The 57671-nt window shown below is 48.1% G+C and carries 53 protein-coding genes and 1 tRNA gene (1 of these 54 cut by a window edge); 38 read left to right on the top strand and 16 right to left on the bottom strand.

Features of this window, described 5'->3' with window-relative positions:
• Positions 1-762, bottom strand: the 5' portion of a protein-coding gene (locus B5X72_RS03620) for an alpha/beta fold hydrolase (RefSeq protein WP_079715489.1). Its footprint begins 75 nt before the window's first position; 762 of the gene's 837 nt are visible here — the first part of the coding sequence; its start codon is at positions 760-762; the stop codon falls past the left edge of the window.
• Positions 763-919: 157 nt separating this feature from the next.
• Here B5X72_RS03620 and B5X72_RS03625 point away from each other — a divergent pair.
• The 3 genes from B5X72_RS03625 to obgE all read left to right on the top strand — a co-directional run bounded on the left by B5X72_RS03625 (position 920) and on the right by obgE (position 2637).
• Positions 920-993 (top strand) — tRNA-Arg (locus B5X72_RS03625).
• Positions 994-1059: 66 nt separating this feature from the next.
• Positions 1060-1635, top strand: coding sequence for an adenylate kinase (locus B5X72_RS03630; protein ID WP_079715490.1), 576 nt, complete (start codon positions 1060-1062; stop codon positions 1633-1635).
• Positions 1636-1638: 3 nt separating this feature from the next.
• A complete protein-coding gene (gene obgE / locus B5X72_RS03635; RefSeq protein WP_079715491.1) occupies positions 1639-2637 on the top strand; it encodes a GTPase ObgE in 999 nt (332 codons plus the stop codon).
• Here the strand turns inward: obgE and B5X72_RS03640 are convergent.
• Both B5X72_RS03640 and panB read right to left on the bottom strand, forming a co-directional pair.
• Positions 2627-3697 carry a mechanosensitive ion channel family protein gene (locus B5X72_RS03640; protein WP_079715492.1) on the bottom strand — a complete coding sequence of 357 codons (1071 nt, stop codon included), beginning with the start codon at positions 3695-3697 and terminating at the stop codon, positions 2627-2629. The two genes, obgE and B5X72_RS03640, sit on opposite strands and share 11 nt — an antisense overlap.
• A 102-nt stretch (positions 3698-3799) precedes the next feature.
• Positions 3800-4615, bottom strand: coding sequence for a 3-methyl-2-oxobutanoate hydroxymethyltransferase (gene panB, locus B5X72_RS03645; RefSeq protein ID WP_079715493.1), 816 nt, complete (start codon positions 4613-4615; stop codon positions 3800-3802).
• Positions 4616-4804: 189 nt separating this feature from the next.
• Here panB and B5X72_RS03650 point away from each other — a divergent pair, with 189 nt between their 5' ends.
• The 10 genes from B5X72_RS03650 to B5X72_RS03695 all read left to right on the top strand — a co-directional run bounded on the left by B5X72_RS03650 (position 4805) and on the right by B5X72_RS03695 (position 13381).
• On the top strand, positions 4805-5629 hold the full coding sequence (locus B5X72_RS03650) for a universal stress protein (RefSeq protein WP_079715494.1): 825 nt from the start codon (positions 4805-4807) through the stop codon (positions 5627-5629).
• A gap of 266 nt (positions 5630-5895) precedes the next feature.
• On the top strand, positions 5896-6312 hold the full coding sequence (locus B5X72_RS03655; RefSeq protein WP_139378523.1) for a hypothetical protein: 417 nt from the start codon (positions 5896-5898) through the stop codon (positions 6310-6312).
• Complete coding sequence (locus B5X72_RS03660) at positions 6312-6896, top strand: hypothetical protein (RefSeq protein ID WP_139378524.1); 585 nt, start codon at positions 6312-6314, stop codon at positions 6894-6896. Before B5X72_RS03655 ends, B5X72_RS03660 begins: the two co-directional genes overlap by 1 nt.
• A 248-nt stretch (positions 6897-7144) precedes the next feature.
• Positions 7145-8230: a Gfo/Idh/MocA family protein gene (locus tag B5X72_RS03665; protein ID WP_079715497.1), complete on the top strand. Its 1086-nt coding sequence runs from the start codon at positions 7145-7147 to the stop codon at positions 8228-8230.
• A gap of 65 nt (positions 8231-8295) precedes the next feature.
• Positions 8296-9183, top strand: coding sequence for a methylisocitrate lyase (gene prpB / locus B5X72_RS03670; RefSeq protein WP_079715498.1), 888 nt, complete (start codon positions 8296-8298; stop codon positions 9181-9183).
• Positions 9184-9208: 25 nt separating this feature from the next.
• A complete protein-coding gene (gene prpC, locus B5X72_RS03675; RefSeq protein WP_079715499.1) occupies positions 9209-10366 on the top strand; it encodes a bifunctional 2-methylcitrate synthase/citrate synthase in 1158 nt (385 codons plus the stop codon).
• 95 nt (positions 10367-10461) lie between these two features.
• Positions 10462-11916, top strand: a complete 1455-nt coding sequence (locus tag B5X72_RS03680; RefSeq protein ID WP_079715500.1) for a bifunctional 2-methylcitrate dehydratase/aconitate hydratase — start codon at positions 10462-10464, stop codon at positions 11914-11916.
• A 38-nt stretch (positions 11917-11954) separates the two neighbouring features.
• Positions 11955-12650, top strand: coding sequence for an RluA family pseudouridine synthase (locus tag B5X72_RS03685; protein WP_079715501.1), 696 nt, complete (start codon positions 11955-11957; stop codon positions 12648-12650).
• Between the two features lie 35 nt (positions 12651-12685).
• Entirely contained in the window at positions 12686-12964 is a 279-nt protein-coding gene (locus B5X72_RS03690; RefSeq protein WP_233632735.1) for a hypothetical protein, read from the top strand.
• 9 nt (positions 12965-12973) lie between these two features.
• Entirely contained in the window at positions 12974-13381 is a 408-nt protein-coding gene (locus tag B5X72_RS03695) for a DUF983 domain-containing protein (protein ID WP_079715502.1), read from the top strand.
• A 19-nt stretch (positions 13382-13400) separates the two neighbouring features.
• On the opposite strand, the gene rfbC is transcribed toward B5X72_RS03695, so the two are convergent.
• Positions 13401-13949: a dTDP-4-dehydrorhamnose 3,5-epimerase gene (gene rfbC / locus B5X72_RS03700; protein WP_079715503.1), complete on the bottom strand. Its 549-nt coding sequence runs from the start codon at positions 13947-13949 to the stop codon at positions 13401-13403.
• A 4-nt stretch (positions 13950-13953) separates the two neighbouring features.
• Positions 13954-14253 carry a DUF4286 family protein gene (locus tag B5X72_RS03705; RefSeq protein WP_079715504.1) on the bottom strand — a complete coding sequence of 100 codons (300 nt, stop codon included), beginning with the start codon at positions 14251-14253 and terminating at the stop codon, positions 13954-13956.
• 195 nt (positions 14254-14448) lie between these two features.
• On the opposite strand from B5X72_RS03705, the gene B5X72_RS03710 reads away from it, so the two are divergent.
• The 9 genes from B5X72_RS03710 to B5X72_RS03750 all read left to right on the top strand — a co-directional run bounded on the left by B5X72_RS03710 (position 14449) and on the right by B5X72_RS03750 (position 23200).
• Positions 14449-16293 carry a S9 family peptidase gene (locus B5X72_RS03710; protein WP_233632734.1) on the top strand — a complete coding sequence of 615 codons (1845 nt, stop codon included), beginning with the start codon at positions 14449-14451 and terminating at the stop codon, positions 16291-16293.
• A complete protein-coding gene (locus tag B5X72_RS03715) occupies positions 16290-17957 on the top strand; it encodes a sensor histidine kinase (RefSeq protein ID WP_079715506.1) in 1668 nt (555 codons plus the stop codon). The genes B5X72_RS03710 and B5X72_RS03715 overlap by 4 nt, the downstream gene beginning before the upstream one ends.
• Positions 17958-17997: 40 nt before the next feature.
• Positions 17998-18690 (top strand): winged helix-turn-helix domain-containing protein, encoded by a 693-nt coding sequence (locus B5X72_RS03720; protein ID WP_079715507.1) that lies wholly within the window; start codon positions 17998-18000, stop codon positions 18688-18690.
• Between the two features lie 129 nt (positions 18691-18819).
• A complete protein-coding gene (gene greA / locus B5X72_RS03725; RefSeq protein ID WP_079715508.1) occupies positions 18820-19293 on the top strand; it encodes a transcription elongation factor GreA in 474 nt (157 codons plus the stop codon).
• A gap of 123 nt (positions 19294-19416) precedes the next feature.
• Positions 19417-19830, top strand: a complete 414-nt coding sequence (locus B5X72_RS03730) for an HIT family protein (protein WP_079715991.1) — start codon at positions 19417-19419, stop codon at positions 19828-19830.
• 106 nt (positions 19831-19936) lie between these two features.
• Positions 19937-20608 carry a DedA family protein gene (locus B5X72_RS03735; RefSeq protein ID WP_079715509.1) on the top strand — a complete coding sequence of 224 codons (672 nt, stop codon included), beginning with the start codon at positions 19937-19939 and terminating at the stop codon, positions 20606-20608.
• 1 nt (position 20609) lies between these two features.
• Positions 20610-21161, top strand: a complete 552-nt coding sequence (locus tag B5X72_RS03740) for an inorganic diphosphatase (RefSeq protein WP_079715510.1) — start codon at positions 20610-20612, stop codon at positions 21159-21161.
• A complete protein-coding gene (locus B5X72_RS03745) occupies positions 21161-22474 on the top strand; it encodes a hemolysin family protein (protein ID WP_079715511.1) in 1314 nt (437 codons plus the stop codon). Before B5X72_RS03740 ends, B5X72_RS03745 begins: the two co-directional genes overlap by 1 nt.
• Before the next feature lie 12 nt (positions 22475-22486).
• On the top strand, positions 22487-23200 hold the full coding sequence (locus B5X72_RS03750; RefSeq protein ID WP_079715512.1) for a 16S rRNA (uracil(1498)-N(3))-methyltransferase: 714 nt from the start codon (positions 22487-22489) through the stop codon (positions 23198-23200).
• A gap of 22 nt (positions 23201-23222) precedes the next feature.
• On the opposite strand, the gene B5X72_RS03755 is transcribed toward B5X72_RS03750, so the two are convergent.
• From B5X72_RS03755 to B5X72_RS03765, 3 genes are read right to left on the bottom strand one after another with little or no spacing between them, the layout of a single operon-like run.
• Entirely contained in the window at positions 23223-23705 is a 483-nt protein-coding gene (locus tag B5X72_RS03755; RefSeq protein ID WP_079715513.1) for a hypothetical protein, read from the bottom strand.
• A 4-nt stretch (positions 23706-23709) separates the two neighbouring features.
• On the bottom strand, positions 23710-25026 hold the full coding sequence (locus B5X72_RS03760) for an ABC transporter permease (RefSeq protein ID WP_079715514.1): 1317 nt from the start codon (positions 25024-25026) through the stop codon (positions 23710-23712).
• Between the two features lie 24 nt (positions 25027-25050).
• Positions 25051-25728, bottom strand: coding sequence for an ABC transporter ATP-binding protein (locus B5X72_RS03765; RefSeq protein WP_079715515.1), 678 nt, complete (start codon positions 25726-25728; stop codon positions 25051-25053).
• 421 nt (positions 25729-26149) lie between these two features.
• On the opposite strand from B5X72_RS03765, the gene ald reads away from it, so the two are divergent.
• The 7 genes from ald (at position 26150) to B5X72_RS03795 (ending at position 36015) form a co-directional block, all read left to right on the top strand.
• On the top strand, positions 26150-27262 hold the full coding sequence (ald, locus tag B5X72_RS03770) for an alanine dehydrogenase (protein WP_079715516.1): 1113 nt from the start codon (positions 26150-26152) through the stop codon (positions 27260-27262).
• 186 nt (positions 27263-27448) lie between these two features.
• Entirely contained in the window at positions 27449-28696 is a 1248-nt protein-coding gene (locus tag B5X72_RS03775; RefSeq protein WP_079715517.1) for a hypothetical protein, read from the top strand.
• A 94-nt stretch (positions 28697-28790) separates the two neighbouring features.
• Positions 28791-31607: a TonB-dependent receptor gene (locus B5X72_RS03780; RefSeq protein ID WP_079715518.1), complete on the top strand. Its 2817-nt coding sequence runs from the start codon at positions 28791-28793 to the stop codon at positions 31605-31607.
• A gap of 927 nt (positions 31608-32534) precedes the next feature.
• The gene (locus tag B5X72_RS03785; protein ID WP_079715519.1) at positions 32535-34301 is read left to right on the top strand and encodes a hypothetical protein; all 1767 of its coding nucleotides are present in this window, start codon (positions 32535-32537) and stop codon (positions 34299-34301) included.
• 143 nt (positions 34302-34444) lie between these two features.
• Positions 34445-34762, top strand: coding sequence for a hypothetical protein (locus B5X72_RS03790; protein WP_139378525.1), 318 nt, complete (start codon positions 34445-34447; stop codon positions 34760-34762).
• A gap of 11 nt (positions 34763-34773) precedes the next feature.
• The gene (locus tag B5X72_RS20725; RefSeq protein ID WP_176146088.1) at positions 34774-34935 is read left to right on the top strand and encodes a hypothetical protein; all 162 of its coding nucleotides are present in this window, start codon (positions 34774-34776) and stop codon (positions 34933-34935) included.
• A gap of 363 nt (positions 34936-35298) precedes the next feature.
• Positions 35299-36015: an MIP family channel protein gene (locus B5X72_RS03795; protein WP_079715992.1), complete on the top strand. Its 717-nt coding sequence runs from the start codon at positions 35299-35301 to the stop codon at positions 36013-36015.
• A 26-nt stretch (positions 36016-36041) separates the two neighbouring features.
• Here B5X72_RS03795 and B5X72_RS03800 read toward each other — a convergent pair whose 3' ends face one another.
• The gene (locus B5X72_RS03800; protein ID WP_233632729.1) at positions 36042-37967 is read right to left on the bottom strand and encodes a TonB-dependent receptor plug domain-containing protein; all 1926 of its coding nucleotides are present in this window, start codon (positions 37965-37967) and stop codon (positions 36042-36044) included.
• Positions 37968-38032: 65 nt separating this feature from the next.
• Here B5X72_RS03800 and B5X72_RS03805 point away from each other — a divergent pair, with 65 nt between their 5' ends.
• Complete coding sequence (locus B5X72_RS03805; protein WP_079715521.1) at positions 38033-39508, top strand: aminotransferase-like domain-containing protein; 1476 nt, start codon at positions 38033-38035, stop codon at positions 39506-39508.
• A 14-nt stretch (positions 39509-39522) separates the two neighbouring features.
• On the opposite strand, the gene B5X72_RS03810 is transcribed toward B5X72_RS03805, so the two are convergent.
• Entirely contained in the window at positions 39523-40473 is a 951-nt protein-coding gene (locus B5X72_RS03810; protein WP_079715994.1) for a zinc dependent phospholipase C family protein, read from the bottom strand.
• A 265-nt stretch (positions 40474-40738) separates the two neighbouring features.
• Between B5X72_RS03810 and B5X72_RS03815 the strand changes: the two genes are divergently transcribed.
• The 7 genes from B5X72_RS03815 (at position 40739) to B5X72_RS03845 (ending at position 47986) form a co-directional block, all read left to right on the top strand.
• Complete coding sequence (locus tag B5X72_RS03815) at positions 40739-41740, top strand: glycosyltransferase family protein (RefSeq protein ID WP_079715522.1); 1002 nt, start codon at positions 40739-40741, stop codon at positions 41738-41740.
• A 4-nt stretch (positions 41741-41744) separates the two neighbouring features.
• The gene (locus tag B5X72_RS03820) at positions 41745-43094 is read left to right on the top strand and encodes a GH1 family beta-glucosidase (protein WP_079715523.1); all 1350 of its coding nucleotides are present in this window, start codon (positions 41745-41747) and stop codon (positions 43092-43094) included.
• Positions 43095-43285: 191 nt separating this feature from the next.
• The gene (locus tag B5X72_RS03825; protein ID WP_139378526.1) at positions 43286-43945 is read left to right on the top strand and encodes a DedA family protein; all 660 of its coding nucleotides are present in this window, start codon (positions 43286-43288) and stop codon (positions 43943-43945) included.
• 126 nt (positions 43946-44071) lie between these two features.
• Positions 44072-45289 (top strand): MFS transporter, encoded by a 1218-nt coding sequence (locus tag B5X72_RS03830; protein ID WP_079715525.1) that lies wholly within the window; start codon positions 44072-44074, stop codon positions 45287-45289.
• Between the two features lie 109 nt (positions 45290-45398).
• A complete protein-coding gene (locus tag B5X72_RS03835) occupies positions 45399-46136 on the top strand; it encodes a BamJ family beta-barrel-assembly machinery protein (protein WP_245826813.1) in 738 nt (245 codons plus the stop codon).
• A complete protein-coding gene (locus tag B5X72_RS03840; RefSeq protein WP_079715527.1) occupies positions 46133-47029 on the top strand; it encodes an aldo/keto reductase in 897 nt (298 codons plus the stop codon). The genes B5X72_RS03835 and B5X72_RS03840 overlap by 4 nt, the downstream gene beginning before the upstream one ends.
• A 108-nt stretch (positions 47030-47137) precedes the next feature.
• Positions 47138-47986: a sugar phosphate isomerase/epimerase family protein gene (locus tag B5X72_RS03845; protein WP_079715528.1), complete on the top strand. Its 849-nt coding sequence runs from the start codon at positions 47138-47140 to the stop codon at positions 47984-47986.
• Between the two features lie 43 nt (positions 47987-48029).
• Here B5X72_RS03845 and kdsB read toward each other — a convergent pair whose 3' ends face one another.
• Genes kdsB through trpS form a run of 3 tightly spaced genes read right to left on the bottom strand, consistent with a single transcriptional unit; the run spans position 48030 to position 50390 of the window.
• Positions 48030-48767 carry a 3-deoxy-manno-octulosonate cytidylyltransferase gene (kdsB, locus tag B5X72_RS03850; RefSeq protein WP_079715995.1) on the bottom strand — a complete coding sequence of 246 codons (738 nt, stop codon included), beginning with the start codon at positions 48765-48767 and terminating at the stop codon, positions 48030-48032.
• Positions 48768-48778: 11 nt separating this feature from the next.
• Entirely contained in the window at positions 48779-49393 is a 615-nt protein-coding gene (locus tag B5X72_RS03855) for a deoxynucleoside kinase (RefSeq protein WP_079715529.1), read from the bottom strand.
• 1 nt (position 49394) lies between these two features.
• The gene (gene trpS / locus B5X72_RS03860; RefSeq protein ID WP_079715530.1) at positions 49395-50390 is read right to left on the bottom strand and encodes a tryptophan--tRNA ligase; all 996 of its coding nucleotides are present in this window, start codon (positions 50388-50390) and stop codon (positions 49395-49397) included.
• A 75-nt stretch (positions 50391-50465) separates the two neighbouring features.
• On the opposite strand from trpS, the gene B5X72_RS03865 reads away from it, so the two are divergent.
• A complete protein-coding gene (locus tag B5X72_RS03865) occupies positions 50466-51566 on the top strand; it encodes a fatty acid desaturase family protein (RefSeq protein ID WP_079715531.1) in 1101 nt (366 codons plus the stop codon).
• On the opposite strand, the gene mazG is transcribed toward B5X72_RS03865, so the two are convergent.
• The 3 genes from mazG to clpB form a co-directional block, all read right to left on the bottom strand.
• The gene (gene mazG, locus B5X72_RS03870) at positions 51561-52364 is read right to left on the bottom strand and encodes a nucleoside triphosphate pyrophosphohydrolase (RefSeq protein WP_079715532.1); all 804 of its coding nucleotides are present in this window, start codon (positions 52362-52364) and stop codon (positions 51561-51563) included. The two genes, B5X72_RS03865 and mazG, sit on opposite strands and share 6 nt — an antisense overlap.
• 46 nt (positions 52365-52410) lie before the next feature.
• A complete protein-coding gene (locus tag B5X72_RS03875; RefSeq protein WP_079715533.1) occupies positions 52411-54933 on the bottom strand; it encodes an ATP-binding protein in 2523 nt (840 codons plus the stop codon).
• Positions 54934-55063: 130 nt separating this feature from the next.
• The gene (gene clpB, locus B5X72_RS03880) at positions 55064-57655 is read right to left on the bottom strand and encodes an ATP-dependent chaperone ClpB (protein ID WP_079715534.1); all 2592 of its coding nucleotides are present in this window, start codon (positions 57653-57655) and stop codon (positions 55064-55066) included.
• Positions 57656-57671: the final 16 nt, after the last annotated feature.

The raw sequence follows: 57671 nt of genomic DNA on the forward strand, positions 1-57671 counted from the left end.
GTGCCCGCATTCGGGGATTTCCACGTATTCGGCGTCCGGTATATTGGACACCAGAAGTTGTGCCTGCTCCTGGGTAGTTATCCGGTCTTCCGCACCGCGGATGACGAGCGTTGGGACGGATATATCCTTAAGGCTATCGGTAGTGTCGGTACGGGAAGCCAGCGCCAGCAGGGTCGCGCAAATGCTGGTCTCCGTATTGCGGCGTATGCTGCTTTTGATGAGATCGATTGCTTCGCGGTTTTCAGCGAGGCTCCTGGTTGAAAATACATTGTTGACAAAACCGATGGAAAAGGCACGTTTACCATTTTTCAATACGGATTGGATGCTGTCAAACCGCTTGAGCTTAGCGGTATTGTCATCTGCCAAGGAGTGGGTATCGCTCAATATCAGGCCTGAAAAAATTTCCGGTTGGATTTGGTAGGCCCTCAGGGCGATGTATCCGCCCATGGATACGCCGCAAAGCACGGTTTGGGTAATACCCAGTTTCCGGAGGAAAACCAATAAGTCTTTCGCAAAAACATCCACACTGAAGAATCCGTGGCCCATGGTGCTGTTGCCGTGGCCGCGTACGTCTACGGCGATGCCGCCCGTATTGGCGGGCAATGCCTCCAACTGGGGTATCCACATGTTTTTGTTGAACGGAAATCCATGGACAAATACGACGTTTTTTTGTGATGGTGTTACATCGCTCGACAGGTAGCTGATACTAATATCTCCAATGCGGATTCGTTTTCTTTTGATTAGGCTTTTATTGTATTCCATATATGCAGTAACAAACCGATACGGTGATAAGTTTTGATTTTTAAAAGTAATGAAATCAATGCAATAATGCAATCAGGCACGTATATTTTGTGATTTTTCCAAAAAATATTTCGGTTATATCGATCAGATTTCTATCTTTGCAAACCGATTCGGGAATGCGCTTGTAGCTTAATTGGATAGAGCACCTGACTACGGATCAGGAGGTTAGGGGTTCGACTCCCTTCAAGCGCACATGTTTCACTTATATAGCCTAATCAATATGCCGGTTAGGCTATATTTTTTTATGGATAGACTTATATGCTAAACCTTGTTTTGTTTGGCCCTCCCGGGGCAGGGAAGGGTACCCAATCGCAGAAGCTTATTGATCATTATCAATTGGTGCATATTTCAACTGGCGATCTGTTCAGGGCGCATATCAGCAACCAGACCGAATTGGGGCAGCGCGTAAGTAAGCTGATTGCAGACGGCGAATTGGTTCCGGATTCCATTACGATCGCCATGTTGGAGGAAGAAATCGATAAAAATCCTCAGGCAAAAGGTTTCATTTTTGACGGCTTTCCACGTACCGTTGCACAAGCCGAAGCATTGGATCGCTTTCTTGAATCAAAGGGAACGACCATCGGTGGAGTCATTGCGCTTGATGTAACCGAAGCGGAATTGACGGCACGCATTGCCAAGCGCAAAGCCATCAGCAACCGCGCGGACGATGATAGTGAAAAATTGAAAAAACGCATTGAGGAGTATTTCAATAAGACTATCCACGTGCTGCCTTACTATGAGCAGCAGGGAAAGTTGACCAAAGTCAATGGTATCGGCGATATTGATGCTATTTTCAGGGAAATCAAAGGGATTGTTGACGGATTGCCGGTTTAGCCAGTGCCACAGGGATCGAACTTCGTTGATTATGTGAAGGTGTGCTGCCGGTCTGGCCGCGGCGGTGCAGGATCTGCGCATTTGCACCGCGATAAATTCACGGCCAAAGGCGGTCCAGACGGTGGCGACGGCGGCCGGGGCGGGCATATTATCCTGAAAGGAAACGCGCAGCTTTGGACCTTGCTTCACCTAAAATACCGCAAGCATGTCATTGCTGAGGATGGTCAACCTGGCGGCAGCGCGCTGAAGCATGGAGCCAACGGTAAGGATGAGGTGCTGGAAGTGCCGCTGGGGACGGTAGCCCGCAATGCGGATACCGATGAGATCCTGTTTGATATCACCGAAGATGGGGAGACCAAGGTGCTGACTGCCGGCGGACGCGGCGGACTGGGCAACTGGCATTTCAAAAGCGCTACACAGCAAACACCGCGATTTGCTCAACCGGGAGAACCGGGTAAGGAAGAGTGGATCATCCTCGAACTCAAAGTGCTGGCGGATGTGGGGCTGGTCGGTTTTCCCAACGCCGGCAAATCCACCTTGCTTTCCGTGGTGTCAGCCGCGAAGCCCGAGATTGCCGACTACCCTTTTACGACGCTGGTGCCCAACCTGGGTATTGTCTCCTATCGCGACAATAAATCGTTCGTGATGGCCGATATCCCCGGCATTATTGAAGGCGCTTCCGAAGGGAAGGGACTGGGCCACCGTTTCCTGCGCCATATTGAGCGCAACTCCGTATTGTTATTTATGGTTCCGGCGGATACCCAGCGCACGATAGCTGAAGAATACCGGATACTGCTGAATGAACTGATTGCCTTTAACCCCGAGTTGAAGGACAAACCCCGCATCCTCGCTGTCACCAAATCGGATTTGCTGGATGATGAGCTGCAGACCGAAATGCGGCAGGAAATCCCGGCAGGTATTCCCGCTGTGTTTATTTCTGCGGTTTCGGGAAAAAATATCCTTCAACTCAAAGATCTGATTTGGCAAGCGATCACCGGCTGATATCGTCGGATTCGTTTGGTACAGCCGGATTCCGTACGATGAGGCTTTGCGTGGGGTAAGCAAATTCGATGTTTTCGTTCTGGAAAGCTTCGTAGATATATAGATTTATTCCCTGGTTAATGTCCATATACTTGTTGAAATTATCGCTCAGGACAAAATATACCACCTCAAAAATTAGGCTGAAATCGCCATAAGACGCGAAATGCGCCCGATCGAAGAGCGTTTCCGGCTGGCTGGCAATGGCATCGCGTATGATTTGTGGTATTTTTGTCAACTTATCCTTCGGTGTATCGTAGGTAACCCCGATGGAAAAAACGATGCGCCGCCTTTGCAGGCGCTTGAAATTATGCAGGCGCGAATTCGTTAAGTCGGTATTGGAGAAGACCAGCTGTTCGCCCGTAAGCGCCCTGATCCGGGTGGTTTTGATGCCGATGGATTCCACCGTCCCGCTTTTGTCTTCCACGACCACGAAATCGCCCACTTCAAATGGACGGTCAAAAAAGAGTACAAAGTAGTTGAATAAGTCGGCAATAATATTCTGGGTCGCCAGGGCGATGGCGATGCCGCCGATTCCCAGGCCGGTCAGCAGCGTTGCTACGTTATATCCCAGGTTGCTGATAAAGAAAAGGATGGCTATGATCCAGATCAAGCCGGATAGGATGAGCGTGATGCCCCGTATTTGCTGAAAGCTCGCATCTCCCTGTCCCCTTCGTTGGAGATGGTTTCTGAGAAAATAATGGATGGCGAAGATGATGAGCCGCGTGATTAGGAAAGTCCAGAGGAACATGCCCGCGATCTCCAGTGCCCGATTAAGCCAAGCGGGCAGGATGAGGCTTTTCAGGGCAAAATAAAAAACGCCAAAATAAAGGAGAGGCAAGAGGGTGGAGCTGATGCCCTGCAACAGGAAATCGTCAAAAGTAGATGCTGTTTTGTCGACAACCCGCCTGAGCCAAGTCAATATCGCGCGTTTGAATAGCCGGATGATCAATATGCCCGCGAGTATGACGGCCAGTACGATAAGGTATGCCTGCGGTGTATTTCCAAAAATGACGGTTTCCATAGCCAGCTAACAATCCGTTGGCGTAAATTGTTGTATGGAAACTCGATTTATGAAGTCGGCTGCCGCTTAAGTGCAAGCGCCGGGCGTCAGGCTAATGCCAACCTAATACTGCTCGTTTTCATTCGGGAACGCCGAAGATTTTACATCGCGGATATAGTGGCCCACGGCTTCGCCGATTGCTTCATAAAGGTTGAGGTATTGCCGCAGGAATTTTGGTTTGAAGCCCTTATTGAGGCCTAACATATCATGAACCACCAACACCTGTCCATCGCAACCAGCCCCGGCACCGATACCGATGGTTGGGATGGCGAGGCTGGCAGTTACTTCCGTAGCCAGCTGTGCGGGAATTTTTTCGAGCACAATACCGAAACATCCAGCGTCCTGCAGGTATTTGGCGTCAGTTTTTAGTTTGTTGGCTTCTGCTTCCTCCTTGGCGCGTACGGTGTATGTGCCGAATTTGTATATCGATTGAGGCGTAAGGCCGAGGTGGCCCATGACAGGTATGCCTGCATTCACAATGCGCTTGACGGTGTCCTGGATTTCAATGCCCCCTTCGACCTTCAGCGCATGGGCTCCGGTTTCCTTCATCACCCGCACGGCGGCCTTCAGCGCATCACTGCTGTCGCCTTGATAGGTGCCGAAAGGTAAATCGACGACGACCAGCGCATGTTTGGCTGCGCGCACCACCGCGGCGGCATGAAACATCATTTCTTCCAGGGTGATAGGGACAGTGGTTTCATAGCCCGCCATGACATTGGCTGCGGAGTCGCCCACCAGAATGATATCGATGCCGGCGTCATCCAATATCCGGGCCATGGAATAATCATAGCCTGTAAGCATGGCGATCTTCTCGCCATTGGCCTTCATTTGACGGATGGTATGCGTGGTGACGCGCTTGATTTCTTTGTTTACTGACATGAAGCAAATGTAGGAAATTTTAAACAGATGATAGCGGGTCAAGCTTCCGGATAATCAGGGCGGCTATTCGCGTACGCATGACGGATGTAGCTTCCAATTATTTTTTAAAGTGACGGTTATCACGGGTTGCCCAACAATTTCAAGTATCTTTGTTAACACAAAGCTCACCATTTAGTTGTAATTAGTATTATGAAAACGATATTAGTCCCCACCGATTTTTCGGAGAACGCGTATGTCGCGGCTGAATATGCGTGCGCATTGGCCAAAGCTTCTAAACAGCAAGTCCAATTGCTGCACGTGTACATCGCCCTATATTCGGGGTATGGCGAGGAAGGGCATAGTGTAAAACAAATCCGTTGGGCGGAGACGGAATCAGCCGAGGCCATGAAGAACTTGGTGAAAAACCTAAGCAGGCAGTTTCCGGAAGTAAGCATCGAGGGCGAATGTGTCAAGGGATTCATGATTGAGGTGGTAACGGAAAAGCTCAAAAATGGCGCGCATTCGTTGGTTGTGATGGGTACTAAAGGCGTAACCAACATTACGGAAAGTATTTTGGGAAGTACCACCTATGAAGTGATTAAAAAATCGCCCGTTCCGGTGCTGGTCGTGCCGATCGATACACCAGATTTTGCGTTCCAGCGCGTGGGCTTTTTTACGGCTTACGATGATCATGAGCTGGACGCACTGCTTGCTTTTCAGCAGGCTATTAACCTGAGGCCGCATCTTTCTATGCTGCATTTTTACAAGGCAGGGGAGGAAGCGCCGGATAAGGATTTGGAGCGGTGGCGGCGAAAGGTCGAGGAGGCTTACCCCGACTGGGGTATCTCTTGCAAGGCCATGCCTGTAGATAAGGTGGATATCAATGCGGTCGTGCAGGAAGCGATGGCCGATGGTTTGGATTTGCTCGTATTTGTGAGGCCGCAAAAGTCGTTTTTCCAAAAAATTTTCACGCCCAGCCTGACCAAGGCGGTAGCCAACTATCCGGCAATCCCGTCGTTGTTTATTCGGGTTTAGCCGTAGTCCGACAGTTCGTTGGGCGCTTATCTGGTGCTTTGACACGGATAGCGCCTACATAGTAAAGTTGGTGCGGAAACGAGATAAATGTAGAACCCATATGTTTGTCATTTTATTGTCACAAGTAATAAGCAGGGCAATTTTGTTTATTTACGTAACCACTTGTAAAGAATTTTTAGTTTACCTTTTATATCTAGGTGCCGCCCGGCTTAGATGCAGCAATGTGTTTTTTGATATACTTGATAAACTAACGTAATAGCAGAATCATGGAAAGGCTTGTTTGTTTAATCCGAAGATTCAGCATGTTTGTTATGCCGCTTCTTATTTTAACATCTGTGGGTCCATCCAGAACACTAGGACTCTTCCCAACCGATCGAAGTAGCACAGTAAAAAATTTTCAGCAAGATTGGAAACAAGAAGTGAAGGCGATGAAAGCCCCTGAACTGAAGACTTATCTTTCACCGGAAACTGTCGATTCGGTAATAAATACGTTGCCGAAGGAAAGTGAAAGCATCAAGTTTTTTATCCTTGATCCATCAGGCATTGGAAAAGCGACTTCTACCCCCGTTGAAGACTATCAGCAGCTGAAAATGTCAGGAAAACAAATGACATTAACCAAATATAGGAACCATGGTAGCAGCCGTGCGTACAAATATCTATATGTCCTAACCAAAAACGAATAGTGAAAAGATTATTTCCTGCATTGTGTTTATGCGTTGCATTCTCCGTTTTCAATTCTTGTCAGCAAACCGAACGGCCGGATTTGGGCGATAGAATTTCATTATCTACTAATTTTACCGCTTCTTCATCCGAATTTGTAATTGCGGATGACGAAAGCGCGCTTATTTTGAAAATTCGGGATATTATAAAGAACCAACTTGGATGGAGTGGCGCATTTACGGTAGATAGTGTAAAGGACTATGACCCGGGTGATGGAATTGCTGCCTTGATCTTTCTCACCGCGTCTGAAACCGGTGAAGGTAGGATTGTGGCCTATGCCAGAAGTACGTCCTTTTTTATTCCTCGGTCACAATTGGATAGTTTCAGAAACTCTTCGTTTGCTGCATTTATCGCTAATGACGACCTCGGGGATAATGAGTACCAATTGATGAACCTGCCCCCTGAGGACGAAATGTCGTGGACGTGTTTTGGAACATTTTGTTGCGTCCCTACGGTAACCGTGGTGGGGACGTACCCCGACCATGAAATCCGTTATGGTTGCGGGTCTGATGCATATTGCCAAATGGGGCCTCCGGGTAGTCCGTAACGGCAATCATTTCCATCTGTTCATACAGTCTGGTATTTCAGGAATAATATGCGTTTCTTCCACCGCAAATCTTTGGTACTTTTTGAATGGCATCCAACGCCAGGTGGATAAAGTTAGTAAAGCGATGCGATACAGCTTTCTCATGAATAGGCAATACTCCAATCCTCTACGGAAATCTCCGTACTGATTTTTATGTTATTTTTGTTGATCTTTAAGGAAAATAAAGCAAGCAAACGATAAATAAATAGATGAACACACAAGAAAAACCGATACGGGTGCTGGTAGTTGGATGCGGCAACATGGGGGCTTCCCATGCCAGCGCTTATCATGAAATCGACGGATTTGAGATATGCGGTCTGGTATCTACCGGCGAGAGCAAAGTAAAACTGAACAGCCTCCTGGGTGGTGGGTATTCGCTATACGATGATTTTGGAGCGGCGCTGGCTGCCACCCACCCGGATGCCGTGTGCATCTCCACCTATCCCGATACGCATGAGCGGTATGCCATCCAATCACTGGAAGCAGGTTGCCACGTGTTTATCGAGAAGCCGCTTGCTGACAGCGTAGAAGGGGCGGAGCGTGTGGCAGCCGTTGCCGCAAAAACCGGAAAGAAGCTGGTTATCGGATACATCCTGCGGTACCATCCTTCCTGGCAGCGGTTTATTGAACTCAGCGGGGAGCTCGGCAAGCCACTGGTCATGCGGATGAACCTGAACCAGCAGAGCCATGGGGTGATGTGGGATGTGCACCGCAACCTGATGAAAAGCCTGAGCCCGATTGTTGACTGCGGCGTGCATTACATTGACGTGATGTGCCAGATGACGGGCAGCAAACCGGTTCAGGTGAATGCCATCGGCGCCCGACTTACGGACGATATCCCCCCGGACAACTACAACTACGGCCAATTGCAGATACGTTTCGAAGACGGTTCGGTAGGATGGTATGAGGCAGGCTGGGGGCCGATGATGAGCGAAACAGCATTTTTCGTGAAAGATGTGATCGGCCCCAAAGGCTCCGTATCCATCGTGGCCAGGGAAGCGGGGACAAGCGGCAAATCGGATTCCGTGGCGGCACATACTAAGACAGAATCACTGCGTTTCCACCATGCCGATATCGATGGCGCGAACAACTTCACCCAGCCGGATAGCTGGATAGACCTCAAGGATGAGCCGGACCATCAGGAATTGTGCAATCGCGAACAGCGCTTTTTTTTGAAGGCCATCCGGGAGGATCTGGACTTGACAGCGGAAACCGAATATGCCATCAGCAGCCTTCGGGTGGCGTTTGCCTGCGACGAGTCGGTAAAGACCGGCGAGGTCGTCCGGCTGGCGTAGTTTACCATCGCGTTTGCCTACGTGGCGGATATCCCGTATATTTACGCAATTCACAAGAATAAAACATGATAGACGGGAATCCATCATCTGCGGGCGCACGCTGGCGTGCGGCTTTAAAAGCCGAACAGCCCCTGCAAATCGTAGGGGCCATTAATGCCAACCATGCCTTGTTGGCCACGCAAGCCGGTTTCAAGGCGATCTACCTTTCCGGTGGGGGAGTGGCTGCGGGTTCTTTGGGGGTGCCCGATTTGGGTATTTCATCATTGCAGGACGTGCTCATTGATGTCGAACGCATGACCAACGTATGCGACACTCCCTTATTGGTGGACGTTGATACCGGATTCGGCCCTTCGGCATTCAACGTGGCCCGTACGGTGAAGAGCTTAATCAAAGCCGGTGCAGCAGCTCTGCACATGGAGGATCAGGTAGGTGCGAAGCGTTGCGGGCATCGCCCCAATAAAGAACTGGTGAGTGCCGGGGAAATGGTAGACCGGCTGAAAGCGGCAGTAGATGCCCGCACGGACAGCCATTTTGCCATCGGTGCACGTACCGATGCCCTGGCCAGCGAAGGGTTGGAAGCTACGTTGGTCAGGGCTGTGGCCTATGCCGAAGCGGGGGCTGATTTTATTTTTGCCGAAGCAGTATCCGAGCTCACCCAATATCGCGCTTTTGCAGAGACGACGGGTCTTCCGGTGCTGGCCAATATCACCGAGTTCGGCATGACCCCGCTGTGGACGGTCGCTGAACTGGCTCAAGCAGGGGTTTCCATCGTGTTATATCCACTATCCGCATTCCGTGCGGCCAATAAGGCAGCGCTGAATGTCTTTACCCATATCCGGCAGGACGGTACCCAGCGGCATGTGCTGGATACCATGCAAACCCGTGCTGAATTATATGACAGCATCGGTTATTACGATTTCGAAAGCAAATTGGACGCGCTGTATGGGAAGTAGCGGGACAGCATACAACAACTAAATTATGAGCGACAATAATCAGCAATCAACGTTTAAGCCCAAAAAATCGGTTGCCCTTTCGGGGGTTTCGGCCGGTAATACCGCGCTATGTACGGTAGGCCGGAGTGGCAATGATTTGCATTACCGGGGTTACGATATCCTTGATTTGGCGGAGGGCGCTTCCTTTGAGGAAGTGGCTCATCTGCTTATCCATGAGAAATTGCCAAACAAGGCGCAACTGCAGGCATACCGTGCGAAATTGAAGGCGCTTCGTGGATTACCCCAGATTGCGAAAAATGTGTTGGAACAGATCGGTGCGGCAGCGCATCCGATGGATGTCCTCCGTACCTACACATCGGTACTGGGAACCATTTATCCGGAAAGGGATGATCATAACCCTGTCGGCGCACGTGACATTGCAGACAAACTCCTGGCTTCGTATGCATCGGCTTTGCTATACTGGTATCACTATGCGCAACACGGACGGCGTATTGAGGTAGAGACTGACGACGAAACGATTGGCGCCCATTTTCTTCATTTGCTGCATGGCAAGGAGCCGTCGGCCGCATGGAACAAGGCTATGGCGATTTCGCTGAACTTGTACGCGGAGCATGAATTCAACGCTTCCACCTTTACCGGGCGTGTGATCGCCGGCACGGGGTCGGATATCTACTCCTGCGTTGCGGGGGCCATCGGAGCTTTGCGGGGGGCGAAGCATGGCGGGGCCAACGAGGTGGCCTATGAAATCCAAAGTCGGTATGCCAGTGCAGACGAGGCAGCTCAGGATATTAAACAGCGGCTGGAACGTAAGGAGGTCATCATTGGCTTCGGCCACCCGGTATACACCATTTCCGACCCTCGGAACGTGGTTATTAAAAAGATTGCCCGGCAATTATCCGAGGAATCGGGTGATATGGCGCTGTTTACCGTTGCAGAGCGGTTGGAGACATTGCTTTGGGAGGAAAAAAGGATGTTTCCGAACCTGGACTGGTTTTCGGCGGTTTCTTATCACCTGATGGGAATACCCACGGCCTTTTTTACGCCCTTGTTTGTGATTGCGCGGGTGACGGGATGGAGCGCCCATATCATTGAACAGCGGCAGGACGGGAAAATTATCCGACCGAGTGCTAATTACACCGGACCGGACCCCAGGGCGTTTGTTCCGCTTACCGATAGGATATAAGCTGTAAGCAAAGCAAGAGGCGGTAAGCTTTGGGCTTAGGCTTATAGCTTGCCGCCTAACAAGCTAATGCATAAACATAAATCAACATAAAAAACATGTCATCACCGATTTCAAACGTACGTCCCGAAACGGATAACGTCATTGCCGATATTGTAGATTATACATTGACTTATCAAATCTCCAGTGATTTGGCCTTTAAAACAGCGCATTATTGCCTGTTGGATACCCTTGGATGCGGATTCGAAGCGTTGACTTATCCCGCTTGCACGAAATTGCTCGGCCCCGTCGTGAGCGGTACTATCGTGCCTCATGGGGCCAAGGTTCCGGGCACTTCTTACCAACTGGATCCGGTACATGCGGCGTTTAACATCGGGGCGATGATTCGTTGGTTGGATTTCAATGATACGTGGTTGGCTGCCGAGTGGGGCCACCCCTCGGACAATCTGGGCGGTATATTGGCCACGGCTGACTGGCTTTCCCGTACAGCGGCAGCCAACGGCAAAGCGCCATTGACCATGCATGACGTGCTCGATGCGATGATTAGGGCCCATGAAATCCAGGGCGTGATGGCACTGGAAAACTCGTTCAACAAAGTGGGGCTTGATCACGTGCTCCTTGTGAAGCTGGCTTCCACGGCGGTGGTGGGCAAGCTGTTGGGGTTAAGCCGCGAGGAGTTGGTCAATGCCGTATCGCTTGCATTCGTTGACGGCCATTCGCTGCGTACCTATCGGCATGCCCCCAATACGGGGAGCCGTAAATCATGGGCCGCAGGTGATGCCACTTCCCGGGCCGTGCGGCTTGCCCTGATAGCCAAGACCGGTGAGATGGGCTATCCATCGGTGCTTACCGCTAAGACCTGGGGCTTCTACGATGTGTTGTTTAAGGGCAATTCGTTCCGTTTTCAGCGGGATTACGGTTCGTATGTGATGGAAAACGTGTTGTTCAAAATTTCATTTCCGGCTGAATTCCATGCACAGACGGCCGTGGAAGCCGCCATGGTGTTGTACCGTAAGCTCAACGAATTGGGCAAGACGGCGGCTGATATCCGACATATCCGCATTCGCACGCACGAGGCGGCTATCCGCATCATTGATAAGAAGGGGCCTTTGCATAATCCGGCCGATCGTGACCATTGTATCCAATATATGATTGCCGTACCCCTAATCTTTGGGAGACTGACAGCTGCGGATTATGAGGATAGGGTGGCATCCGACCCGCGTATTGATCGGTTGCGTGAAGTGATGGAAACCGAAGAGGATGCGCAATTTACGTCGGACTACCACGACCCCGAAAAACGGTCCATCGCCAATGCGCTCACGGTGACACTGGCCGAAGGAACGGTGCTGGATGAGGTGGTCGTGGAGTATCCCATTGGTCATAAGCGCCGTCGGGAAGAAGGGATGCCGGTGTTGATAGAGAAATACAAAACCAATCTCGCACGTATATTTTCGCCAAAACAGCAGCAACAGGTGTTTGATGCGTCGCTGGATATCGATAAGTTGGCCGCAATGCCCGTTAATGAATTTGTGGATTTGATGGTCATTCCCTAAATTATTATCTTTGCGGCGTAACGTGAAGATACTTGAATATGCCTATTTCCGACAGCGATATCATCTATGAAGATAACCATTTGCTTGCTGTAAATAAGCGCGCGGGGTACCTTGTGCAGGCCGATCCGGGTGGCGACGAACCGTTGGAAGACATGGTTAACAAATATTTAACCAAAAAATATAGTAAACCCAACGGTGCTTTCGTGGGCGTGGTACACCGGCTTGATCGCCCCGTAAGCGGGCTGATACTCTTTGCCAAGACGAGCAAGGGGCTGGAGCGGATGCAGCAGCTTTTTAAAGATAGGGAAATTCAGAAGACCTATTGGGCGGTCGTGCGGAACCCTCCTGAGCAGCCGGAAGCTAAACTGGTGCACTGGCTCTCACGTGACCGTACGCAAAACGTCACAAAGGTACATCGTGAAGCCGCGGACGGTAGGGTATATGCCGAATTGGATTACCGGTTATTGGGCGAATTGGATGGCTATTATTTGCTTGAGGTGTATCCGCTGACCGGACGTACGCACCAGATACGTGCGCAGTTGGCTTCTATGGGGTGCCCGATCGTAGGTGACCATAAGTATGGTTACCCAAGGGGAAGCCTGAGGCGATCGATCTGCCTTCACGCTAAGAAGCTGTCTTTTGTGCATCCTATCAAAAAAGAACCCATAGTGTTGTTTGCCAGACTGCCCAAAGATGGCTTCTGGGATCGCTTCGAGGTATTCGACGGTGAATAAGTGAATATGGCAGAACATTTTGTATCTTTGTATTTATGAACAGGATAAAGCGGTTTCTGGGGGCCATCATGGTCACACTCGTATTGTTCGCGATAACGCCAAGTGATACCCAAGCACAATGTGCCATGTGCTCACTCACGGCCGAAAACGCGACCGAACACGGGAATACACAGGGAAAGGGGCTGAACAAGGGCATATTGTTCTTGCTGGCTATCCCTTATCTGGCGGCGGTTGGGATAGGCGTATTGTGGTATAAAAAATACCGGAGCAAAAAGACCGTGAATGTGGACAATGATCCGATTGTGTTGAATTAGTATGTCTTCATGGCTGCACATACTTCCCGAATCAAGGCGGTAATCACATCTAAATGTCCGAAATGCCGGGTGGGCAACATGTTTGTAGGGAGTACTTATGGGATTAAGCGGCAGCGGATGAATGATATATGCCCGCACTGCGGCTTCCGGTTTGAGATTGAGCCGGGTTATTTTTATGCCGCCATGTACGTAAGCTATGCAATGTCCGTGGCGCAGGTCGTGACGGCAGGCTTATTGACCTATCAAATCACCAAAAGCGAATCGCCGTGGGTGTACCTCGCTGTCTTAGTAGCGGCCATCGTGATTTTTGCGCCCTTCAATTTTCGCTATTCACGTCTGATTCTGTTGCATTACCTTACACCGAAGGTAAAGTATGACCCCAAGTACGAAGACCAGCTCCACGAAGACACGCCTTAGTGGTACTGGGAAAAATCAGTCAAAAGGGGTTGGCAATGTCTTTCAGAAACGGCAATTGGCGGTCCTTCTCGGAAATGATAAGCTCATCGCTGGCCAACGGCCAATCGATACCTAAGTCGGGATCATCCCACCTGACGCCTACTTCACCAGCCTTGTCGTAAAATCCGGTAACTTTATAGGCGAATAAGGTGTCGTCTTCAAGCGCTACAAATCCATGGAGAAAACCCGGAGGTATCCAGAGTGACTTCGCTTCCTGCGCGTCAAGGATGATGGAAAAGTGCTGACCGTAGGTTTTGGAAGCTTTCCGGATATCGACCGCGACGTCCAAAACACGGCCACGCAGCACCCTCACGAGCTTGCCTTGTGCGTTTGGGCCCGCCTGAGCGTGCATCCCGCGTAATACGCCACGGTGAGAAGAGGAAAGATTGTCCTGCACGAACGTTGCGGTGATGCCATTTGCCGTAAAAGGCTTTTCATTATAGGTTTCGATAAAAAAACCGCGCTCGTCTCGCCACACTTGTGGCTCGATAACGACGATGCCTGGTATTGTTGTGGATGAAAATTTCATGATATCAATAGCTGCTAAGGTACTTCATGACGCTGTCAAAGAAGAGAACTTTTCCGGTATGTTGTTGGTTTGCAAAAGCTTGGATCGGGGCCAGATACTGCTGTTGAAACAGTGCGATTTCTTCGTTGTGCGCCGCACGCAGTTGAAGGCAGTAAGTCGTCCCTTCATGTGGTGAGTCCAACAGCTCCAGCAAAGCGACCGATGCGGTTGCCTCCCGGTAGTGCTTCAGGTGTTCTTCAATGTGCTGCCGGACAATTTCCCGGATATCGTCTTCGGTGATGATGGTCACATTATACAGATACATGGGGCGAAGATAAGCAATCCATCGAAATAGCCGCGACAAAATGACTTGGCGAGTTGCCGGCAATGATAGGTGAGACGTGTAAAATTAAGGTTGCATAATGAGCTTTTACGCTAAATTTTTCCACCTTTGAAAGAATGGAGAGGGAATACTGTTAATATGGTACGTCGTATAGTTTTATTATTCGGGGTGGTTTTCATGGCGTGTTTAACGCGCTGTGACAACCATAAGACACGTATTATACCTGTAGAGGATTTTTTTTCCGAACCTGAAAAGACCAATTTCAAGATATCCCCTAACGGCAAGTACATCGCTTACCTGAGTACCTATGCAGGGCAGAAGAACATTTTCGTCTTGGAGGCAGGCAAAGAAAGCGGTGAGCAACGTATTACATCGGAAACAGAATTGGGCATCCAGTCATATTTTTGGGCCAATGACAGTGAGTTGATATTTACGAAGGATAGAAAAAATGATAGCCTGCAGGTGTTTGCCGTTAACCGGGCTACGCTGGCCGTGAGGCATCTTATGCCGGCTGCTTCGGTAAAGTTGCGTTGGATTCCGCCTTCGAAGGTGATAAACAACGGTTTCTTGATTTCGCTCAACGAGCGGGACTCGTCTGTATTTGATGTATACCGCCTCCGTACGGACGCCTGCAAAAAAGAATTGGTGGCCAAAAATCCTGGAAATATTATCAAATGGTTTGCTGATTTAGACGGGCAGTTGCGGCTGGCACTGGCCAGCGACAGTGTAAAAGAGACCGTGTTATACCGGGATAGCGAAAAGGAGGCCTTTAGGCCGGTGATGAGCAACAGCTTCAGGAATTCGATCTTGCCGATTGGGTTTTCGGGCGAAAATAGGAGCCACGTGTTTGCCCTTTCCAACATCAACCGGGACAAACTGGCCTTGGTGGAAATCGACATGAACACGGGCAAGGAAGTGCGGATGATCTATAGCCATCCGGACGTGGATATGGACAACGGTGGCTATTCGAGCGACCGCGGTGAAATGTCCTATGCGACCTACGCCACGTGGAAGCAACAACGGCATTTTCTGAACAAGCAGACCGAACGGGTTTACCGGGCAATCAGCGAGAAGCTGAATGGCTATGAAGTGAGTATATTGGATCGGGATACCGCGCGCACGCGGTTTATCGTGCGTTCTTATACCGATAAAGATCCGGGCGCGACGTACTACTACGACATCACTGCAGATCAGTTGATAAAGTTGGCGGATAACAGCCCCGCCCTGAAGGATTGTTTGCTTGCGGAAATGACACCCATTACCTATCGATCACGCGATGGACGCCAAATACAGGGGTATTTGACCATGCCGGTAAAGTCAAAAGGCAAAAAGACCCCGGTGATCGTATACCCGCACAATGGGCCGAGTGGCAGGAACCAATGGGGGTTTAATCCCGAAGTGCAATTTTTTGCCAATCGTGGATTCGCCGTTTTTCAAATGAACTTCAGGGGATCGACCGGATATGGAAAGGAATTTTGGTCTGCCGGTTTTAAGGAATGGGGAGGGAAGATTCAGGATGACATTACCGATGGTGTACGCTGGTTGATTGAGGAAGGTGTCGTAGACTCGTCACGGATTGGTATTTATGGCGCTGGTTTTGGAGGATATGCCGCACTGCATGGTGCCTGTTTCAACTCTGATCTCTACGCCTGTGCCGCCTCTTACTCCGGATTTGCCAACCTTTTTACCTACCTCAAAGAGATCCCGCCGCATCTCAAGCCTTACTTACAAATGTATTATGAAATCATCGGTAATCCGGAATCTGAGCCTGATTTAATCAAGGCAATGTCTCCGGTATTCCACACCGACAATATCAATATACCGGTATTCATCGCACAGGGAGGGAAGGATAGCTGGAGCACGGTAAACGAGACGAATCAATTTGTGCAGAAGCTAAAAAAGCGGAAGATCCCCATTACGTATATCCTGCGGGAAGAAGAAGGCCGGTATTTTCGTGATGAGGAAAACCGGATACTGTTTTACAGGGAATTGGGCGCATTTTTTGACAAATACCTGAAATGACGCACCGTCGCAATACCTATCGCGTAACCTATGTATTGGTAAGCGCTTTTATCGTTGTCGGCATCGCTTCATTCGTGTTGGCTATCATCCTCGCCCGTGATTTGACCGTTACGTATGTCGAAAATGAATTTGCGTCCAGGAAAGTAGAGGTGCTGGAGTACAACATCGGCCCGTTCAATGATTTTTTCCAGAATCGGATTCCAGAGATATCATTCTATCAGGGTTATCTGGATTCGGCGGGCGTTGCTTCCTATGCCGATAGCGTATTGCAAACGTATCCGTTTGTCGAGCGCATCGTATTTTATGATGTAGCCTTGAGCAACAGCGAGTCTGTCGATTATGGGTTCTCGGCGAATAACCTGGTGGTATACCCAAAGGGTATCTACCAGTTCAGTCAGCCAAACCAAACCGGCCAGCCTTCATCAACAGCCAACCACAGCGGACAGTTGCCGCTGTCGTTGTCGGATGATTTCAATAACATGGCGGTTAAATTTGCGGCATTCATCGAACGGGTGGATACCACCAAAGCATTGCGGGACGAGGATATCTTCAAAGTGTTCTATGCCGTAACACCCGGTAAGATATCTTATATGAATATCCCCAGACGGGATGACCTAAAAGCCTATAAGGAGCTTATGTACGGGAAGCATTTGCATGATGCCGTCTATGAACAGGATATTTTTACGTATTTTATTAACCCCAATAAGCTGTCGTTAAACAATACCGTACCCGAATTATATCAGCATATACAAATACAACCGTTGGTTTATGAATCCATCGATACGGACCCGGATTTACTGACCACGGAAACCCCCTTGCCCGGGGCGTTGGCCGATTACAAAATCTACTTCAGCTCAAGCCGTTCGTTTTTACTGACCGAAATCAACCGGCGATTTCTGCCGGTATTGGCCGGTGTGGTTGCGATCTATCTCCTGCTGGCAATCATCGCATATCTGATTTATCGCAACTTATACGTAAACGAACGCATGTTTAAGTTGCAGTACGATTTTATCAATAACCTTACCCATGAATTTAAGACACCGGTAAGTGTTATCAAGATTGCGGGCAATAACATCAAGAGTGCGAAGCAACTATCGGACAAAGAACGCGTCCACTACGGGAAAATATTGGATGAGGAAGCGGATAAACTCAATAACCTGATGAATACGTTGCTTTCCTTTACACAAATTGAAAATAAATCAATAAAAATAAAACGCGAAGAGGTTGATTTGCACGAATTTTGTGATAAAGTGTTGGCTGCCTCCAAAATTAAGTATGGCGATTTAATTATTCAGTGTCAAGTGGATGCAAACCGGGCCTTATACATTGATCCGGTATTGTTGGGCAGTATATTCCAAAACTTGATAGATAACGCCTACAAGTATTCCAAGCCCGATAATAAGGTGCTGGATATCTATATTACACAGACGAAAAAACAAGTGACCATGCGGTTCGCGGACAAAGGCATCGGCATTGCCAAGAAAGAGTTGGCACACATTTTTAAAAAATTTTACCGTGTACAAAACCAGTACAACCAACAAGGCAGTGTGGGGCTGGGGCTTGCTTTCTGCAAAGAACTGGTTAATTTCATGGGCGGGGAGATCCGGGTGGAAAGTGAGCTGGATAAAGGCACGACGTTTATCATTGTTTTCCCGGTAGACTGACAAGTGGATTATAAATATACCCATAAATCGTATTCAAGATATGCAAAAAAACATCAAAATAGCCGTCATTGAAGACGACGAGAATTTACGTTTCTTAGTTGCCCACCGCCTTGAATCGGAAAATTACCAGGTTATACAGACTGGCAATGGTGATGATGCAGAAAAGCTGATATTGGAGCAAAAGCCCGATATTGTCTTATTGGATTGGATGCTGCCCGGGAAGCAGGGCTCGGATATCTGTGCCAGCCTGAGGAGTGAGGGGTTTGCCAACTTGATCATCATGATGACGGCAAAATCCCAAGATGTCGATAAAATTGATGCTTACAGCTTTGGTGTGTCGGATTACATCACCAAGCCTTTCAGCATGGACGTCCTGGTGGCCATGATAGAAAACAAGGTCAAGTACTTTGTCAATAGCCAAAACGCGGACTTATATACATTCGGCGATACCGAGCATCACCCCAACGTCCATTCGCTGGTGCGTAATGGTAAGAAAATTGAGCTGACGATTTTGGAAAACCGTATCCTGCTATATTTCCTTCAAAACGTGGGGCGGGTCATCAGTCGCGACGAATTGATGCAGGTGGTCTGGGGCTACAGCTCCAATGTAAACACCCGGACATTGGATATGCATATCGTGCGCTTGCGTAAAAAAATTGAACTCAACGCTGATAAGCCTGCATATTTGCAGACCGTGAGGGGGATGGGGTATAAGTTTGTGGATAATCCTTGATTATTGCCGGCTTTTTTTGCTTTATTCAAAAACATTGCCTATCTTCGTCACAATGAGCAAGGCCATGCCACTTCGAACGGTATGGTCTTGCTTCTTTTTTTGACTTTATTTTTTTAATTCATAATTATTATGGCAGAAGTAACGTATTACAGCAAAGAGGGATTGGAGAAACTCAAGGAAGAATTGCAGTATCTCAAAACAGAGGGCAGAGCAAAGATTGCCAAGGCTATCGCCGAAGCACGTGACAAGGGTGATTTGTCTGAAAACGCCGAATACGATGCAGCAAAGGAAGCCCAAGGCTTACATGAGGCCAAAATAGCTAAATTGGAAGAAAGTTTGGCGAATGCCCGGATTATCGACGAGTCGACGTTGGATACTTCAAAAGTGTTGGCGTTATCCATTGTTAAGCTAAAAAATGTAAAGAACGGGGCCGTTATGACCTACCAGCTGGTGTCAGAGACGGAAGCCGATCTTAAAGCGGGCAAAATATCCGTAAAGTCGCCCATTGCTCAGGGATTGCTGGGTAAATCAATTGGCGATAAGGCACAGATACAGGTGCCAGCAGGCCAGGTAGAATTGGAAATTTTGGATATTTCCAGGTAAAGATGAATGTCGGTTATGTGCGGGTCTGCCATAACCGCACATAACAAACAATATTTATCCAGCGGCTGTTTATCAAAAACAGCCGTTTTTATTTATCTTTGTGCATACCAACAAGAAAGCAATATGCCGACCATATTTTCTAAAATCATCGCTGGTGAAATTCCCGCGTACAAAGTAGCCGAAAGTAATGACTATCTCGCTTTTTTGGATATAAACCCGCTGGCCAAAGGACATGTATTGGTCATTCCCAAACGCGAGACGGATTACTTGTTTGATATGGCTGATGACGATTACATGGGGCTTTGGATTTTTGCAAAAATTGTCGCCCAAGGTATTAAGCGGGTATTCCCCTGTGAAAAGGTGGGGGTGGCCGTGGTCGGCTTGGAGGTGGCTCATGCGCACATTCATTTAGTGCCCATCAATGATGTGGGCGATATTAATTTCAGCAAGCCGAAGCAGAAACTTACGCCAGCGGAGCTTGCCGAGAGTGCCGAAGCGATCAAAAATGCCGTATTATCGATAACGAATACACCATAGCTTGCCGCTGCAATTCCTTTTATCCCGATACTTTATGGCCTTAAAGAACGCCTGTCAAAGCATTTTGCCCTTAAGTGCAATTTGTGTAAGTTTGTAACTGATATTTATGCAAGAGTTCTGGGAGTCATTTTTGCAATTGCTGGATGCCGAAGCGTTGATAAGGTCTGGAGGCTTCTATCTTGTCATCTTTATCGTATTTGCCGAGACAGGGCTCTTCTTTGGATTTTTCCTTCCGGGAGATTACCTCCTGTTTTTGGCAGGCCTATTTTGCTCGTCGGGTCTGTTAAGCGTTGATATCACGACATTGTGCTTCGGACTTTTCAGCGCTGGCGTGTTGGGCAATTTCACAGGCTATTGGTTTGGATGGCGAACGGGGCCTATGCTCTTTAAACGTAAAGAAACTTGGCTCTTTAAGCGGCGATATGTTGTTATGGCTGAGGAGTTTTACCATAAATATGGCGGCCCGGCATTAATTATCGGTCGGTTTGTGCCAATAATCCGTACATTTGCGCCGATATTGGCGGGTATCGTACGACTGAATTTCCGGAAATTTGTACTATATAATGTTTCAGGAGCAGCAATTTGGGTTTTGCTGCTGACATTGTCCGGCTTTTTTTTGGGACGTGAATTTCCGCAGATTATTAATTACATTGAATACATTATTATCGGTTTTATAGTGATTTCGTTTACACCGATATTAATAGCGTTGATCAGAAGAAAATTGCGCCTCAACAAGAAAGCGGGCGAAGTAAAGAATAACAACCATAGTGCTATATAGAATGAGCAAATCACACCCTTGGCATGACATATCTCCGGGTGACGACATTCCGTCATCGGTCAATGCGATTATTGAAATCCCAAAAGGTTCAAAAGCTAAATACGAAATAGATAAAGAGAGCGGGCTAATTAAACTGGATCGCGTCTTGTTTTCGTCGGTAATGTATCCGGCCAATTACGGATTTATCCCCAAAACGTATTGCGACGATAAAGACCCATTGGACATTTTAGTGCTTTGTTCAGTGGACGTGTATCCGATGAGTATTATCGAGGCCAAGGTCATTGGTGTCATGCATATGATAGACAACGGGGAGCAGGATGACAAGATTATCGCCGTGGCCAAGAACGATATGTCTGTCAATTACATCAACGACCTTTCTGAACTTCCCCCGCACACCATGAAAGAAATTGTCCGTTTCTTTCAGGATTATAAAGCACTGGAACGGAAGAACGTTACGATAGAACGCCTTTTTGGTCGTTCGTATGCTTATCAAGTCATTCAGGATAGCCTCGATCTGTACCAAAAGGAATTTGGTAATCTAACAATGACTTAATGGGCTGGGAAATTTTCTGGACATTTTTTCTGGTTTTTGCCAACGGGTTTTTCGTGGCGGCGGAGTTCGCTATTGTCAAAGTTAGAGCCTCGCAAATCGAAATTAAAATCAAGACAGGTAGCCAGGTAGCCCAAGTAGCCAAGCACATCACCAATCACCTTGATGGGTATCTGGCGGCTACCCAATTGGGTATTACCATTTCCTCGCTGGCTTTGGGCTGGATAGGTGAGGCGGTAATGACCGAAATTGTGACAGGTATTTTTGGCTGGTTTAACGTGGAGCTCACCGGGACGTTGGCCAAAAATCTGGGCCATGTGCTTGCGTTCAGCATCATTACCGTGCTGCACATTGTTTTCGGCGAATTAGCGCCGAAGTCCATCGCGATCCAGCGTCCGGTTGGAACTACGATGAACATCGCCTTGCCTTTGCGGTTTTTTTACCTGGTGTTCAGACCCATTATCTGGGTATTGAACGGGTTTGCCAACCTGATTCTCCGCCTGATGGGATTCCAAGTCAATGTAGGGGAAGCTCACCATTCATCTGAAGAGCTGCAGTACCTGCTCGATCAGGGCAAAGAGAGCGGAGCACTGGACACCGTGGAACATGAATTGATTAAAAACGTGTTTGATTTCAACGAACGGATAGTCAAAAATATCATGGTGCCGCGTACCAAGATTTCCGCCATTGAAATGAATTGCCCGGGCGACGAGTTTATCGAGCGGATCACCAGGGAAGGGTATTCGCGTATTCCCATCTATGACGATAATATCGATCAGATTATCGGAATCGTACATACCAAGGATATTTTGCCCATCATCGCCAAAGGCAAGGAACTGGTGCTGCGGAACATCATCCGTAAACCTTATTTCATTCCGGAGACCAAAAAAATCAACGACCTGATGGCTGAATTCCAGCAGCGGCGCATTCAGATTGCCATCGTGCTGGACGAATTTGGCGGCACGGCAGGGATGGTGACGCTGGAAGACATCGTGGAAGAGTTGGTGGGCGAGATACAGGACGAATACGACGAGGAAACGCCTGTTGTGGAAAAGATTTCCGAAACGGAGTATATGGTGGATGCCAGCGCCAGTGTGCATGATGTCAATGAATTTTTGCCAAGAGAGCTGCCCGAAAGCAACGACTACGATACGATATCGGGGTTGGTGAGTGACTTATTTGACAAGATACCCGATGTGGGCGAGCGTAAAGAGTTTCACGGATATAATTTCATCGTCATGAAGAAAACCCAGCAAAACATTGAATTTGTAAAGCTGGAGCTGGTGGAAATGGACGATAGTGACGAGGTCGAATAAACGATTGTAGCTTTGCAGCTGTTTTATACACCCGGTATCCAACCTAAGGACAGGGCTTTCGTGCTCGATGAGGAAGAAAGCAAACATGCTGTACGCGTGCTGCGTATGGCGGCGGGGCATCACGTCAATCTGGTAGACGGGCGGGGCGGGCTGTATACCGCCGTTGTTGTAGATGCACATCCCAAGCGGACCGCCTTGGAAGTCACCGCGGTAAACCTGGACTACGCCAAAAGACCTTATTATTTGCATATCGCGATAGCGCCCACGAAAAATATCGATCGGATGGCGTGGTTTCTTGAGAAAGCTACCGAGGTGGGCATTGATGAGATTACTCCCCTTATTTGTGAACGATCGGAGCGGAAGGAAGTGAAAACCGACCGGTTGAACAAGGTGATGGTCGCCGCAATGAAGCAGTCATTGAAGGCGTTTCTCCCAAAGCTCAATGAAGCCGCGAAATTTGTTGATTTCGTGAAATTGGCGGCTACGCAAGATACCCATAGCCTTATTGCGCACTGTGCCGAAGGGGAAAAACACTATTTGAACAAGCTCATACCGCCTGCAGGGCGGTATACCATTTTGATAGGTCCGGAAGGCGATTTCAGCGGTTCGGAAATAGAAGCCGCTCTGGCAGCAGGATATCATCCGATAACATTAGGCGATACACGATTGCGCACGGAGACCGCTGCGTTGATGGCTTGCCTGGAGGTGGCGATATCAAATCGGTGAACGCGGTACACGCGCTTGCTGATTACTGAATCAGCTCCGCGTCCAAAATCTGGATTTCAGAATTACCTTCCTGCGTATCGGGGTTGAGGCGCACCCTGCCCCTTATTTTTATCGGTTCTTCCGTAAAACGCACCTTTGTGCCCTTCTTCATAAAGATTTCGACCATGGGCGGGATATCGCCTTGGCCACAGAACATGCATTGCATGATGGGCAACACCGAAAGCATAAAGGTTTCATGGTCACGCCCGCCTTGCATCGGCACCAAATACCCGGGCAATGTGACGGTTTGTTTGTCTATTGCCTTCAATTCATCGGGGAAATGGGGGGTGTAAATGGTCTGATTGTCTTTATAGGTAACCTTATACATCAATTTGTTGATGGTTTCCCACGTATCGTTCATCATGGGGGTGTGGTCGGGTACCTCCCCGAATGGGTTATCCTGTTGTGCGTTGGCTAACTGTACGCCAAGCGCGATGAATGCAATAACGATAAGCTGTTTTAACATTTCTTTAATTTCCTGACAATGTTTGTGATATAGAAGTTTTGTATGCCTTTATAGCAGGAATCACGGAAGCCACGAAGCCAATGGCGACACCGATAAATACCAGCCATGCTTCCTGCGGCAATAAAACCATGGCTTGCAACAAGGTCGCCGTGCCGCCGGTACTGACACCGATTAAATAAATAGCTATATGGCCAACGACGATTCCCACCATTGCACCTACAAAGGTAAGCAATATTCCTTCTGCAATCACTATGCCGAATAGCTTTCCTTGCGAAGCTCCTAATGTACGCATGATGGCGAGATCATATTTCCGGCTTTTAAGCGCATTGTACAAACTGATAAAAACACTGAGGGCCGCCATAAGCATGATGACATAGGCCAATACCTGCAAGGAGTCAATGCCTATCCCTAACAAGGAAAACAACCGGGCACTCTCAATGGCCGGTGAAGCGGCTTGCATGGCTGTTTGCTGATTGACCAGCCGGGGAAACATGCCAATGGCGGCGGGATTGCGGTATTGGATAAGCATGCTGGTGATTTCCCGCTCACCGGAGCCGATGTCGCCCATGATGCTTTTGACAAGCCGGGGCTCATTGCCATGGTCGTGTTTATGTTCATGTTCATGGTTATGCTCGTGGTCATGATCATGTGCTTCGCCGTGGTCATGTGTTTCGTCATGCGCATGGTCGTGATCATCATCATCATGGTCGCCATGCATCCGCCAAACACTGCTGAGGTTGGTCAATATCAGGCGGTCTGCGATATGGTGCGCAGGTTTGAAGATGCCTGTAATGGTGTACGGGTGTTCATCATGGGTGTGCCCTTCGCTGCTCAGGCCATGGGCACCATACAGTTGGTCACCGATTTTCAGGTTGTGTTTCTGTGCAACGTCTGCACCGATTGCTGCTTCGAAGTCGGCTTGCCAGATACGGCCTTCCGACAGTTCGAGTCCGTATAATTGCAGGAACGTGCTATCGGTACCGATGATGCGATGCCCCTTGTAATTATCGCCCAATGACAACGGTACTGCCAGCCTAACCATCGGATTGGTGGCTAACTTCTGTGCTTCGGTCAGGCTGATATTGCCCGTAGGATTGTCCATGTGGTAGATACTGCTTAATATAAGCTGTATGGGGCTTCCTTTGGCGCCCACGACCAGATCAATGCCGCGGCTGTTGTTGCCAAGCTGCTGTTCGATTTGGTGTGAGGTCAGTAGCAAAACACATAATATGCCGGTGCCGAAAGCAGTAAGCAGTATGCCTAATATCGAGGTTGCTGGGTTCTGGCGAATATTTTTCCAGGCGATTTGCAATGCGTTCATTTGCGCGTCGTTATAGCTAAGTAATCATTTATTTGACAATGCCGGCCGGGTGGCCATCTCATAAGCCCGCGTTATGCGATTTTTTACACGCTTGTCGTGCGTGGCTATGACGAGTGTGGCCCCTTGTTGGTCGGCTTGCGTAAGCAACAGGTTCAGTACACTTTCGGTATTGCGGTCATCCAGTGATGCTGTAGGCTCGTCTGCCACTAAAATTGCCGGTTTGTTGATGACCGCCCGGGCGATAGCTGCCCGTTGCATTTGCCCACGGCTCAGTTTATTGGGGTAACTATCGGCCTTGTGGTCCAGGTTGAGCAATGCCAGCACTTCGTTGATCCGGGTATTGTCGACCTTGGCGCCAGCGAATCCCTGGGCAATCTGCATGTTTTCTTTTATGGTGAGGCTTTTCACCAGATGCGCTTCCTGAAAGATCAACCCGATACGTTGCCCACGAAATTCATCCAGCTTCCGGGCCGGCAACTCATAAAGCGGTTGTCCGTCAATATCCACCATGCCTGTTGTCGGTTTGAGCAATCCGCTGAGAATGTGCAACAAAGTGGTCTTTCCGCTGCCTGAATCACCTAATATCAGCGTATGTTGCCCGGAAGGCACCTCCAGGTCAGCAAAGTGTAGGGATTCCCCCTGAGGATATTGATAAGTAACATTATTTAGACGAATGACCGTCTTTACTAAGTTATCCTGCATAACATGGCGTTAATGTTAATCTAAAGGTAATAGCCCTTTAGGTTTCGCAAGTTTAACGTATTCTGATTAAATATACATCCTTATCATGCAACTTTATTGATATTGTTTGTCTTGGGCGGGAGTAAGCGGCCGGGAGTCGAGAGCTGAATGTAGTCGGTTAAGATGAAAATATCGGCGTTTCGTCTGTGTAAAGATTGAATTTTTTGATTTTAAGTTTGTTTTAATGTGGTTTTTTTGGTTTTATGGGCTTGTTTGTTCTGTTTTTTGTTGGTTTTGGTTTGAAATATACAAGTTTATGCTTGATTGTGTTATTTGTTTTTTCTTTTATTGTCATGGTATTGCGTTATTTATTTGTTATATTGGTTTTGTTTTCGTATAAATGTGTATAATTGTTCGAAATTTTATACGAATTATAAAAAAAATGACGATAGGTATACCTAAAGAAATCAAAAATAATGAAAGTCGGGTGGCGTTGACCGCATCGGGTGTGTTTGAATTAAGGCAATATGGTCATCATATTTTGGTGGAGCAGGGTGCAGGAAAGGGAAGTGGAATATCAGACGTGGAATATGAACACGCAGGAGCGGAAATCGTGACCAATCCACATGATATTTGGGCAAGGGCGGAGATGATAGTAAAGGTGAAAGAGCCTATCGATGAAGAATTGCGGCTGGCCCGCGCCGGACAGATCGTTTTTACCTATTTTCATTTTGCCTCGAGCATCACGCTTACAGAGGCAATGATCGGCCGTGGAGCCGTATGCATCGCGTATGAAACCGTTGAAAAACCGGACCGGTCATTGCCATTGCTCACGCCGATGTCTGAAGTAGCCGGACGGATGGCCGTGCAGCAAGGAGCCCGTTACCTGGAAAAGCCGGTGAAGGGTAGGGGGGTGTTGCTCGGCGGCGTACCTGGCGTACCTCCGGGGAGGGTGCTTATCTTGGGGGCCGGAATTGTCGGCGTTCAGGCAGCCAAAATGGCCTCCGGTTTAGGTGCGCATGTGACGATTTTGGATATCAATACCGATCGGCTCCGTTATGTCAATGACATCCTGCCCCCTCATGTGGTGACGCAATATTCCAGCCAATATACCATCCGTAAGTTGGTACAGACACACGACCTCATCATCGGTGCGGTACTGATACCGGGTGCCAAAGCACCGAATCTGGTCACGCGCGATATGCTGAAGACGATGCGGCCGGGCACGGTCATTGTCGATGTGGCCGTCGATCAGGGCGGTTGCGTAGAGACCTGCGTGCCAACAACGCATGAAAACCCCACGTATGTCATTGACGATGTCTTGCATTATTGCGTGGCCAATATGCCCGGTGCGGTACCTTTCACCTCAACGCTTGCGCTTACCAATTCGACCTTGCCTTACATCATCAACATTGCCAATAAAGGCTGGAAGGCGGCTTGTGCGCATGATCCTGCACTGATGAAAGGACTTAACATCGTCGAGGGCAAAGTCGTGTACCAAGGGGTTGCCGAGGCATTTGATTTGCCTCTGCATGACGTAGTGGAGGTTTTTTGATGAAGCCGTTTATTCGTTGGGTTAAATGACTTGTAACTAATGCTATATGTTGTCTATTTGAATATCGTTTATAATTAATTAACATTAATTTCATTAAAATATGATTTTCAGTAAATGTTGCCTTTATATTAAATAAATTCCTTTGTAAAAGGATTATTGAGGTATCAAACATTAAATTGAAAAATCATGAAAAAGTTATTTTTACCATTCCTGACCGTGTTTGCATTAGGTTTTGCGACGAGTTGTAGTGATGATGACGATCCGGCACCAGATCCGGGAAACGAGGGGGAAGAAATTGTAAAACAAGGTGTCCTTACGGAAAATGAGACTTGGACTGCAGATAACATTTATATTTTGGATGGACGAGTTGTCGTTGGCGAGGGCGTGACATTGACTATCGAGGCAGGAACCATAATTAAGGGCGAAGAGGGGCAAGAGACATTGGCGTCTGCGTTGATTGTTGACCAAGGCGGTAGATTGATCGCTAATGGTACTGCGGAGCGGCCTATTATCTTTACCTCAATCCAAGATAATATACAAATAGGGCAAACTGCCGGCACCAACCTAACGGAAGATGATTTCGGATTGTGGGGTGGAGTTATCATCCTTGGTAGGGCTCCAATTTCTGTAACCGGTGGAAATTTAACAGCTCAAATCGAGGGTATTCCTGCCAATGAGCCTTATGGTCAATATGGTGGAGACGATCCGGATGACAATTCGGGGTCGCTGCAGTTTGTATCTATTCGCCATGGGGGGATTACAATCGGCCAGGATAATGAAATCAATGGGTTAACGTTAGGAGGTGTTGGTGCCGGGACAACCATCAGTAATATCGAAGTAGTAGGTAATCAGGATGACGGTATCGAATGGTTTGGTGGTACCGTCAATGCATCGAATTTATTGGTTTGGGCACAACAGGATGATGGTTTGGATGTTGATCAGGCATACTCCGGAACCATTTCAAATGCGGTGGTCATTCAAGGAGGATCTGAACCTGGATTTGCGTTGGAGCTTGATGGTCCAGAAGGTGAAACGCTTCCAACTACGGCTCCATTCACCATAGAAAATGTTACCGTTATTGGAAATAGTGAAAGCGATATCATTGCAGACCTTCGTGATGGAGTGCTATGTAATTTGAATAACATATTGGTGCACGGCGTCAATGCTAATGCTTGGGTACGTGTGAACGGTGCTGACTCTCAAGCTGAACTTGTAAATGATCGGATCGCCTTTTCTAATTGGGAGGTGGTATTGGCGGAGGGTGCTACTATTGATGGTCTTATCGCCGCAAACGACAGAGTGGCGCTTCCCGCAGCGTCAGCGTCCAAATTTACAAACAACGTGACGGCTATTACTTCAGCAGACGAAGCATCTGTAGGTGCAAATCTTTCAGTGTTCTCTTGGACATACGCTGCGAGCAAGGGCGCATACTAGTTATCAGTTAAAAATAAATGAAAAGCATGTCCATCTCCAAATCTTTTAAGGGGATGGACATTCTTTTAAAAAAATAGTTTTTCCAAACCGAAATATGTTAAAAAGAATTTTGTTCCTTTTATTTGGGAATGTATGTTTATCGTCTATGTTGTTTGCTCAACAAGGACGTATTGTTGGCACCGTATCGGAAAGCGGAACTACCGAAAACCTTTCGGGTGTGAGTGTTGCAGTGAAGGGTTCAACTATTGGAGTAGCGACCGATTTTGAGGGAGATTATTCGCTTGAACTCGCACCAGGTATCTATACCATCGTTTATTCTTTTATCGGATATGAAACCAAAGAGGTTGAGTCTGTTGAGGTCAAAGCGGGAGACGTTGTTCATTTAGATGTCGCAATGGTGGTAAGTGCAGATATGTTGGGGGAGGTTGTCGTTACTACTACAGCTAGGCAAAATACAGAGATTTCGTTGTTAAACATGCAACGTAATGCATCGACATTAATGGATGGATTGTCGTTGCAGAGTATCAATCGTAGCGGGGCAAGTAGTATCGCATCCGCTGTGCGGGTGGTCCCAGGAGTTTCTATTCAGGACGGTAAATTCGTTTATGTGCGGGGGTTAGGCGATCGTTATACAAAATCGATTCTGAATGGAATGGATATTCCGGGGCTCGATCCAGATAAGAATACTGTTCAAATGGATATTTTTCCAACTAACATTCTGGAAAATATTGTCGTTGTCAAATCGGCGTCTGCTGAGCTTCCTGCTGATTTTACGGGAGGTGTAGTCGATGTTGTAACGAAGGATTTTCCAACGCAACGGCAGTTTAATATATCAATTTCCGGTGGATTCAATCCAGATATGCATTTTAAAAACAACTATTTGAGTTATGCCGGTGGTGGGACAGATTTTCTGGGGTTTGATGATGGAACTAGGAAATTGCCGATTTCGTCGAGCATGACCATTCCGAGCCCTGCAGGTGATAATGGCACGTTGGAAGGCATAACACGTTCCTTTAATCCGATTATGGCGGCAGACCGGCAAAATAGTTTTGCAGATTTTAGTATAGGAGCTAACTATGGTAATCAATACAATATCGGTGTCAATAAATTAGGAGTTATCGCGTCCATCGAATATAAAAACACGACTACTTTCTATGAAGGATTTAGGAATGGTGTTTATCAAAAGCCCGAGAATAATAGTGAGCTCGAACTCCGTTCTGATCGGACAAGGTGGGGGGATCTGGGGGTGCGGGGGGTGCTGGGCTCGGTATTGGCTGGCATATCTTACAAGACAGAGCGATCTAAATACGTGCTTAATTTGCTGCATATACAAAATGGCGAAAGCCGTGCAGCATTGTTCGATCAGCGTACTGAGATTTCCAATGTGATTAACGTAGTTAAAAACAATCTAGAATATACACAACGTTCGGTTTCGAATTTGCAATTGGGAGGCAAACATACAAATTCAGATGCTTCATTTACAACCGAATGGAAACTGTCGCCGACTTTAGCAAAAGTTTATGATAAAGATGTGCGGTTAACTACATTTATTGTGGGAAGTAATGGATATACTATTGGCTCAGATGCTGGATTTCCCAATCGGGTTTGGCGAGATTTAGATGAGATGAATTTGGTGGGAAAACTAGACTTTACGAAAAAGTACCAATTGTTTGCCCAAGGAGCTTCACTCAAATTCGGTGGTTTATATAGTTACAAGCAACGGGATTATTCGATTCAAAGCTATAACATAGCTTATAGGGCCGTGAGTACAGGAGACTTGAATGGCGATCCAAACGCAATATTAGCAGACGAAAATGTGTGGACACCGGAGACTAATTCGGGGTACTTTGTTCGCGGGAATTTTCAGCCGGCGAACACATTTGACGCTACGCAACTAACTGCAGCAATTTATGTATCTAATGAAGCAAAGATAGGCGACCGATTAAGGACTGTCATTGGCCTTCGGGCTGAGCAATTTACATCTCTGCTAACAGGGCAGAACAGTACCGGTACTATAAATTACGACAATGAAAAGACCATCGAGAAGCTAGATCTGTTTCCCTCAGCTAACTTGATTTATGCGTTGACTGCTCAAAGTAACGTAAGGGTCGCTTACTCCCGTACTACCGCACGACCTACGTTTAAGGAAATATCACCGGTACAAATTGCCGACCTGCTTACTGATCTTACATTTCTAGGAAATTTAGATTTGAAACCTACGTATATCAATAATATCGATGTACGTTATGAGCTTTTTGGCGACAACGCACAACTGTTTGCTTTAAGCGGTTTTTACAAGCGATTTAAAGATCCCATCGAGTTGGTTGCTTATTCCAATATCGCCCCAACTAATGTGACACCTAGAAATGCGCCTGAAGCCGATGTGTTCGGTGTCGAGCTAGAAGGAAGAAAAAATCTAGGTTTTATTTCCGATGGCTTGGAAAAATTAAGTGTGAATGTAAATGTGTCTTTTATTGAGTCGCGTATCGCCATGAGCAAAGGGTTAGGTATGGAATATGATTCGCGTTTGATGTTTGCTCGGGAAGGCGAAGTTATCGATGATACCAGACAACTACAGGGGCAATCTCCTTACTTGATCAACGCAGGATTGAATTACAATAATAGTGATATCGGCTTGGAAACTGGGCTGTTTTACAATGTTCAGGGGAAGACATTAGAAGTGGTTGGACTCGCACAAAACCCCGATGTATACGTACAACCCTTTCATAGTTTAAATTTCAATTTTTCCAAGAAACTCGGAAGTCAAAGGGGGACGATAAGTGTAAAAGTAGAGAATATTTTGGATGATAATCGAGAAAGCTTATACGAATCCTATGGGGCAGCTAAACAAGCATTCCAGTTTAGGAACCCCGGCCGAAATTTCAGCTTGGGATATAGCTGGAGCTTTTAGTTGGTGAATAGAGATGGGTTAAGTGGCTGTATCATTTTACTTTGATACAGCTTTTTTTGTGTCTTTGTTACTTGCTGTTTACTTGTATTTTTTATTGTATTCCAAGCATCAGTGGATCGTATAAAAAGTTATTGAGATTGTCCATTATTGTGGTTGTCTTCGTTTACCAGTAAACACGAATTATGAGAAAACGAGACAGGCTTTTTGAGGTACTGACCCCATTAAGTACCATTGCATGGGTATCATGTGAGAAATTCAATGATAACATTGCTGGCTTTCTCCAAATGACCTGACCGAATGCGAGACTTGGAACTTTGTGTGCCGGGAAAACACTCGATTGGACGGTTTGTTCCGGTAGACGGAGAAAACAAGGTCTTTATGTAATACTACTGGAAGGATGATTCAACTGAGAGAGGTGATGCGAATTATCCCGTCCTCTTCTTCGAAGTGTCGCAGGCTGGTGAGATCTTTTACTTGCGGAAATCGGAGATGCGCAACTGGAAGGTGGTTCACATTACCATGTGTCCGAATTGTAATTTCGTTGCATTGGACCGACGGACGGATCAATCAAGGGCGAGTCTGTCAGCGATAATAAATGGTTGATAGAAGCCAATGTGGTATTGGCACTCTTCAGGCAACGTATTTGATACATGGTGCTAAACAGTATTTCCTACGCTGATTAAAAGTAACTTTCCATTTGTCTCGGGGTAAGAAACTATTCCGCTTAGGTTGTGACATATAACGTATTCGTAGCGGTTTCTCGTGCCGATTCGCTGTTTTTTAAAGGATAGAATATCTTCTTGTTTGGAAAAGCTTTACTATAAGGGTAATTTGAGTGCGTTCAAAATTCAAGTTTTCTTTACTAATATTTTACATAAAAGTCAAGTAGTGTGCATAAATTAAAGACGACAAATAAGTATTGGAACTATGAAAAGAAATGTATTTTTCCTCGCAATGTCGGGGCTTCTGTTACTAGGCTCTTGTCAAAAAAAGTTTGATCGCCTTGATGTTATTCAAGAAGATTTAAGTTTGGATATAGCTCCGCTGTCCATTACGGACCCCAATGATCCCAATCTTGATGCAAACTGGAATTTTTCTGATCCGAATGTCACAACAACACAAATTTATTATGGTCAGCGAGCGAATAACCAGCCCGTCAGTAGTGTGGAAGTAACTTTGCCTTGGTTTACTGCTGGTAATCCCGCAAACAATGAAGATAGGGACTACCGTCCCGAATTAGGTTGGGTGTTATATTTAAAAGACTTTGGTACCCCCGAACGGCCAACGCAAACTCCTTTCTTCGCATTGTACAATAAATATTCAGGCGTGTTGCGCTTCTTCGTTTATAATTATAGGGTTCGTAATCAAGGCGAACCTTCGAAGACCTATTACGTAGCGGAGTTGGGTTTTAACAACGCAGCTAATTACAATGCGTCGCTTTCCTTTTTTGCTCCTACGGACGAATTTGTAAAGAACAATACCAACCCAAGTACCAAACAAATCGTTGTGACCAAGAAGGATGCTTCAGATACGTGGTTAAATTTTGATTTTGTGATGACTTATGATACCAAATACAGCGAATTGAAATTGACTGTATACGGGGCGAGCCAAGCAGATTTAGCACTAGGAACGGATTTCTCTACGTTGAACGCGAGATCTTCGGTGGGAGGGGCAGGCGTTACTTCGGATTTTCACAATGCCATGACGAAGGGTTATGAATATATTGGTTCCACAAAATCGCTTTTGGATGCTATTAACGATCTACTGGGGAAGCGAGATTCTAATAAGTCAGCCAGTCAATATGTTGTCCAAAGTGAGGCAGCATCAGGAGGAAACGTTGCTCCTCAATCAGTGGTTGGGACGGTAGCAGCTGCAGTAGGTGTCGTACAAAGCGTTGTGGGGTTAATTAGATCTTTTTCCGGTGGAAAGAAGTCAACAGTCGCAACACAGACTGTCTACCAGTATTCAGGTATTGTTCAAACCACGGGGACAGCTACGATTACAAATAATCTATATAGCATTCAATTTCATCAAGACCCAAAAGCGCCGTTGACAGCTAACCGATATAGACCGATATACCAATATGACACAGGGTTAATTGGAGCGCCGGATCGGTTTCATTTGTTTGCTAGGGGAACTCTGTATGATATGGGTTGTTATTTTTATCGAATGAGAGATTTGCACTTGTTTACGTATAATACAGCTTTTAGGTTTGACAAATTCGTTGATGCATTTTATCATAATCCAGACTTGCTTGGAAAAGTCAAACTCGTCAAGTTCGATACATACTTAGTCAATAATATTATATCGGAAATTGGACTAGGCAGTGAATATAACTCTTTTGATTTTTTGCAATGGGCTGATGCAAGTTTAAATGGCGGGGTCACTGGCGATAGTCCACATAGCTTACCTGTAAACGCTGACAGACGCCGAGATATTGATGATGCGCAAATCACCTATGGAAGATATATCCATCCCTTGATAACTGATAATTATAACCCTTTCCCTACCAGGTTAAACCATCCAAAGATCGGAATAGAAATTCATTACGAAATCATTGATCCGAATTATCCATTGGAGGATTCGAGAGAAAGAGTTATCTTTAAAGTGGTTGACCTGACGACATTTGACTTTACGCCACATACGGGTCGTCCGCTAGATTATTGTCCACAACCTTTTGAACATTTTTATTAGCCATAGGAATTACCCACGTCCAATAATTAGCGTTGTATAAAACATAATAGAAAACAACCATTGGCCTCTCGGGGGCCATTTTTGTTTTTGTTGACTGCAAATTTGCTGTCAGGAAAAGGCAATCGTGTCGTGAATTAGAAGTGATGAAATTAGGGATTCACATTGCCCACGGGTCAGGTGCAGGTTTCTATTTGACATATGATAGAATAGATGCAAACGATATTCGGGTAGCCAAGGCAGCCTTTGTAGGGAAAAGGATTGGAGACCGGCGTGAGCGCGACAACGTGTTGCTGGAAACCAAACGTCTCCTGATGTATGCTATGCTCTGCTGGGATATCCCAAAGGACAAAATTAGGTCACTGGTTATCTTTATGACCTATTACGTAAATTTTGAATTCAAGGAAACAAACACTATTTTGAAATGGAAAAATAACAACTTACCAGAGGCAGTGATACCATAGGAATTGAGCAATTGTTAATCGAGACTGAAAAGAAGCGGAGCGAGAAGAAAGGTGTTGAAAAATGGAAGAGCAATCTGGTGAATCTTATTGTCAAACTTGGCTTATCCGATGAGCGGGCAGCCAATGTAGCCGAAGTCCCCATCGGCTTGGTTCGCAAAGTCCGCGCCGCCTAGATAAGAAGCAGAAATAAACCGTCCGCCTTTCTCCACCCTTTCTTCTACCGTAATGCGGACTGGATACGGGTCTCATCCGAGGCGGATCTGGGAAATCCTGAGATCCGCCTCGGATGAGACCCGCATCGCGCACGGATAACGGCAGGAGAAGCAAGCGGATTGATAATAAATTAATCCCGATTTAATTGAGGGATAATATGTCGACCCTACTTTTGCTGATGTAAAAAGAAACATAGAGCAGCATTCATTTTGTTAGGTTTGGTTAAATGGAAAGACCCCGCTGTGAAGCGGGGCTTTTTTTTGTTTGAGTTGTTTTGTAATAAAAAACTTTTTACTTTCGATAAACTAATTTATTATTCAATTATGGAAATTAAACTATCGACTAAATTCGTAGCCGAGCTCGTCGGTACTTTCGGATTAGTACTTTTCGGGTGCGGCGCCGCCGCTGTGGCAGGTGTAGACACGTTGGCCGGTCTTTCGGGCTTGGGACTGTTGGGGATTTCTTTGGCCTTCGGCTTAGCTGTGGTCGTTTTTGCTTACGCCATTGGTGGTATAAGCGGTTGCCACATCAATCCGGCCATTACTATTGCCATGCTGGTTAACGGCAAAATTTCTGCAAAAGACGCAATCGCTTATATCGTAGCGCAATTAATCGGAGCCTTGGTAGGGGTACTTTTGCTACGGTTGGTGCTCGGTGGTCAAATCGAAGGGTTTACCCCGGGAGAGTGGGCTTATGGTGCCAACGGCTGGGGCAAAGGTTACCAAAGTGAATACGGCACCGCTGCAGCGTTTCTTGCTGAAGCGGTGTTGACGTTTCTCTTTTTGTTTGTGATTTTCGGTACCACTTCCAAGTGGGGAAATAGTACCATGGCCGGATTGGCCATAGGTTTCACATTGGTACTTATTCATCTCGTGGCGATTCCCATCACCGGCACATCCGTTAATCCCGCCCGTAGCTTTGGCCCCGCTGTTTTCGCCGGAGGCGCAGCCCTGAGCCAGCTATGGTTGTTCGTCTTAGCGCCCATTACCGGCGCTGTGGTGGCTGCGGTCGTTTGGCGGTTGTTGGAAAGGCGAGTTTAATGACGGAAAAGCATTATTCACGAGGTTCATTTCCTTCCGCTAATTGCGTATTTGGCACCTAAGCTAAGCCACCTTCCGGGCATTGGGATAGCGGCGGCTTCAATGTAGGTGACATTAAAAATGTTTTGTGCATCCAGGTACAGGGCCACGGGCTTGAAGCCGTAAGCGATGCGCATGTCGCCGACAAAATAGCTTTTATAGCTGATGCGCTCGTTAAAGCGGGCCGTTGTCGTAGCTGAAAACGCCCCGATAGAAAATTGGAGATTGGCAACCAGTTGGTGTCGAAGGCTTTCGATAACATATTTGGAAAGGAACCCGGCGTCCTGGCTATCTTCGAAATGGGGAGATAGCCAGGTATACGAAAGACCAGCCATCAGTCCTATGCTGCTTTGTGTGGGAAATAGGCGATAGCTGCCGGAAAAGGTAATGCCCTGCGTACGATTCCGCTGGAAGTTGTGGGGCTGCCATGGTTCGTCTGGTAATAGGCGTACCCAGTCAATAAAGTCGTTCATGTTTCGGAAAAAGTAACGGGCTTGTGCCATCACACCGCCGGCTACATATTTGATGCCGCCCTCCGCGTGCCAAGCGCGTTCGGAAACCAGTGACGGGTTGCCGATATTGCCGGGGCGTTGGTCGAGGTACAAATCGGTAAACGAAGGAATGCGCTGGCCAGTCCCCGTGTGGGCGACTAATTTCCATCGCTCACTTAGCTGGTAGCCCAAGTCGACGCCGGGAAACACCTGCCAACCGTAGTCTGAATTGTAATTGAGATATGCGCCGGCATTGAGTAACAGTTTATTGATTACCTCAGTTTTGAACTCCGCGTATAGGCCATAGTTGGTCCGGTTGTGGTCGCCAATATTGGTGCTTCGGATGATTTCATTGCGCATTTCCAGCCCGATGCCGACATCGCCTGCGGTGGTCTGTAATGAGCCGTTGAGTTCTGAATTGATTGCGTGGCCATGATGTTGGCTCCGCGCCCGGGTGAGGTCATAGCGGAAGTAACGGTAATCGTCATACGCATAACGGTAGCTGACGCGCGGCGACAATGAAAACCGGCTGGATAACTGGCTGCGGTATCCGATAGCAGCCAGGACCGTCTGGACGATTTCCTGGGATTCGGTGTCGCCGGGTGCCGCGTAGAAGCCATTGGCTCCGAAATCATTGGATACATATCCGCCCATCAGGGAAAAAGCGTTGGTTGTGCCTGTGGGGATTTCGCCCTGATAAAATACTTTGTTGTTTCGGAATCCCGTATTGTATCGATATCCATTGCCTGATTCATGGCTACCATACAGGGAATGGGTACCAAACCGGCCTGTGTGGGTGCCGCTGAGTTGTATGCCGCGCCCGTTGAAAAGGGCATCGTTATTGGCGGTGTCTTTTTTGAATCCGCTCCCGCTATAGGCATGGGCAGTGATTTCTGATTGTTGGGGCTTGCGGGTCACGATGTTGATGGCGCCGGTGAGGCTGTTGATACCGTAGATACGTGCCGTGGGGCCCCGGATGATCTCGATGCGTTCGATGGCATCGGTGGGAATAGGCAGGTTAAGGCTATTGTGCCCCGTTTGAGCGTCGAATGCCTTGATGCCATTGACCAAGATAAGGGTTTGCTCAAAGGTTCCTCCATCGATGCTGACGTCGGCTTGTACGCCGAATGGGCCCCGTTGTCTTAAATCGACACCAGCTACATAGCTTAGCAGTTCATTGACCGACCGCACGGGTAAGGCTTCGATTTGCTTCCGGTCGATGATTTGGATATTTCGGTTTTGTTTGGCGAAAGGCAACTGGAGTCGGTTTTCCGTGATGACAACCTCATTCAACGATATCGCGCTGGTATCCTGCGATGAAGGACGGAGGTGGTTGGTTTGTCCCCGGGTTGGTTTGGTCGTCAGCCAAAAAAGAGCGAGCGCAATCATGGTAATACGTGTTATCGGTAATATTTGCTTCATACTGATTCGTTTTTTTGCAAAAGTCGTATCTTGCGGGCATATCAAGATGTGCCAGTTTTTATTTTATGGGTAGTCCGGTTTTAGTTCCATATCGTAGTTTTATCCAAATTGATCGCCTATCGGCCACACCTGTATACCTTCAAGTGGCCAATCAGCTGATCAGCGCCATTCAACGTGGTTATTTGACGGATGGGCATAAACTGCCCGGAAGTCGGCAAATGGGTAAATTGCTGGGCGTGCATCGCAATACGGTGGCAGCAAGCTATGCCGAACTGGATGCCCAGGGGTGGATAGCCATCCATCCCAGCAAGGGCTCGTTCGTCAGCAATAGCGGGGCGGAAAAAAAACGGCGATTGCGGGCAATGGGCGTGGTCGCTTACCCTCAGCAGGCTGGTTTCCATTTTAGAAAATGGAGTGTCTTGGACAACCCCTTTGACTATTCGTCTGCAAAATATACGCTCGACGACGGGCTTCCGGACCCCAGGTTGTCTCATGTGGATTACCTGACACGGTTGCTGCGTACCAACATGAAGCGAAAGGGCAATCGGCCCAAGTTGGGCTATAACAACATGATGGGCGTCGCATATTACAAGGAGAACCTGGCGAATTTCCTCAACCTGACGCGAGGGCTGCATATCTCAAAAGAGCACATCCTCGTGACACGTAGCTTGGAGCTAAGTGTTTATATTGTGGCGGAGACACTGATAACTCCGGGCGATCGTGTAGTGGTTGGTGAACTTAGCTACTTTGCGACCAACATGATCTTGCAGAAGGCTGGAGCAGCCATCATGACGGTGCCGGTTGACGCGGAGGGACTTGATGTTGCTGCCATCCGGACGCTTTGCGAGCGGCAGCCTTTCCGCATGCTGTATATTACGCCTCACCATCATTATCCGACTACGGTGGCATTCAGTGCGCAGCGCAGGGCAGAGCTGTTGGAATTATCCGCCCAATATGGATTCGTCATTGTGGAGGATGACTACGATTATGACTTTCATTACGACGATTGCCCCCAGCTCCCCATGGCTAGCACAGACACGGAAGGAATGGTCGTTTACGTCGGGACTTTTGGTAAGCCGATGGCGCCTGGTTTCCGTTCCGGATTTATTGTCGCCCCGCCGGAACTGATTAACGAAATGGGAAAGCTTTTAGGGGTCATGGACCGCCACGGCGACGCGCTGACCGAATTAGCCCTTGGAGAGATGATTGCTGATGGTGAAATTCATCGTTACTTGAAAAAAACAACCTTGGAATACAAAGCTCGCCGGAATATGTTGGCGTCATTGTTGAATGAGCATTTGGCGTCATTTGTCGATTTTAACGTGCCAAGCGGGGGACTGGCCATCTGGACACGATGGCCTAAAGAATTGAACTTAATGCGCTTAAGGGATCTTTGTGCGCAACATGAGGTTCACTTGCCTCGGTACCTGTTGTATCAATCCAACATGCATTGTGGTATTCGCTTGGGGTTTGGCAGTCTTCCGCAACCCGCATTGACGGAGGTGGTGGCGTTGATGGGGCAAGCAGCCCGGACAATGTAGGCACTGTTATTTAGCTAATGCCACTCCTTCCTGCCAAGGATTTCCTGCCCGTCTGCGGGCATGGGTAAGGTGTCCGTGGCGGCGTCATTTCCGAAGGTGAGTTTTTGCAGGTTTGGCTGCCCGGCATCTATCCACGCGGAGTACCAAAAGTTGCCGATGCTCAGGATAGCTCCACGCATCCTCCGCTCGACCATCCCTGCTAACGCCTCGTGGTATGCCAATGAATATTCATCGGAATACGAACGTGTGAGTACCCGGTTGCGTTCAACATATCCATATTTGCGGTCAGCGGGGTATGCCTCATTCAGTTCGGCTTCGATGCCCAGCACATCATCCACTAATGCATAGCTTTCTTTTACAATACGCCATGCTTCTTCCAGGGGTGAATTTACGTAGCGGGCGCGGCCAACCATAAAGTCATAGCTGCCCGAAAAGAGCTCCGGCAGGCGGCTTTCCCAAAAGGCATGGATGCCCACTTGGTTGGTCTGCTGTCCGTTGTAATTGCTCGTGGTATGTAACGGCACATGGGCGTCCGCGACATAATGACCAATGTCAGCTGAATGCCGTAATATCCGCTGCAGGTCTCCGGAAGAAAGCGCATCGACGAGATTTAGGTAGCTCCGGTTGATTTGCCAGGGAAGAATGCCTGACGCGAGCAACCTGCGTTCGGTGAACTTACCGATAGCGGCTGACCAATGGATAGGGATGGTGTCGAATGGCTGCTGGCCATAACGGTCGGCGTCAATGAAGTGACGGGGCGATTCCGCGGTGTCTACATAACATCGTTTATCAGCGTCGATAGCATGCTCGGTGATGTAGTCTACATGATGTTTGTAGAATCCGGCCACGGCAGCCGGCAAGGTAAATACGGCCATCTGATTGATGAGCTTATGGGCATGGAAGCCCCAGGAGGAAAGCATCACCCACAATAGGATGCATAACGGCAGTAGGCAGATTCGGTTCATCGACGAAAGATAGCGGATATAAGGCAGAATCACAAATCTTTCATGGGTTTTTAACGCTGGGGTAATATTAAATTCGGTAATTAGCATAAGAATTTTCAACACGGCAGCTATGAAAAAGTTAATAAATTGGATGGTAGGTTTGAAAAGCCGTATTTTTTTTCGTTTTTTGGCCTCAGCGTTTAGGCATTGAAGAGTCGGAAGCCCGGAAGTGGGGAGCCTGATGCTTCATGTTTATGGTGTCACGTCTGATGTCTATCGTCTTACTATGAAAATCCTCTATGCAGTGCAAGGTACGGGCAACGGTCATCTAAGCCGTGCTATGGATGTGGTACCCTGTTTGCAGCAGCGTGCTACGGTTGATGTACTGGTCAGTGGTATCCAGGCAGATTTGGTCTTGCCGTTTCCTGTAAAATACCGTATGCACGGGCTCAGTTTTATCTTTGGCAAAAAAGGTGGGGTAGATTTGTGGAAAACGTTTATGAGTTCCACCGTGCGCAGGCTTATCCAGGAAGTCAACACATTACCCGTTGACCAGTATGACTTAATCATCAATGATTTTGAGCCGATATCTGCTTGGGCGTGCAACATCCGCGATAAGGCATGCATCGGACTCAGCCACCAGGCTGCGGCAATGGATGTCCAGGCGCCTAAACCCAAGGATCAGGACATGGTAGGCAAATTTATTATGAAGAACTATGCGCCTGCGACGTTCAACTATGGCTTCCACTTTAAGCGGTACAGCGCGAGGATATTTACGCCTGTGATTCGCCAGCAGGTGCGCCGGTTGGATGTGACGGACAAAGGGCATTACACGGTATATCTTCCGGCATATGACGATGCGCGACTGCTCAAACATCTGATGCGTTTTCCCGATGTTCAGTGGGAGGTGTTTTCGAAGCACAACAAGATTCCGTTCGAGATGCGCAATGTGCGTGTGCAACCGATAGCCAATGAGGCCTTTATCCAAAGTATGGCCAGCTCGGCGGGCGTGCTATGTGGGGCAGGGTTTGAAACGCCTGCGGAAGCGATGTTCCTGCAAAAGAAATTGCTGGTCATCCCGATGAAAAACCAGTATGAACAGCACCTTAATGCGGCGGCACTTGAAGAGATGGGAATTCCGGTGATTAAGAGCCTGAAGCCTAAAAATGACGCTGCTATTGAAGCATGGTTGACCAGTAGACACACGGTTGCGGTAGATTACCCGGATTGTACACAAGCCATCATCGACAACCTCTTGGACGCGCACGTCCGCAAAGCATTGGCATAGCTACATGGTAAGATCGGATTTTGGACATGACTTTCAATGGGGGGTCTCCAGTGCGGCCTTCCAGACGGAAGGGGTGTGTGATGCGGATGGCAAGGGCCCATCGATATGGGATACGTTTGCCGGTAAAAAAGGTAAAATCAAGTATAATCATCGCGCACATACCGCGTGTGATTTCTATAACCGGTACCAAACGGATATCGCTTTGATCAAAGAAATGCATATTCCCAACTTCCGGTTTTCGCTATCGTGGCCCCGCATCTTGCCGGAAGGAACCGGTCGGTTCAATGCACAGGGCATGGATTTTTACGAACGTTTGGTCGATCATTGTTTGGCGCAGGGTATCACACCCTGGATCACGCTCTACCATTGGGATCTTCCACAAGCGCTGCAAGACAAGGGTGGATGGACGAACCGCGATGTGCTTGGTTGGCTGGAAGCGTATGCCGAGCGTGTCGTAAGGCGCTTGGGCGATCGCGTACGGCATTGGATGGTACTCAATGAACCTGCAGTATTTACAGGCGCAGGTTACTTCTTCGGGGTGCATGCGCCCGGTCTTACCGGATTGCGCAATTTCTTCCCGGCAGCTCACCATGCCGCGCTGGCGATGGGCCATATCGGCCGGCTGCTACGTGCTGAAACAAAAAATGCGCGAATTGGAAGCACATTCAGCTGCTCGAGTATTCACGCGGCGAGTTCCAGAAGGCGCGATGTGGATGCCGCGAAACGGGCCGATGCATTGATCAACCGGCTTTTCATTGAGCCTATATTGGGGATGGGCTACCCTACGGCCGATTTGAAAGCGCTGGCAGGCATTGAGCGGTACATGATGGCCGGAGATGAAACACAGCTACCGTTTGATTTCGATTTTATCGGCATTCAAAATTACACCCGGGAAGTGATACGCCATTCGTATTTTGTACCCTACTTGCAAGCACGTCTTGTTCCTGCAAAAAAACGGCACGTGCCGCTCGTCACCGAGATGGGATGGGAAGTATATCCTGAGGCGATCTATGAGATGATTAAGCAATTCAATGCGTACCCCAATATACCCGATATTTACATAACGGAGAACGGGGCGGCGTTTGCCGATGTCGTGGAGGGGGGAGCAGTGCACGATCGGTTACGTATCCAGTATTTGAAAGATCATCTTGCACAGGTGCTTCGTGCCAAACGCGAAGGACTGAATATCCACGGGTATTTTATTTGGACGCTCACAGACAATTTCGAATGGGCGGAAGGCTATCATCCACGGTTTGGCTTGGTACATGTTGATTTCGAAACACAACAGCGGACGATGAAAGACTCCGGGAAGTGGTATGGAAGTTTCTTGGCGAATAGTATCTTTGCTGAATGAGAAATCGTGGGCATCGGTTTTTTGGATAGCAGCCGAAAGTGATTTGTCACTACAATGACATTTCGGGTTGATGGCCCTGAAAATAAATCATGTTTTCTCCAATGTGGCATGATTTTGTACAATCTTTTTCCAGTTTTGGTTAGTTCTTTTGCTTTTATTTTTTTTAATCAGTGGCGGAATTTTTAGCATTTTTGAATAATCTCAGCAATCCCGATTGGATTGTTGCACATGGTGGTCTTTATTTATTGTTATTTATTGTTTTTGCCGAAACCGGCATTCTTATCGGGTTTTTCCTGCCGGGTGATCCGATCTTGTTTATTGCAGGAATCATTATTGCCAACCTGACGCTTGGCCCGGTAGACTCCGTGCTTACGTTGTTGTATTGGATTGCCTTGATTGCTTCCGCAGGCATTTTGGGCAATTTTGTAGGTTATTGGTGCGGCAAGTATTTCGGGCATCGTTTGCTGAAGATGAAAGATAACTGGCTTTTTAAGAAGGAATACATCTTCCGGGCACAGGACTTTTATCATAAACGGGGCGGTGTAGCGATCATCCTCGCGCGTTTTCTTCCAGTGGTGCGGACATTTGCCCCCATCGTGGCGGGCATCGTGGAGATGGATTTCAGGAAGTTTGCTTTTTATAACGTCGCGGGGGGAATCCTCTGGGTGGGCAGCCTCGTCACGTTGGGGTACCTGCTCGGCGAAAATGAATGGGTACAGCATAATCTCGAGTATGTGATTATCGGTATTGTAGTTGCTGCGACGGCGCCTGTGGTCATAAAAATGATTACCGGAAAGAAGAAGACACCGGCTTATGCCGAGGCCGAGATGCTTGAAGAAGAGGAATGCTGACCCGACCCGCCGTTCCCAAATGCGGATGCTTAGCTTCCGGGTGTTGGGATAAGTAAGTTGATACGTAAAAATGCATGGTGGAGTGAAAGGAATGTTTAGCTTTGCGCAAAACTTCATTATGTACTTATGGACACAGAAGAATCTGTCGTTACCAAACAACACGTATCTGCCACCATTTATCCCGTACTGTTTGCCTTAAGCTTCTCGCATCTGCTTAATGATACCATCCAATCCCTTATTCCGGCGATTTATCCCATCGTTAAAGATTCGTTCCAGCTGAGTTTTTCGCAGATTGGCGTGATTACGCTGGTATTTCAGCTTTCATCTTCATTACTGCAACCGCTGGTGGGCATCATTACCGATAGTAAGCCTTATCCTTATGCCTTGCCGGTAGGGATGGGATTTAGCCTTACAGGGCTGGTCATGATGGCCCTGGCGCCGAGTTACTACTGGATCTTGGTATCCGTTGCTTTCGTGGGAGCCGGTTCGTCTGTCTTTCATCCTGAGGCTTCGCGTATGGCTTATGTCGCGTCAGGTGGCCGGCGGGGCTTTGCACAGTCGTTGTTTCAGGTAGGGGGCAATGCCGGAAGTGCCATCGGCCCGCTGCTGGCAGCGATGCTTATCGCGCCCTTTGGGCGATTTAATGTCATTTGGTTTTCATTTGCCGCGCTTACAGCTATTGTCATCCTCTATCGGGTAGGGAAATGGTATAAACCGAAATCTATCCGTAACTACATCCTAAGGCGAAATAAAGTCAAGGCAGTCGTCCAACAGTCATTGCCACGTAAGACCGTGATAGTGTCTATTGCGGTGTTGCTGGTACTTATCTTCTCCAAATATTTTTATTTTGCGAGCCTTACCAGCTATTACACCTTTTACCTGATGGATAAGTTTGGTGTATCCGTGCAGCAATCACAGTTTTATCTATTTATCTTTCTGTTTGCCGTGGCTGCCGGAACGATGATTGGTGGCCCCGTGGGCGACCGTATTGGCCGGAAGTACGTTATCTGGCTGTCTATCTTGGGTGCGTCACCGTTCACGTTGGCATTGCCATACGCTAACCTGTTTTGGACAATCATTTTATCCTTCGTAATCGGTGTGATCATCGCCTCCGCGTTTTCGGCAATACTGGTTTATGCGCAGGAATTATTGCCGGGCAATGTAGGGTTGGTGTCCGGATTGTTCTTTGGATTTGCCTTTGGCATGGGCGGAATCGGGTCCGCGGTGCTTGGTAAACTTGCGGATAGCCAAGGCATTGATTTTGTATACCACATCTGCTCATTTCTGCCGTTGATCGGCATTGTCGCTGCATTGTTGCCGGACCTGGCGAAGCGATCGCATTGATGCCGATCGGATGAATAGGCTATCAATAATTAAAGAAAAAACACCCGCAACGATGAAATAAGTGTGTATATTTGACACGCTGAGTAGGCACTATCACTAATTATCCAATATGAATTATTTACGTATCACCGCGGTGTGTTGTTTGATGTATGCTGGACTTGCAAATGCGCAGCAAACCGGCGTCAATAGTGGGGCCGCCTTAAAAAACCGCAAAGACTCTGTTGCCTATGCTTTTGGCGCTTCTATTGCCCGCGACCTGAAGCGCACAGGACTTGAGGAAATCAACGCCACGGCACTTGGCCAGGCCATTGCCGATATATTTGCTGGAAAAGCATCCGTTTTTGAGGAAGAGCAAGAACGCGAACTGATTATGGACGCGATAACCGCTGCCCGGGAGAAGCTCGATGCACGATTGAAGGATGAAGCGAATGCATTTATGGAAAACAACAAGGCAAAGCCGGGTGTTGTTACCACAGCCTCCGGCCTTCAATACGAAATTATCCGGGAAGGCGCAGGTGAGAAACCTGCACTGGCGGATACCGTCACGGTGCATTACAAAGGACAACTGAGTGACGGTAAGGTCTTTGACAGTTCGTATGAACGGGGCGAACCCGCGACGTTCCCGCTTGATCGTGTCATCGAAGGATGGCAGGAGGGCTTGCAACTGGTACCAGTCGGCGCTCACTATCGGATTTTTATTCCTTATGAGCTGGGATATGGTGAGCGCGGAGCTGGGCAGGATATTCCACCTTTTAGCCCATTGATTTTTGATGTGGAGCTTATTTCCGTGCAGAAGGCCAACGAGGAGACTCCGATCACGATCGGGCCGGCTGATGAAATGAAATGAATCAATTAGGTAAATCGGATTTATATGTGAGCCCGCTCAGCTTTGGCTGTATGTCTTTGGGTGAAAACGCAACAACTTACAAAGATATGTTGCGTAAAGCGGCTGATGCGGGAATCAACTATTTCGATACCGCTGATCTATATCAAAAAGGATTAAATGAATTGTACGTGGGGGAAGCCCTTCGGCCGATTCGCAAAGATATCCTCATTGCCACCAAGGTGGGCAACCAGTGGCGTAGCGACGGGAGCGGTTGGGATTGGAATCCGCATAAAGCGTATATCCTGAAAAGTGTTGAGCAAAGTCTCAAGCGGCTTAAAACGGACTATATCGACTTGTACCAACTGCATGGAGGTACCATCGACGACCCCATTGATGAGACCATAGAAGCCTTTGAATTGTTGAAGCAGCAGGGGAAAATACGTTGGTATGGCCTCTCATCTATCCGGCCAAACGTGATTAGGGAATATGTCAGGCGGTCAAATATGGTCAGTGTGATGATGCAGTATAGCTTGTTGGATCACCGGCCGGAGGAAGAACTGCTGGATTTGCTAAATAATCATGGCATTAGCGTCATCTGTCGCGGAGCCGTTGCTCAGGGGCTGCTTGTAGGCAAAGCCGCTGACAGTTATTTGCAGTATACGGATGGGGAAGTCGCAAAGGCAGCGAAAGCGGTAGCCAAACTAGCGGCTGAGACGGACCTGGACCCACTGGATATCGCACTGGGCTATGTATGGGGCCATCCGGCTGTCGCTACTGTCGTCTTGGGGATGCGGACGGCAGCGCAATTGGATGAAGCCGTCCGCACGCTGCGTCGTGCGGTGCCATTGTCCGGGCTTCAACGGGAACAGTTGCGCCATGCTGTACGTTCGTTCCACTATGAAGGGCACCGTTGACGGCGGGGGAAGGATTTAGCCTGGCTGAACGTCGGCGTACCCTGCTTGCGGCTGGCTGTTCACTTATCGACTACTTGACACAATATTATAAACACTAATTCAATAGCAATGAAAAAGCACCTAAGATTCGCTATCCTCACAGGATGCATAACGTTAGTAATGGGCGTGACCGCTTTATATGCACAGCAGCCGGAAAAGAAACTGGGCTGGTACTTATCTGCGCAAACGTATACCTTCAACCGGTTTACTTTTTTTGAGGCTGTCGACAAGACATTAGGCGCAGGAATGAATTCGGTGGAAGCGTTCAATGGGCAAGAGATTGGCGGCGGAATTGACGGGAAAATGGATTATAAAATGGATGCTGAAAAGCGTAAGGCGATTCTTAACGCACTGAAAAAGAAAAAGGTAAAGCTATGTGCGTTTGGCGTAGTGAATGGTACGACGGAAGAAGAATGGAAACAGCTGTTCGAATTTGCGAAGGCAATGGGTATCAAGGTCATTAATACTGAGCCAAATGTGGAGTTCTTGCCTTTAATAGGCGAGCTGGCCAATCGGTATAAGATTAAAGTGGGTATACATAACCATCCGAAGCCTACCAAGTACTGGGATCCGGCTATCGTGCTGGAAGCAATTGCGAAAGCCAATAGTAAGTATGTGGGCGCTTGTGCTGATATCGGTCATTGGGTTCGGTCGGGCTTGGATCCGGTAGAAAGCTTAAAACAATATGAAGGTCATCTGGTGAGCTTGCATTTCAAAGACTTGGCAGAAAAGACACCAAAGACCCATGACGTGCATTGGGGGACGGGTGTGTGTAACGTGGAAGGCGTAATTGCCGAATTAAAACGCCAAGGCTTTAAGGGCAACATTTCAGCAGAGTACGAACATAACTGGGAAGATAATGCAGGCGACGTGGCCCAAAGTGTTGCAAACTTCAGAAAGTTGTTGGCTGAGAAGTAGGCTTTAGGCTATGGGCGGTAGGCTTTGGGGTACCGCCCATAGCCTACTGCTTCATCGCTTTTAGCCGATCCAAGTCTTCGGGGGTATCCACGGCGATGGTTTCTACCTTGGTTTCTGCCGTTTGGATGTGATAGCCGTTTTCAAGCCACCGGAGCTGTTCCAACGCCTCTGCCTGTTCAAGGGAAGAAACCGGGAGTTTGGTCAATTCTGCCAAGATGGCTGACCTGTAGCCGTAAATGCCAATATGTTTATAATAAGGATGCAAATGAAGCCAGTCCTGGGAGGGGGCATTCCGCTGAAAAGGGATTGTTTGTCTGCTGAAATAAATGGCTTGCCCCGTACGGTTGACCACCACTTTGGGAATTCCTGTATTGAATAACTCTTCGGCAGTTGAAATTCGTTTTATCAACGTTGCGATTTGAACATGCTTATTGTCAAAACAGCTGACCAATAAATCAATCTGTGCAGGATCGATGTACGGCTCATCACCCTGGATATTAATGGCGACATCAAAACCGCTGTAAACGGTAAGCACCTCCGCACACCGGTCTGTACCGCTCTGGTGAGTGCCTGCGGTCATCAATACGTTCCCGCCGAAGGTGCGCACATGGGCAAGGATGCGCTCGTCATCGGTGGCGACGACCACTTGATCAAGCGACTGACTTTGTATGGCCTGCTCATATACCCGCTGTATCATACTTTTGCCCGCAATATCGATAAGAGGCTTGCCCGGAAAACGGCTTGACGCATAACGCGCAGGGATAATGCCTATGGTTTTGATGTGAGACACGTTTAAAACAATCCAAACAATTCTGTTTCAATTTTCTGAAGGACAAAGCCCATATCTTCGGGATTATTAGCAAAATCGAGTTTGTCTTTATCCAATACGAGTAGCTTTCCGTCCTTATAATTCTTTATCCATTTTTCATACTTCGCATTGAGCTTAGAAAGGTAATCCAACCGGATGTTTGCTTCGTATTCCCGCCCCCTTGTCTGGATATTCTCGACCAATGTCGGTACGGAAGCCCGCAGGTAGATAAGCAGATCGGGTGGTTTGATGTAGGAGATGATGCTTTCGAAGATATTACTATAGTTTTCGAAATCGCGGGCACTCATCAACCCCATATCATACAGGTTTTCGGCAAAGATATAAGCGTCTTCGTAAATGGTGCGGTCTTGGATGATGTTTATTTCTTTTTGTTGTAGCTGCACAATGTGCCTAAACCTGCTGTTGAGGAAATAAATTTGCAGGTTGAACGCCCAGCGTTTCATGTCGCTGTAAAAATCCTCCAGGTAAGGATTGTCATCCACAGCTTCAAACTGCGGTTCCCATTTGAGGTGATTGGCCAGCAGTTTGGTAAGTGTTGTTTTTCCCGCTCCGATATTTCCTACGATGGCGATATGCATACTATAACGTTCTAATGCCGATAATTTCGCGTACGTCCGCGATGGTTTTGCGAGCACTTTCCCGTGCTTTTTCATTTCCAAGGCGAATCATCTTGCTAATATACTCGTTATCGTTGGAAATTTCATGGATACGTTCACGAACAGTTGCCGTGGCGATAATCATGTCCTCCGCCAATTGCTTTTTCAGATCGCCGTAACGTATTTCGCACCGGTTGTATTGTTCGTCGAAATGCATCACCGTGTCAGGCGAGGATACCGCTTCGAGCAGCGTAAAGAGATTTTGTATGGCTTCCGGCTTTTGCTGGTTGGGCTCCGTGGGGCCACTGTCGGTCACGGCACGCATCACTTTCTTCCGGATCGTTTCAGGGGTGTCCGACAGGTAAACCGCATTGGCCTCGCCTTCTGATTTCCCCATTTTTCCTTTGCCATCCAGTCCGGGAATCTTGATGAGCTGCTTGCTAAATGAAAATGCGTGCGGTTCCGTGAAATACGCTGTGTTGTACATGCGGTTGAACCGATTGGCAAACGTTCTGGTCATTTCCAGATGCTGCTCCTGGTCTTTACCTACCGGCACCTTGGTAGCCCGGTGCAATAGAATATCGGCCGCCATTAATACCGGATAGGTGAGCAAGCCGGCATTGACGTTGTTGGGATTAGCTCTTACCTTATCCTTAAATGATGCCGCACGTTCCAGCTCGCCAAGATAGGCATTCATGTTGAGGTAGAGGTATAATTCAGCCACTTCGGGCACTTCGGATTGAACGTAGATGGTTGCCACCTCGGGGTCAATGCCGGCCGCGAGGTATTCTACCACCACCTGGCGTACGTTGGCCTGTAGATCGTCGGGTGTAGGGTGGGTGGTCAGTGAATGGAGATCAGCGATGAAGAAAAAGCAGTTGTGCTCATGCTGCATCTGTACAAAATTTCTCACTGCCCCGTAGTAATTTCCTAAATGTAGTTTTCCGGTACTGCGGATACCGCTCACAACTGTTTCCATATTGACCGCGAAAATAAGGAATTCTCCGCTATTATCCTTATTTTTGTGACCGCAAGGACTAATCAGCGGTCGACTATGGAAACACTCGTTAAACCAACATATAAGAAGCCCGGACCGGACGATTTCTTTAAAAAACTTCAAAAGGAAGTACAGGAGAAGGTGTTGAGCGATAAGCGCATACAGCGGCGTAATGTGGCAAAAACCTATTTCCTGCTTTTTCTTTATTTTGCCTGCTATACCTGCATATTGCTTTTTGGAAACTATACCCCGTTGTTGTTTTTGTGTTATATTTTGTTGGGCTTTTCAATGATTATGCTCTTCATTAATGCGTTTCATGATGCCGCCCATGGAGCGGTATTCAAAAAACGCAAACACAACCGGCAATTTATGTATGTGCTGGAACTGTTCGGCAGTAACAGTTGGCTCTGGGGCAAGCGCCATAACCTGCTGCACCATCCGTATCCCAATATCCAGCATTGGGATACCGATATCAAGCAAAGCGACATGGTACGCATTTTTCCTGATACGCCCCATTTGAAGCAGCACAATTACCAGCATATCTATATGTTTCTGCTTTACCCGCTGTATACCCTCAATTGGTTATTCATTCGTGACTTTAAGGATTTTTTCGGTACGAAGGATAATTACGTCAAGCGAGTTGTGAAAATACCTAAAGTGGAATATTATCGGCTGTTTGCGGCGAAGCTCGGTAACCTGTTTTACCTGCTGGCTATTCCAATGCTGGTGCTGAACCAGCCATGGTATGTGATTGTACTGGGCTGGTTATGTATGCACATTTTTGGTAGTATGCTGGGGGTTATAGCACTCATATCTACCCATGTAGATGAGACCGCCATCTTCCCGCTGCCTCCGGCGGATGGCAAAATGGGGGTGACGTGGGCCGAACACCAGATGATGGTGACCAAAGATTTCAGTGCCGATAGTCCGGTAGCCAATTTCCTTTTTGGCGGCTTTACGCACCACGTAGCCCATCACTTGTTTCCGCATGTGGCGCATACTTACTATCCTTATATCACACCCATCATCAAGCGGTATGCAAAGGAATACAACTTACCCTACACCTGTTATCCGGCGATGAAAGCGGTGCGCTCACACTTCGTGTTGTTGAAAAAACAGGGATCGGGAGAGAGCTTGTTCCAACATGGCGAATTATAGGTTTTTGGCTTCTTCCCAGTAAACATCCATTTCGGCAAGCGTCATCTCCTTAAGGCTCTTGCCCTGTTCGTGTGCGCGGGCCTCCAAATGAGTGAATCGCTTAATAAACTTCTTATTTGTGCGCTCCAGGGCGTTTTCGGGGTTGATACCAATGAACCGGGCGTAATTGACCAGAGAAAAGAGCAGATCGCCAAATTCTGCTTCTGCCCGTTCGGCATCTATGGCTTCCGCGTTCGTGACGTCAAACTCGTTTTTGAATTCAGCCAGTTCTTCCTCTACCTTCTGCCATACTTGGTGCTTTTCTTCCCAATCAAACCCGACGCCTCGCACTTTGTCCTGGATACGGTACGCTTTTACCAACGCGGGTAATGAACGAGGTACCCCAGCAAGTACGGACGTATTGCCTTCTTTGAGTTTAATCTGTTCCCAATTGCGTTTTACATCCTCCTCATTGGCTACATCCATGTCGCCATAGATGTGGGGGTGGCGGCTAATTAGTTTTTCGCAGACGCTGTTAAGCACATCCACGATGTCAAAGGCGGCTTGTTCTTCTGCGATGCGCGCGTAGAATACCAAATGCATCATGAGGTCGCCGAGTTCTTTTTTTACTTCGGGTAAATCGTTGTCCAGAATCGCATCCCCCAACTCATACATTTCCTCGATGCTTAGATGGCGGAGCGATTCCATCGTCTGTTTCCTGTCCCATGGGCACGCTGTGCGTAGCGTATGCAATACGGTCAGCAAGCGCTCGAAGGCTGTTGCGGGTGTTTCCTGGGGAGGGGGTGGGGTATGCGGCATGTTGTCTTGTTTTTACCAACAAAGGTAATAAAATTGCATCGGACGCTTATACACCCACCGCATTTGGGTTGCCGTGAATCTGCAATTGTTGCATCAATTCATCGAGCTGCAAGAGGGTGCGCCGTAATTCTGTTTCTTGCGGCAAATCGCCACTGCGGGCGTCGATTTCCATTTTGCGTAGCAGGAAGGCTATTTTTTCGGCTCCGATTTGCGCTGTCCGTCCCGCGATGCGATGCAACAGCAATTCTACATTTTCCAGGTCGTGTGCGCGGTAATACTCGTTTAAGGCGGCAATATCCGAGGTGGTATCACGGGTATAAAGCGCGATGATGTTGTGGGTTTGCACCTCGTCGTCCGGCGAAAAGCGTTGAATTGAGGTTATTTCGCCATTGGCACCGTTGGGCTGTATGGGCTGGGAAACGCCCAATAGGTGAAGTAGATCGGCCTCCTTGAACGGCTTAAGCAATAGGCCGTCAAATCCTTGTGCGAGGATTTGTTCCTGCTCTTCCGGCAGCACTTGGGCGGTGCAAGCGTAGATGTTTACGCCTGTTGTGGTGATTTTGCGGCGCAATTTTCGATTGAGTTGGGTACCATCCATTTCCGGCATCCGGATATCCATCAACACGGTCTTAACCTGGGGATCCCATTCCGCCGCCAATACGTCGCGCGGGGATAAGAAACAACGATAGGGAATGTGGTATTTGTCAAGAATATTTTGGCATAAACCAAGAATCAGCCTATCGTCGTCAATAATCCATACGCCGCCGTCGACCTGTTTCCGGGCGGTATGCGCCTCAGGCACTGGTTTTTCAGGTGCCGTGACGGCGGCTGTTTTTAGCGGGAGGTTGACTTTAAAGACCGATCCGAATCCCTTCTTGCTTTCCACCCGGATATCGCCGCCCATGCTCTCGCATATGGCTTTTACAATGCTCAATCCCAGCCCACTGCCGAAATGGACACCCGAGTTGGCATTTTCTGACTGTTCAAAGTCATTGAATATGCGGTCAAGATCTTCCGGAGGTATGCCTTTACCGGTATCCTTTACCACCATGTTGAATTCGGTCTTTTCGTTATATACAGCCGTACTGACGTTGAGCGTCACCTTGCCACGTTCAGTAAATTTAATGGCATTGCTGAGCAAGTTGAATAAAATCTGTTTGATGCGGAAGGCGTCGCCCGTTACTTGCCCCGAACCCAAAATGCGGGTGTTGAACTCCAGGACCAGTCCTTTGGCTTGAGCCTGTGTTTTCATGACAGACACCACACTGTTCACCAAGCCTTCCACGGCAAAAGGCTTTTCATTAAGCACGATTTTACCGGATGTGATGCGGCTATAGTCCAGAATTTCATTGACGATTTGCAAGAGATGCTCCGAAGACTGGTAGATAGCGTCAATCTTAACGTCATCGGCTTGCCGTCCATCCTTGAGCTGCTCGGCATAACCGATGATGGATTGAAGAGGGGTACGCAGTTCGTGGCTCATATTGGCCAGGAAACGTTGTTTTGCCGCGGCGTGATATTCAGCTTCTTCCTTTGCCGCCTCCAGCGCCACACGGTATGCATTGTTTCGACGGATATCACCTAAAATTAAATACACCATGATGGCGGTGATGATGAAAAATGCGAGAATGATAGCACTGATACGCCATACACTGTCACTCACTACGGCGCGGGCTTGCTGGTTATCCACTTCCATCTGCTGCATGGCCTCGTTTTCTACCGAATGGAGGATGCTGAGCATGTTGCTGATAAGCGTATTGCTGGCGATGGTCAGGTCTTTTTCCCGACTGACAAATAGCTCGCGCTGTTGTTGCTGCAACATTTGGAAGCGCTGCACTGCGCTGTCAATGCGGGCTAATGTGCTATCATGTTGTACCGCCCTGATGGTGTCAATGATGGTTTCCAGTTCCTCCTCAACCATCCGGCGTTCCTCGACTACCGGCAATGGTGGCTGCTCCTGGCGTTTGCGGCCGAAAAGCCGGCCAAGGAAGCCGCGGTCGTCATTGTCCATGGGGACGGATATCGCACTGGTATCTCCCGCGATGGTTGTCGTGCGGCGTTTCCGTTCGGTGGTTACAATGGTGCTGTCCGGGCTTGGCTCGTAAATAACGTCGCTTAATGATTGCAGCTGTTCCAGAAATTCGCGACTGTCAACAACCTTTTCACGGACACTCACATAGGCATTGAATAACCTGTCGCGTTGCCGGAGAAGGGTTTTTATGGAGTCTATCCGCGACTGCTGGACATCGCTGCCCGCATACAATTGTTTCAGTGAATCCAAGGAGGAAACGATTGCGGCAGATTCTTTGGAAAAGCTTTTGTAAGAGGTGTTGCCGCCAAACGCCTGGGCGCGCTGCATTTGATCGAGGCGCATGATATCCCGCGATATAGCGCTGACCATTTCCAGTTTCGGATCGGGCGTCGTAATGTTTTCGACGGTATCCATCATCTCCGTAAAAGCCACGCGACTGATCACCCACGCCAGGGTCAGCGCAACCGCGCAGGTGACGAACACAAAGATCACCTTGCGCCGTACGCTTCCTGTGGACTGTATGTCTTGTGTCGGCATGGGCTATCCCTCCTTATTCGTAACTTCATGTAAAGTTACCAAAAATTATGCTAAATATATTATGACAGCCGGTGATCATCATAGGTGGTCCATGATCATCCGGCGCCCGCCGCCGTTCATTGTCCGCGAATCACTGATTTAAGAACACAAACTTGTTGTCAAACATATCCAACTTGATGTTGCTCTCTTTGTCTATCTTTCCTGCGAGAATCTCCTTGGAAAGCTCGTTGAGGATGTGTTTCTGGATGACGCGTTTGAGCGGACGGGCGCCATATTGCGGGTCGTAGCCCAGCTGTGCCATCCAGTCAAGCGCTTCCTCGCTTGCTGTAAGATTGATGCCTATCTCGGCCAGTTGTTGCTGTACCTTGCTGAACTGGATTTGTACGATTTTGCTCAGCTCATCCCGGCTAAGTGGCGTAAACATGATGACCTCGTCGATGCGGTTGAGAAACTCCGGCCGGATGGTTTTCTGGAGCAACTCAAAGACTTCATGCTGTGTTTTCGCCATGATTTCCTCTTTATTGCTTTCATCCAACTGGCTGAAGTTTTCCTGGATAAGATGCGAGCCGATGTTGGAGGTCATGATGATGATGGTATTTTTGAAGTTGACTACCCGCCCTTTGTTGTCGGTGAGGTGTCCATCATCCAGTACCTGCAACAGGATGTTGAAAACGTCAGGATGGGCTTTTTCAATCTCGTCCAGCAATACAACGGCATAGGGCCTGCGGCGTATGGCTTCCGTTAGTTGTCCACCTTCGTCGTAGCCTACGTATCCCGGAGGCGCTCCAATAAGACGCGACACCGAGTGGCGTTCTTGGTACTCGCTCATGTCAATGCGTACCATCGACTGCTCATCATTGAAGAGAAACTCAGCCAACGCTTTTGCCAGTTCGGTTTTACCCACGCCGGTGGTGCCGAGGAAAATGAAGGAGCCTATAGGGCGGCGTTTGTCGCTGAGCCCGGCACGGGAACGGCGGATAGCATCGGAAATCGCTTCAATAGCCTCGTCCTGGCCTGCTACCCGTTTGTGTAATTCTTCTTCAAGATGTAGCAATTTTTCACGTTCGCTTTGTACCATCTTCGTTACGGGAATGCCAGTCCACCTGGACACTACGCCGGCAATGTCTTCGGCGGTCACTTCCTCTTTTAGCATCCGGCTGTCGCTTTGTTTTTCGGCGAGCTCTTTTTTCAGCGCATCGACTTTGTCTTGGGACTCTTTGATACGTCCGTAGCGGATTTCTGCGACTTTGCCATAGTCGCCTGCCCTTTCGGCCTGATCTGCTTCAATCTTGTAGTTTTCTATCTGCTCGAGCTCGTGGTTGACGCTGTCGACGAGCGTTTTTTCGCTTTGCCACGCTGCGCGGAGGGAATCCCGTTCTGCACTCAGGTTGGCTATCTCTTCGCTCAGTTCGTCGACCTTTTTTGTGTCCTTCTCCCGTTTGATGGCTTCCCGTTCAATTTCCAGCTGCATGATGCGACGTTCGATCTCATCCACCGCTTCGGGCACCGAATCCATTTCGAGGCGTAGTTTTGAAGCTGCTTCATCCATGAGATCGATGGCCTTGTCGGGCAGGAAGCGGTCGGCGATGTAACGCTGTGATAGTTCCACGGCCGCGATGATGGCCTCGTCAAGGATACGCACCTTATGGTGGGTCTCATAACGTTCTTTGAGTCCACGGAGGATAGAAACCGCATCTTGGGTATCCGGCTCTTCCACCATTACTTTTTGAAAACGCCGTTCCAATGCTTTGTCCTTCTCAAAGTATTTTTGATATTCATTGAGGGTAGTGGCTCCGATGGCACGTAGTTCACCACGGGCTAGGGCCGGCTTCAGAATGTTTGCGGCATCCATCGCTCCCTCGCCGCCGCCTGCTCCAACAAGCGTGTGGATCTCGTCAATGAAAAGAATTATCTCCCCATCACTTTGGGTTACCTCCTTGACAACAGCTTTGAGCCGTTCCTCAAACTCTCCCTTATATTTGGCTCCCGCGATGAGTGCGCCCATATCTAATGAGAAGACCGTTTTGGTCTTTAAGTTTTCAGGGACGTCGCCTTTGATAATCCGGTGTGCGATGCCCTCGGCAATGGCTGTCTTGCCCACACCGGGCTCACCCACCAGAATAGGGTTGTTTTTCGTCCGTCGTGAGAGTATCTGGATTACCCTCCGGATTTCCTCATCACGACCGATGACCGGATCCAGTTTGCCTGATTCTGCAAACTCATTAAGGTTGCGGGCATATTTATTTAAGGCGTTGTATGTGGCTTCTGCGTTTTGATCGGTTACCCGTGCATTGCCCCGTAGGTCGCCTATGGCCCTTTTCAAATCTTTCTCCGTCACGCCTTGATCTTTGAGCAGTGCGGCCGTCTTATCACCCGCGTTGAGTATTCCAAGCAACAGGTGTTCAATGGATACGAATTCATCCTTGAACTCTTTCAGATACGTCTGCGCCTTTTGCAGCGCGGTATTAGCCGACGAAGCAAGGTAGATATTGCTGCCGCTGACCTTTGGAAACGTGGCAATTTGTCTGTCGAGCTCATCTTCCACATGCTTGACGTTGACATTGAGCTTTTTAAGCAAATGGTTTACGACATTCTCGTCTACCAGCAACAGCGCTTTGAGCAAGTGTGCCGTCTCAATAGCTTGTTGCTGATTGCCGGCAGCAATTTCAGAAGCTTTTTGAATGGTCTCTTGCGCCTTGATGGTATAGTTGTTGAAATTCATCATCTTAATTTTTATG

It is taken from the genome of Parapedobacter luteus (assembly GCF_900168055.1).
Lineage (GTDB): Bacteria > Bacteroidota > Bacteroidia > Sphingobacteriales > Sphingobacteriaceae > Parapedobacter > Parapedobacter luteus.

Coding starts and splice junctions, on each gene's coding strand:
- B5X72_RS03630 (WP_079715490.1), top strand. CDS start 1,060: ATGCTAAACCTTGTTTTGTTTGGCCCTCCCGGGGCAGGGAAGGGTACC.
- B5X72_RS03640 (WP_079715492.1), bottom strand. CDS start 3,697: ATGGAAACCGTCATTTTTGGAAATACACCGCAGGCATACCTTATCGTA.
- panB (WP_079715493.1), bottom strand. CDS start 4,615: ATGTCAGTAAACAAAGAAATCAAGCGCGTCACCACGCATACCATCCGT.
- B5X72_RS03650 (WP_079715494.1), top strand. CDS start 4,805: ATGAAAACGATATTAGTCCCCACCGATTTTTCGGAGAACGCGTATGTC.
- B5X72_RS03655 (WP_139378523.1), top strand. CDS start 5,896: ATGGAAAGGCTTGTTTGTTTAATCCGAAGATTCAGCATGTTTGTTATG.
- B5X72_RS03665 (WP_079715497.1), top strand. CDS start 7,145: ATGAACACACAAGAAAAACCGATACGGGTGCTGGTAGTTGGATGCGGC.
- prpB (WP_079715498.1), top strand. CDS start 8,296: ATGATAGACGGGAATCCATCATCTGCGGGCGCACGCTGGCGTGCGGCT.
- prpC (WP_079715499.1), top strand. CDS start 9,209: ATGAGCGACAATAATCAGCAATCAACGTTTAAGCCCAAAAAATCGGTT.
- B5X72_RS03680 (WP_079715500.1), top strand. CDS start 10,462: ATGTCATCACCGATTTCAAACGTACGTCCCGAAACGGATAACGTCATT.
- B5X72_RS03685 (WP_079715501.1), top strand. CDS start 11,955: ATGCCTATTTCCGACAGCGATATCATCTATGAAGATAACCATTTGCTT.
- B5X72_RS03690 (WP_233632735.1), top strand. CDS start 12,686: ATGAACAGGATAAAGCGGTTTCTGGGGGCCATCATGGTCACACTCGTA.
- B5X72_RS03695 (WP_079715502.1), top strand. CDS start 12,974: ATGGCTGCACATACTTCCCGAATCAAGGCGGTAATCACATCTAAATGT.
- rfbC (WP_079715503.1), bottom strand. CDS start 13,949: ATGAAATTTTCATCCACAACAATACCAGGCATCGTCGTTATCGAGCCA.
- B5X72_RS03705 (WP_079715504.1), bottom strand. CDS start 14,253: ATGTATCTGTATAATGTGACCATCATCACCGAAGACGATATCCGGGAA.
- B5X72_RS03710 (WP_233632734.1), top strand. CDS start 14,449: ATGGCGTGTTTAACGCGCTGTGACAACCATAAGACACGTATTATACCT.
- B5X72_RS03715 (WP_079715506.1), top strand. CDS start 16,290: ATGACGCACCGTCGCAATACCTATCGCGTAACCTATGTATTGGTAAGC.
- B5X72_RS03720 (WP_079715507.1), top strand. CDS start 17,998: ATGCAAAAAAACATCAAAATAGCCGTCATTGAAGACGACGAGAATTTA.
- greA (WP_079715508.1), top strand. CDS start 18,820: ATGGCAGAAGTAACGTATTACAGCAAAGAGGGATTGGAGAAACTCAAG.
- B5X72_RS03730 (WP_079715991.1), top strand. CDS start 19,417: ATGCCGACCATATTTTCTAAAATCATCGCTGGTGAAATTCCCGCGTAC.
- B5X72_RS03735 (WP_079715509.1), top strand. CDS start 19,937: ATGCAAGAGTTCTGGGAGTCATTTTTGCAATTGCTGGATGCCGAAGCG.
- B5X72_RS03740 (WP_079715510.1), top strand. CDS start 20,610: ATGAGCAAATCACACCCTTGGCATGACATATCTCCGGGTGACGACATT.
- B5X72_RS03745 (WP_079715511.1), top strand. CDS start 21,161: ATGGGCTGGGAAATTTTCTGGACATTTTTTCTGGTTTTTGCCAACGGG.
- B5X72_RS03755 (WP_079715513.1), bottom strand. CDS start 23,705: ATGTTAAAACAGCTTATCGTTATTGCATTCATCGCGCTTGGCGTACAG.
- B5X72_RS03760 (WP_079715514.1), bottom strand. CDS start 25,026: ATGAACGCATTGCAAATCGCCTGGAAAAATATTCGCCAGAACCCAGCA.
- B5X72_RS03765 (WP_079715515.1), bottom strand. CDS start 25,728: ATGCAGGATAACTTAGTAAAGACGGTCATTCGTCTAAATAATGTTACT.
- ald (WP_079715516.1), top strand. CDS start 26,150: ATGACGATAGGTATACCTAAAGAAATCAAAAATAATGAAAGTCGGGTG.
- B5X72_RS03775 (WP_079715517.1), top strand. CDS start 27,449: ATGAAAAAGTTATTTTTACCATTCCTGACCGTGTTTGCATTAGGTTTT.
- B5X72_RS03780 (WP_079715518.1), top strand. CDS start 28,791: ATGTTAAAAAGAATTTTGTTCCTTTTATTTGGGAATGTATGTTTATCG.
- B5X72_RS03785 (WP_079715519.1), top strand. CDS start 32,535: ATGAAAAGAAATGTATTTTTCCTCGCAATGTCGGGGCTTCTGTTACTA.
- B5X72_RS03790 (WP_139378525.1), top strand. CDS start 34,445: ATGAAATTAGGGATTCACATTGCCCACGGGTCAGGTGCAGGTTTCTAT.
- B5X72_RS03795 (WP_079715992.1), top strand. CDS start 35,299: ATGGAAATTAAACTATCGACTAAATTCGTAGCCGAGCTCGTCGGTACT.
- B5X72_RS03800 (WP_233632729.1), bottom strand. CDS start 37,967: ATGAAGCAAATATTACCGATAACACGTATTACCATGATTGCGCTCGCT.
- B5X72_RS03805 (WP_079715521.1), top strand. CDS start 38,033: ATGGGTAGTCCGGTTTTAGTTCCATATCGTAGTTTTATCCAAATTGAT.
- B5X72_RS03810 (WP_079715994.1), bottom strand. CDS start 40,473: ATGAACCGAATCTGCCTACTGCCGTTATGCATCCTATTGTGGGTGATG.
- B5X72_RS03815 (WP_079715522.1), top strand. CDS start 40,739: ATGAAAATCCTCTATGCAGTGCAAGGTACGGGCAACGGTCATCTAAGC.
- B5X72_RS03820 (WP_079715523.1), top strand. CDS start 41,745: ATGGTAAGATCGGATTTTGGACATGACTTTCAATGGGGGGTCTCCAGT.
- B5X72_RS03830 (WP_079715525.1), top strand. CDS start 44,072: ATGGACACAGAAGAATCTGTCGTTACCAAACAACACGTATCTGCCACC.
- B5X72_RS03835 (WP_245826813.1), top strand. CDS start 45,399: ATGAATTATTTACGTATCACCGCGGTGTGTTGTTTGATGTATGCTGGA.
- B5X72_RS03840 (WP_079715527.1), top strand. CDS start 46,133: ATGAATCAATTAGGTAAATCGGATTTATATGTGAGCCCGCTCAGCTTT.
- B5X72_RS03845 (WP_079715528.1), top strand. CDS start 47,138: ATGAAAAAGCACCTAAGATTCGCTATCCTCACAGGATGCATAACGTTA.
- B5X72_RS03855 (WP_079715529.1), bottom strand. CDS start 49,393: ATGCATATCGCCATCGTAGGAAATATCGGAGCGGGAAAAACAACACTT.
- trpS (WP_079715530.1), bottom strand. CDS start 50,390: ATGGAAACAGTTGTGAGCGGTATCCGCAGTACCGGAAAACTACATTTA.
- B5X72_RS03865 (WP_079715531.1), top strand. CDS start 50,466: ATGGAAACACTCGTTAAACCAACATATAAGAAGCCCGGACCGGACGAT.
- mazG (WP_079715532.1), bottom strand. CDS start 52,364: ATGCCGCATACCCCACCCCCTCCCCAGGAAACACCCGCAACAGCCTTC.
- B5X72_RS03875 (WP_079715533.1), bottom strand. CDS start 54,933: ATGCCGACACAAGACATACAGTCCACAGGAAGCGTACGGCGCAAGGTG.
- clpB (WP_079715534.1), bottom strand. CDS start 57,655: ATGAATTTCAACAACTATACCATCAAGGCGCAAGAGACCATTCAAAAA.